General features: G+C 38.9%; 55 protein-coding genes, 1 pseudogene and 1 riboswitch (2 of these 57 cut by a window edge). Of the genes and pseudogenes, 10 read left to right on the forward strand and 46 right to left on the reverse strand.

From position 1 onward, the window contains the following. Positions 1 to 215, forward strand: partial view of a hypothetical protein gene (locus CU633_RS06555; RefSeq protein ID WP_101658924.1) — the 3' portion only. Its footprint begins 16 nt before the window's first position; only the last 215 of its 231 coding nucleotides appear in the window; its start codon lies beyond the left edge, outside the window; the stop codon is at positions 213 to 215. 79 nt (positions 216 to 294) lie between these two features. On the opposite strand, the gene CU633_RS06560 is transcribed toward CU633_RS06555, so the two are convergent. The 3 genes from CU633_RS06560 to CU633_RS06570 form a co-directional block, all read right to left on the reverse strand. Beyond that, complete coding sequence (locus CU633_RS06560; RefSeq protein WP_142383400.1) at positions 295 to 498, reverse strand: DUF5316 family protein; 204 nt, start codon at positions 496 to 498, stop codon at positions 295 to 297. Positions 499 to 529: 31 nt separating this feature from the next. Continuing rightward, positions 530 to 1,036 carry a DinB family protein gene (locus CU633_RS06565; protein ID WP_101658926.1) on the reverse strand — a complete coding sequence of 169 codons (507 nt, stop codon included), beginning with the start codon at positions 1,034 to 1,036 and terminating at the stop codon, positions 530 to 532. A 77-nt stretch (positions 1,037 to 1,113) separates the two neighbouring features. Beyond that, complete coding sequence (locus CU633_RS06570) at positions 1,114 to 1,611, reverse strand: GNAT family N-acetyltransferase (RefSeq protein WP_257958548.1); 498 nt, start codon at positions 1,609 to 1,611, stop codon at positions 1,114 to 1,116. Between the two features lie 314 nt (positions 1,612 to 1,925). On the opposite strand from CU633_RS06570, the gene treP reads away from it, so the two are divergent. Together treP and treR are read left to right on the forward strand one after the other, a co-directional pair. Further along, positions 1,926 to 3,353 carry a PTS system trehalose-specific EIIBC component gene (gene treP, locus CU633_RS06575; RefSeq protein WP_101658928.1) on the forward strand — a complete coding sequence of 476 codons (1,428 nt, stop codon included), beginning with the start codon at positions 1,926 to 1,928 and terminating at the stop codon, positions 3,351 to 3,353. Between the two features lie 229 nt (positions 3,354 to 3,582). After that, positions 3,583 to 4,299 carry a trehalose operon repressor gene (gene treR, locus CU633_RS06580; protein ID WP_101658929.1) on the forward strand — a complete coding sequence of 239 codons (717 nt, stop codon included), beginning with the start codon at positions 3,583 to 3,585 and terminating at the stop codon, positions 4,297 to 4,299. Between the two features lie 60 nt (positions 4,300 to 4,359). On the opposite strand, the gene CU633_RS06585 is transcribed toward treR, so the two are convergent. From CU633_RS06585 to CU633_RS06595, 3 genes are all read right to left on the reverse strand, one after another. Next, positions 4,360 to 5,700, reverse strand: a complete 1,341-nt coding sequence (locus tag CU633_RS06585) for a UDP-glucose dehydrogenase family protein (protein WP_101658930.1) — start codon at positions 5,698 to 5,700, stop codon at positions 4,360 to 4,362. A gap of 21 nt (positions 5,701 to 5,721) precedes the next feature. Then, complete coding sequence (gene galU / locus CU633_RS06590; RefSeq protein WP_101658931.1) at positions 5,722 to 6,612, reverse strand: UTP--glucose-1-phosphate uridylyltransferase GalU; 891 nt, start codon at positions 6,610 to 6,612, stop codon at positions 5,722 to 5,724. Between the two features lie 90 nt (positions 6,613 to 6,702). Then, positions 6,703 to 8,046, reverse strand: coding sequence for a glycosyltransferase (locus CU633_RS06595; RefSeq protein WP_101658932.1), 1,344 nt, complete (start codon positions 8,044 to 8,046; stop codon positions 6,703 to 6,705). Positions 8,047 to 8,698: 652 nt separating this feature from the next. Here CU633_RS06595 and CU633_RS06600 point away from each other — a divergent pair. The 3 genes from CU633_RS06600 to CU633_RS06610 are packed head-to-tail and all read left to right on the forward strand — an operon-like array spanning position 8,699 to position 12,872. Beyond that, positions 8,699 to 9,397: an ABC transporter ATP-binding protein gene (locus tag CU633_RS06600; protein WP_101658933.1), complete on the forward strand. Its 699-nt coding sequence runs from the start codon at positions 8,699 to 8,701 to the stop codon at positions 9,395 to 9,397. 32 nt (positions 9,398 to 9,429) lie between these two features. Further along, positions 9,430 to 11,709, forward strand: a complete 2,280-nt coding sequence (locus CU633_RS06605) for an ABC transporter permease (protein WP_180954895.1) — start codon at positions 9,430 to 9,432, stop codon at positions 11,707 to 11,709. Next, positions 11,706 to 12,872, forward strand: coding sequence for an MGDG synthase family glycosyltransferase (locus CU633_RS06610; RefSeq protein ID WP_180954896.1), 1,167 nt, complete (start codon positions 11,706 to 11,708; stop codon positions 12,870 to 12,872). Before CU633_RS06605 ends, CU633_RS06610 begins: the two co-directional genes overlap by 4 nt. A 744-nt stretch (positions 12,873 to 13,616) precedes the next feature. Here the strand turns inward: CU633_RS06610 and CU633_RS06615 are convergent. The 31 genes from CU633_RS06615 to CU633_RS06765 form a co-directional block, all read right to left on the reverse strand. Then, positions 13,617 to 14,738: a phosphatidylglycerol lysyltransferase domain-containing protein gene (locus CU633_RS06615; protein WP_180954897.1), complete on the reverse strand. Its 1,122-nt coding sequence runs from the start codon at positions 14,736 to 14,738 to the stop codon at positions 13,617 to 13,619. A 238-nt stretch (positions 14,739 to 14,976) separates the two neighbouring features. After that, the gene (locus CU633_RS06620) at positions 14,977 to 15,354 is read right to left on the reverse strand and encodes a hypothetical protein (protein WP_101658937.1); all 378 of its coding nucleotides are present in this window, start codon (positions 15,352 to 15,354) and stop codon (positions 14,977 to 14,979) included. A 45-nt stretch (positions 15,355 to 15,399) separates the two neighbouring features. Beyond that, positions 15,400 to 15,606, reverse strand: a complete 207-nt coding sequence (locus tag CU633_RS06625; RefSeq protein WP_101658938.1) for a DUF2187 family protein — start codon at positions 15,604 to 15,606, stop codon at positions 15,400 to 15,402. A gap of 440 nt (positions 15,607 to 16,046) precedes the next feature. Further along, positions 16,047 to 16,131: riboswitch (cyclic di-GMP riboswitch) on the reverse strand. Positions 16,132 to 16,338: 207 nt separating this feature from the next. Continuing rightward, complete coding sequence (locus CU633_RS06635; protein WP_257958549.1) at positions 16,339 to 17,037, reverse strand: TerC family protein; 699 nt, start codon at positions 17,035 to 17,037, stop codon at positions 16,339 to 16,341. Between the two features lie 294 nt (positions 17,038 to 17,331). Further along, positions 17,332 to 18,255, reverse strand: coding sequence for a cation diffusion facilitator family transporter (locus CU633_RS06640; protein WP_101658940.1), 924 nt, complete (start codon positions 18,253 to 18,255; stop codon positions 17,332 to 17,334). A gap of 218 nt (positions 18,256 to 18,473) precedes the next feature. After that, complete coding sequence (locus CU633_RS06645; protein WP_101658941.1) at positions 18,474 to 18,809, reverse strand: ArsR/SmtB family transcription factor; 336 nt, start codon at positions 18,807 to 18,809, stop codon at positions 18,474 to 18,476. A 184-nt stretch (positions 18,810 to 18,993) separates the two neighbouring features. Continuing rightward, positions 18,994 to 19,872 carry an ABC transporter permease gene (locus tag CU633_RS06650; RefSeq protein WP_101658942.1) on the reverse strand — a complete coding sequence of 293 codons (879 nt, stop codon included), beginning with the start codon at positions 19,870 to 19,872 and terminating at the stop codon, positions 18,994 to 18,996. Positions 19,873 to 19,887: 15 nt separating this feature from the next. Continuing rightward, positions 19,888 to 20,751 (reverse strand): ABC transporter permease, encoded by an 864-nt coding sequence (locus tag CU633_RS06655; protein WP_180954898.1) that lies wholly within the window; start codon positions 20,749 to 20,751, stop codon positions 19,888 to 19,890. 7 nt (positions 20,752 to 20,758) lie between these two features. After that, entirely contained in the window at positions 20,759 to 21,862 is a 1,104-nt protein-coding gene (locus tag CU633_RS06660) for an ABC transporter ATP-binding protein (protein ID WP_257958550.1), read from the reverse strand. A 58-nt stretch (positions 21,863 to 21,920) separates the two neighbouring features. After that, positions 21,921 to 23,108 carry an ABC transporter substrate-binding protein gene (locus CU633_RS06665; RefSeq protein WP_101658944.1) on the reverse strand — a complete coding sequence of 396 codons (1,188 nt, stop codon included), beginning with the start codon at positions 23,106 to 23,108 and terminating at the stop codon, positions 21,921 to 21,923. Between the two features lie 23 nt (positions 23,109 to 23,131). Further along, on the reverse strand, positions 23,132 to 23,827 hold the full coding sequence (locus tag CU633_RS06670) for a GntR family transcriptional regulator (protein WP_101658945.1): 696 nt from the start codon (positions 23,825 to 23,827) through the stop codon (positions 23,132 to 23,134). Between the two features lie 333 nt (positions 23,828 to 24,160). Then, on the reverse strand, positions 24,161 to 24,916 hold the full coding sequence (locus tag CU633_RS06675; RefSeq protein WP_101658946.1) for a LytR/AlgR family response regulator transcription factor: 756 nt from the start codon (positions 24,914 to 24,916) through the stop codon (positions 24,161 to 24,163). 48 nt (positions 24,917 to 24,964) lie between these two features. Next, positions 24,965 to 25,279, reverse strand: coding sequence for an STAS domain-containing protein (locus CU633_RS06680; RefSeq protein ID WP_101658947.1), 315 nt, complete (start codon positions 25,277 to 25,279; stop codon positions 24,965 to 24,967). A 15-nt stretch (positions 25,280 to 25,294) separates the two neighbouring features. Continuing rightward, a complete protein-coding gene (locus tag CU633_RS06685; RefSeq protein ID WP_101658948.1) occupies positions 25,295 to 27,361 on the reverse strand; it encodes a flagellar assembly protein A in 2,067 nt (688 codons plus the stop codon). Positions 27,362 to 27,368: 7 nt separating this feature from the next. Then, positions 27,369 to 28,220, reverse strand: coding sequence for a PP2C family protein-serine/threonine phosphatase (locus CU633_RS06690; protein ID WP_257958554.1), 852 nt, complete (start codon positions 28,218 to 28,220; stop codon positions 27,369 to 27,371). A 20-nt stretch (positions 28,221 to 28,240) separates the two neighbouring features. After that, positions 28,241 to 28,558: an STAS domain-containing protein gene (locus CU633_RS06695; protein ID WP_101658950.1), complete on the reverse strand. Its 318-nt coding sequence runs from the start codon at positions 28,556 to 28,558 to the stop codon at positions 28,241 to 28,243. A 14-nt stretch (positions 28,559 to 28,572) separates the two neighbouring features. Next, positions 28,573 to 30,141 carry a HAMP domain-containing protein gene (locus tag CU633_RS06700; RefSeq protein WP_101658951.1) on the reverse strand — a complete coding sequence of 523 codons (1,569 nt, stop codon included), beginning with the start codon at positions 30,139 to 30,141 and terminating at the stop codon, positions 28,573 to 28,575. Positions 30,142 to 30,172: 31 nt separating this feature from the next. Beyond that, a complete protein-coding gene (locus CU633_RS06705; RefSeq protein WP_101658952.1) occupies positions 30,173 to 31,645 on the reverse strand; it encodes a class I adenylate-forming enzyme family protein in 1,473 nt (490 codons plus the stop codon). Between the two features lie 3 nt (positions 31,646 to 31,648). Beyond that, on the reverse strand, positions 31,649 to 31,879 hold the full coding sequence (locus tag CU633_RS06710; RefSeq protein ID WP_101577028.1) for an acyl carrier protein: 231 nt from the start codon (positions 31,877 to 31,879) through the stop codon (positions 31,649 to 31,651). A 3-nt stretch (positions 31,880 to 31,882) separates the two neighbouring features. Next, on the reverse strand, positions 31,883 to 32,926 hold the full coding sequence (locus CU633_RS06715) for an alpha/beta hydrolase (protein ID WP_101658953.1): 1,044 nt from the start codon (positions 32,924 to 32,926) through the stop codon (positions 31,883 to 31,885). Beyond that, positions 32,913 to 33,716: an ATP-binding protein gene (locus CU633_RS22775; protein ID WP_180954899.1), complete on the reverse strand. Its 804-nt coding sequence runs from the start codon at positions 33,714 to 33,716 to the stop codon at positions 32,913 to 32,915. The genes CU633_RS06715 and CU633_RS22775 overlap by 14 nt, the downstream gene beginning before the upstream one ends. A 169-nt stretch (positions 33,717 to 33,885) precedes the next feature. Further along, on the reverse strand, positions 33,886 to 34,587 hold the full coding sequence (locus CU633_RS22780) for an SDR family oxidoreductase (RefSeq protein ID WP_180954900.1): 702 nt from the start codon (positions 34,585 to 34,587) through the stop codon (positions 33,886 to 33,888). 3 nt (positions 34,588 to 34,590) lie between these two features. Then, complete coding sequence (locus tag CU633_RS06725) at positions 34,591 to 35,409, reverse strand: 6-carboxytetrahydropterin synthase (protein ID WP_101658954.1); 819 nt, start codon at positions 35,407 to 35,409, stop codon at positions 34,591 to 34,593. Between the two features lie 15 nt (positions 35,410 to 35,424). Next, entirely contained in the window at positions 35,425 to 36,000 is a 576-nt protein-coding gene (gene folE, locus CU633_RS06730) for a GTP cyclohydrolase I FolE (protein WP_374703350.1), read from the reverse strand. Positions 36,001 to 36,049: 49 nt separating this feature from the next. Then, the gene (locus tag CU633_RS06735; protein ID WP_101658956.1) at positions 36,050 to 36,802 is read right to left on the reverse strand and encodes an EAL domain-containing protein; all 753 of its coding nucleotides are present in this window, start codon (positions 36,800 to 36,802) and stop codon (positions 36,050 to 36,052) included. A 196-nt stretch (positions 36,803 to 36,998) separates the two neighbouring features. Then, positions 36,999 to 39,821 (reverse strand): PAS domain-containing hybrid sensor histidine kinase/response regulator, encoded by a 2,823-nt coding sequence (locus CU633_RS06740; RefSeq protein WP_180954901.1) that lies wholly within the window; start codon positions 39,819 to 39,821, stop codon positions 36,999 to 37,001. A 600-nt stretch (positions 39,822 to 40,421) separates the two neighbouring features. Further along, the gene (locus tag CU633_RS06745; protein WP_101658958.1) at positions 40,422 to 41,855 is read right to left on the reverse strand and encodes a PTS mannitol transporter subunit IICB; all 1,434 of its coding nucleotides are present in this window, start codon (positions 41,853 to 41,855) and stop codon (positions 40,422 to 40,424) included. A gap of 124 nt (positions 41,856 to 41,979) precedes the next feature. Beyond that, positions 41,980 to 42,417 (reverse strand): PTS sugar transporter subunit IIA, encoded by a 438-nt coding sequence (locus CU633_RS06750; protein ID WP_101658959.1) that lies wholly within the window; start codon positions 42,415 to 42,417, stop codon positions 41,980 to 41,982. A gap of 13 nt (positions 42,418 to 42,430) precedes the next feature. Then, entirely contained in the window at positions 42,431 to 43,603 is a 1,173-nt protein-coding gene (locus CU633_RS06755) for a mannitol-1-phosphate 5-dehydrogenase (RefSeq protein ID WP_101658960.1), read from the reverse strand. A 52-nt stretch (positions 43,604 to 43,655) separates the two neighbouring features. After that, entirely contained in the window at positions 43,656 to 44,216 is a 561-nt protein-coding gene (gene hxlB / locus CU633_RS06760; protein WP_101658961.1) for a 6-phospho-3-hexuloisomerase, read from the reverse strand. A 1-nt stretch (position 44,217) separates the two neighbouring features. Beyond that, positions 44,218 to 44,922 (reverse strand): ribulose-phosphate 3-epimerase, encoded by a 705-nt coding sequence (locus CU633_RS06765; protein WP_101658962.1) that lies wholly within the window; start codon positions 44,920 to 44,922, stop codon positions 44,218 to 44,220. Between the two features lie 171 nt (positions 44,923 to 45,093). On the opposite strand from CU633_RS06765, the gene CU633_RS06770 reads away from it, so the two are divergent. From CU633_RS06770 to CU633_RS06785, 4 genes and pseudogenes are all read left to right on the forward strand, one after another. Next, complete coding sequence (locus CU633_RS06770) at positions 45,094 to 45,843, forward strand: DeoR/GlpR family DNA-binding transcription regulator (protein ID WP_101658963.1); 750 nt, start codon at positions 45,094 to 45,096, stop codon at positions 45,841 to 45,843. 81 nt (positions 45,844 to 45,924) lie between these two features. After that, positions 45,925 to 46,119: pseudogene (locus tag CU633_RS06775) on the forward strand (hypothetical protein); the annotation flags it as partial. Positions 46,120 to 46,303: 184 nt separating this feature from the next. Continuing rightward, entirely contained in the window at positions 46,304 to 46,603 is a 300-nt protein-coding gene (locus tag CU633_RS06780; protein ID WP_101658964.1) for an AbrB/MazE/SpoVT family DNA-binding domain-containing protein, read from the forward strand. Positions 46,604 to 46,605: 2 nt separating this feature from the next. Next, complete coding sequence (locus CU633_RS06785) at positions 46,606 to 47,031, forward strand: type II toxin-antitoxin system PemK/MazF family toxin (RefSeq protein ID WP_101658965.1); 426 nt, start codon at positions 46,606 to 46,608, stop codon at positions 47,029 to 47,031. Between the two features lie 95 nt (positions 47,032 to 47,126). Here the strand turns inward: CU633_RS06785 and CU633_RS06790 are convergent, their stop codons facing one another. The 9 genes from CU633_RS06790 to prfB all read right to left on the reverse strand — a co-directional run. After that, the gene (locus CU633_RS06790; RefSeq protein WP_257958551.1) at positions 47,127 to 47,984 is read right to left on the reverse strand and encodes a chemotaxis protein; all 858 of its coding nucleotides are present in this window, start codon (positions 47,982 to 47,984) and stop codon (positions 47,127 to 47,129) included. A gap of 45 nt (positions 47,985 to 48,029) precedes the next feature. Further along, entirely contained in the window at positions 48,030 to 49,223 is a 1,194-nt protein-coding gene (locus CU633_RS06795; protein ID WP_101658966.1) for a PDZ domain-containing protein, read from the reverse strand. Between the two features lie 382 nt (positions 49,224 to 49,605). Beyond that, on the reverse strand, positions 49,606 to 51,057 hold the full coding sequence (locus CU633_RS06800) for a S41 family peptidase (protein ID WP_101658967.1): 1,452 nt from the start codon (positions 51,055 to 51,057) through the stop codon (positions 49,606 to 49,608). A 271-nt stretch (positions 51,058 to 51,328) separates the two neighbouring features. After that, positions 51,329 to 52,627: a murein hydrolase activator EnvC family protein gene (locus CU633_RS06805; RefSeq protein ID WP_101658968.1), complete on the reverse strand. Its 1,299-nt coding sequence runs from the start codon at positions 52,625 to 52,627 to the stop codon at positions 51,329 to 51,331. Between the two features lie 138 nt (positions 52,628 to 52,765). Then, positions 52,766 to 53,659, reverse strand: a complete 894-nt coding sequence (gene ftsX / locus CU633_RS06810) for a permease-like cell division protein FtsX (RefSeq protein WP_101658969.1) — start codon at positions 53,657 to 53,659, stop codon at positions 52,766 to 52,768. Further along, the gene (gene ftsE, locus CU633_RS06815; RefSeq protein WP_101658970.1) at positions 53,649 to 54,335 is read right to left on the reverse strand and encodes a cell division ATP-binding protein FtsE; all 687 of its coding nucleotides are present in this window, start codon (positions 54,333 to 54,335) and stop codon (positions 53,649 to 53,651) included. Before ftsE ends, ftsX begins: the two co-directional genes overlap by 11 nt. A gap of 483 nt (positions 54,336 to 54,818) precedes the next feature. Continuing rightward, positions 54,819 to 55,157 (reverse strand): cytochrome c551, encoded by a 339-nt coding sequence (gene cccB / locus CU633_RS06820; protein ID WP_101658971.1) that lies wholly within the window; start codon positions 55,155 to 55,157, stop codon positions 54,819 to 54,821. A gap of 50 nt (positions 55,158 to 55,207) precedes the next feature. Next, a complete protein-coding gene (locus CU633_RS06825) occupies positions 55,208 to 56,074 on the reverse strand; it encodes a YitT family protein (protein WP_101658972.1) in 867 nt (288 codons plus the stop codon). Between the two features lie 584 nt (positions 56,075 to 56,658). Beyond that, the gene (prfB, locus tag CU633_RS06830; protein ID WP_101658973.1) for a peptide chain release factor 2 occupies positions 56,659 to 57,671 on the reverse strand (it continues 89 nt past the right edge of the window). Within the gene, positions 56,659 to 57,671 belong to an annotated coding region that runs on past the window's edge; the region does not span the whole gene.

The following is a 57,671-nucleotide window of genomic DNA, read 5'->3' on the forward strand; positions in this document are numbered from 1 at the left end:
TTAATAAAATGCTCCAGGAGCTTCGGAAAACTCCCTTCATTGAATCGAATGTTACCCACAGAATTTCAAATCAGTTTAAACAAGTAGTGTCCTTAACATATTGCCGCAAAATGAAGCTTTTTCAGTTACATGAAATTGAAGAAAACAAATTTCATGAATTTGCTGAACTTGAAGAAACAGCTGCTTACTTAAGCAGATTTATTAATAGAGGTTAATCAAGGTCGTCGAGCGGATTTTTGATTTTTGATTGGAATAATCGCAACCTTCAATCTAAAACTATATATCAGGGGTGTTCTAAAGAAAGTAAATAAGCCCGCTAATACCTAAGCAAATGATTCCGATAAGACCTGCGTATATGCCCACTTTAGTTCTTAATTTTCTTTGCTCCGTTGTTTCTGAATAATAATTCGCTCTTTGCTGCTGCCCGTCTATCCATGCCCCAATACAAATTCCTGAAATGATAATCGCAACTATTCCAACGATAAGAAAAAATTTCATCATCCCTGCATTCACCCTCTCTAAGGCGTAATTAATATTTCCAGTCTTCATTGTTGAATACATTTAACCCGATCAAGTTTGCTGTTACTGGCTCTTTCCCTATTTCTCTTGCCCAAACTGACATTTGGCCCACATGGTGACTCTCATGAACGGCAAGATGGAGAAGAATTTCAATATATAAATACGCTACATTCTCGCCGTTCTTATTGACAGCATTAAGAATTTGCGTGCCTCTCTCTTGTGTATAATTGTTGAAAAATGTAATAAAACATTTTTGTGTTTCCCGGGAAAACTTGATAATCGCTTCCAAACTATCAAAGTCAGCGAAGTTGTACTTTATAACCTCATTGTTTAATAGGCCAGATAACCACCTTTGTTCCACATCCACAATATGAAATAAAGTTTGCAGAAACCCTTTATATCCCCCTTTCCTCTCTTTAAGAAGCGCTTCCTCCGGAATTTGCCGGCACCATGCAAACCACTTCTCTCTGATCTTCCAATTGTACTCAAACAGCGCCCTTATCATTCTCGACTCCATCTCATCCTCCTAAAAATTTATTATTTAACGGCCAACAATGAAGGCTAATTAAAAAGATTGGGAGAGATCAATACTCTTTACGCTAAAACAGCATAAACAAGGACTTCTTTTCCCCATTTATGAATTTTCTGTTCTTTTTTCATGCCAATTCGTTCTGCAACACGAATAGAAGGGATATTGTCGAGATCGATTAAAGAAATGAGTTTTCGAAGCCTCAATTGGTCAAAGCCATATTTTTTGCAAGCTGAGGCTGCTTCTGTAGCATATCCGTTTCCCCAGTGACGCCGGGCAAATAAATAGCCAATTTCCATTTGAATTGTACCGTCTATGTCCTGCGGAACAATTCCACACTGTCCAAGAAACTCGCCTGTCTCTTTATTTTCTGCTATCCAGAGACCCGTTCCATGAAGAGAATAATTGTTTAATGTCCATTCAATCCACTCGATCGTACCCTGTTCGTCTTTTGTGGAGGGATAATATTTCATTGCCTCCGGGTCCGCAAAGATTTCCATTAAGTTTTGCACATCATCTTTATTCATTTTCCGCAAATTTAAGCGTTCTGTACTCAGGATCATTCCGTTCCTCTTCTCTCCATACATAGGTATTTTTTGGAATATTCATATTTTAATGATAGCTAAAAAATACGCTTTCTACAAGCGCATTTCTGCATAAAAAACAGTGCTGGTTTTTAAGAGTGAACTATTTTTTAAAGAATATTTTTTCCTTATTGACATATTTGTATATACAGGATAAAATGAAAACGCAACCAAATACTTGTATATACAGGATGATATTTTTGTAAACGCACTCATGATCCTGTGGATATAAGAATTTGAAAATATAATAATGAAAGAATTGGGTTGATTCCAATTCAACAGGGGGAAGAAAAATGAGTAAGTTCACAGATCCTGCCAAGGATTTACTGGAACACATTGGCGGTAAAGAAAACGTTGCAGCCGTTACCCATTGTGCCACCAGAATGCGTTTTGTATTGAATGATCCAGCTAAAGCTGATGTAAGTCAGATTGAGTCAATAAAGCTTGTAAAAGGAACTTTTACACAAGCCGGACAATTCCAGGTCATTATCGGCAATGAAGTTCCATCCTTCTACAATGAATTTATTAAACTGGCTGGTATTGATGGTACGTCAAAAGATGAGGCAAAGGTTGCTGCAAAGCAAAACATGAGTTTCTTACAAAGAATGATTGCCCATCTTGCTGATATCTTTACTCCATTAATTCCCGCTCTTGTCGTCGGAGGTTTGATCCTCGGCTTCAGGAACGTTATCGGAGACATTAAATTGCTTGAAGATGGTACAAAATCAATTGTTGAAGTATCCCAGTTCTGGGCGGGCGTTCATGCTTTTTTATGGCTGATTGGTGAAGCGGTATTCCACTTCCTTCCTGTCGGAATCACGTGGTCGATTACAAAGAAAATGGGTACATCGCAAATACTCGGTATTGTCCTTGGTATCACACTCGTATCGCCACAGCTGCTTAATGCTTATGGAGTTGCCGGTGCTGAAACAATACCAACATGGAATTTTGGCTTTGCCGAAGTTGAAATGATTGGCTATCAGGCACAAGTCATCCCGGCGATTCTTGCCGGATTTGTGTTAGCCCTTTTAGAACGCAAGCTTCGTGATATTGTTCCAAATTCAATTTCAATGATCGTTGTCCCATTCTTTGCACTTATTCCAACTGTATTAATTGCTCATATCGTCCTTGGTCCGATCGGCTGGACTATGGGTACTTTCATCTCTGATGTGGTTTATTCAAGCTTAACTTCTGCATTTGGCTGGTTGTTTGCCGCAATCTTTGGCTTTGCTTATGCACCGCTTGTTATTACCGGGTTACACCATATGACAAATGCGATTGATCTTCAACTAATGAGTGAACTTGGCGGAACAAACCTGTGGCCAATGATTGCGTTATCAAATATTGCACAGGGTTCAGCTGTTCTTGCGATGATCTTTATTAATAGAAAAAATGAAGAAGAAAAACAAGTGTCGATTCCGGCTGCAATCTCCTGTTACCTCGGTGTAACAGAACCAGCGATGTTCGGTATCAATTTAAAATACGGCTTCCCATTCCTGGCAGCCATGATTGGATCACTGGTTGCAGCTGTTGTATCAGTTGGCAGCGACGTAATGGCTAATTCAATCGGCGTCGGCGGTCTTCCTGGAATCTTATCTATCCAGGCGCAAGACTGGCTCATGTTTGCAGTAGCAATGGTAGTTGCAATCGTTGTTCCTATCATCTTGACAGTTGTTTTTGCTAAAACAAGAATGAATAAATTTTCTTTTAATAGAAAGTAATACTCCGAAAAGGGAGGGAGAAGTCTTCTCCCTCCCTTTACTTTTTGAGGCAATATATCATATTAAAAATAGAATATGGTATTATTACAGGTGGGGATTTTGTAAACTTGACTTTTATGGGAACTTCAGAAAAACAGCAATCCTCCTGGCAAGTTTGAACTTCATATAATCTGGATTTACAAGAAATCTATATAAATTTTTCATTTAAAAAACTGATTGGGGATCCTTTATGACTAACAAGTATCTAACAATCTACAGCAGCATTGTTGAACAAATAAAAAGCGGGGAGATTCCGGCTAATACCCTTCTTCCCTCTGAACATGAATTAAAAGACCAATATGATACATCCAGGGAAACGATCAGAAAAGCATTGAACCTGCTTTCACAGAACGGGTATATTCAAAAAGTTCGTGGAAAAGGGTCGATTGTGATTGACATCAACAAGTTTGATTTTCCAGTCTCCGGTCTTATCAGCTTTAAAGAACTGGCAGAGAAAATGGAAAAGAAACCAAGAACAATTGTTCATGAACTTGCCTTAATTAAACCTGACAACTACATTAAACAGCAGCTCCATTTATCAGGCAAAGACCAGGTCTGGAAGATTGTCAGAACGAGGGAAATGGGCGGCGAGAAAATTATTTTGGATAAAGATTATTTATCTAAAAAACACGTTCCTTCTTTAACAGAAGATATTTGCGCTGACTCCATTTACGATTATCTTGAAAATGAGTTAAACTTAACGATCAGTTTCGCAAAAAAGGAAATCGTTGTGGTTGAACCTACTGGTGAAGATCGAAAACTGTTAGACCTCGACGGATTTCATAACGTTGTGGTCATCAAAAACTATGTTTACTTGGATGACGCGAGCCTGTTTCAATATACAGAATCAAGGCACCGGCCGGACAAATTTCGGTTTGTTGACTTTGCCAGAAGAACGCATATATAACAAAGGGTAGCCTCAATGTAATATTGTGGCCACCCTTTTTCTTTAAATTGCTTTTGATAGTTACAACGCTGCCGCAAGCTGCTTCTCTTCTGTCTTTGGCAGAACTGCGTCTCTCCCGACAGAATAATACTCCACATTGTATTTTTCCACTTCTTCAAGTGAATAACAATTGCGTCCGTCAAAAATGATTGGTTCTTCATGGAACAGGCTTGTCAGGATTAATGCCTTTTGGACAACTTCCTTCCAGTCAGTCAAAATAAACACGGTATCTGACTGCTTAATCGCATCCTCGATTTGTTCTGTGTAGACCACGCCTTCTGGCAGAACCTTTTTAGCGTTTTCTATCGCAATAGGGTCATACCCAATCACCTCTGCACCGTCATTGATTAACTTTTCCGCTAAAGCGATAGATGCCGCTTCCCGAATATCGTCTGTTTCTGGCTTGAAGGACAGCCCAAGAAAAGCGACCCGCTTTCCTGCAAGTGAACCGAACCTTTCTTTTGCTTTTTCGTATAACAGGTATTTTTGAGAATTATTGACTTGAATAACTGATTTCAATAAATGAAAATCATGGTCGGATTCCTCCGATATTTTTACAAGCGCGTGAGTATCCTTCGGAAAACATGAGCCTCCGTACCCAATGCCGGCCTGAAGAAATTTAGATCCGATTCTGTCATCCTTGCCAATCCCTTCGGCGACCTCTTCAATATCTGCCCCCACTTTTTCGGATAGATTGGCAATTTCATTAATAAACGAGATTTTCGTTGCCAGAAAAGCATTTGCAGCATATTTAATCATTTCTGCACTCGAGATGCTTGTTTTCAGTACAGGTATCTGCAGGGGCTGATACAAGGATTCTAATATATCAGCTGTTTCTGCATCATCCGCACCAATCACAATCCGGTCTCCATGAAACGTATCCGATACAGCTGAACCTTCTCTTAAAAACTCAGGATTTGAAGCAAAATTTACTTTAACATTCGCGCGAAGATGTTTTAATACTATGTCCCTTATCTTATAATTGGTTCCGATTGGTACAGTGCTTTTTGTGACAAGAATGGTATTGCGGTTGATATGGGATGCAATATCTTTTGCAGCTTGAAAGATATACGTTAAATCAGCGGAGCCGTCCTCGCTTTGCGGGGTTCCAACTGCGATGTAAACCACTTCAGCATCAGCCAGTCCTTCGCTGTGGGATGTTGTAAAATGGAGCCTGCCTCTTTCAATGTTCGCTTTCATCAATTCTTCAAGGCCCGGCTCATAAATAGGAGATTGCCCTTTTTTCAGCATTTCTATTTTATTCAGATTGATATCAAGGCAAGTTACATCGTGGCCAATTTCCGATAAGCAGACTCCTGTTACAAGACCGACATAACCTGTACCCAAGATTGCTACCTTCATATAAATTCCCTCCTAATACGATTAATGGATAAGCTGTTCATTTTCCGCGAGCTCATTCAAATATGTTTTCACTTGTTGATTAAGGTCCTCTCTTTCAAGAGAAAAATCAATAGTTGCTTTTACAAACCCGAATTTATCTCCAACATCGTATCGCTTGCCATAAAAGTCATAAGCAAGAACATTTTCTTTTTGATTCAGCATTTGGATTGCATCTGTCAGCTGAATCTCCCCGCCGGAACCCGGAGGCAGTGTTTCGAGAATCGTAAAGATTTCTGGAGTCAAGATATACCTTCCCATAATCGCGTAATTAGAGGGTGCAATTTCAACGGGCGGCTTTTCGACAACGGATGCCAGTGGAATGATTCCTTCATCAGCTTTCATATTCCCCAAAGGTGCGATGATTCCGTATTTGGAAACATCCTTTGGATCAACTTCTTGCACGCCAATCACGGAGTTCTGGTATTTATCAAACACATCGATAAGCTGTTGAAGGCATGGTGTTTCGGAGCGGACAATATCGTCCCCCAATAAGACAGCAAAGGGTTCATCCCCAATAAAGCTTGCGGCACAATGAATGGCATGCCCCAACCCTTTTGGTTCTTTTTGGCGAATATAATGGATGTTGGCCAGATTTGAAATGCTCTGGATTTCAGAAAGCTTATCATACTTCTCTTTTTTATAGAGTGTCTCTTCCAGCTCATAAGCTTTATCAAAATGATCTTCGATGGCCCGTTTACCGCGGCCGCTAATAATAAGAATATCCTCAATACCTGAATTGATGGCTTCCTCCACAATGTACTGAATAGTTGGCTTATCAACGATCGGAAGCATTTCTTTTGGCTGGGCCTTTGTCGCCGGCAAAAACCTTGTCCCCAATCCTGCAGCTGGAATAATCGCTTTACGAACCTTCATAGAAACAACTCCTCCTTTTTAAAATAAGCTTTTATAAATGATTAGAAAGGCTCTATTTTTTCAATCGAGCCGCGATAAACTTGTTCATTTTTATCCTCTTGTTCCCCACGAAGTGGAGCGCAAAGTCAGCAATGCCCAGAAACGAAGCGGGCATAATAGGATTAAAAACAAGATGCCATAAACCGGAGCCAGCAGGAAAGTTAAAGGCCTTTTGTAAGCATAAAACACATTCCTTGCATAGGCGGATACCGTTACATACGCCAGATAGTAAATAAGCATAATCCAGCCCATCGTTGATGAAGTAATATAGATTGCCATAAGCAATGACATTCCGAAAGCGATCCATAAGAACATTTCAAGCATGACCCAAACAAAGACATTTGGCTTTTTTAAACCAATTTTCAATGCTACTAAACTTTCTCTAAAGAAAGATTTATTCCAGCGCGACTGTTGTCTAAGCAGTGTATACAGGGATGTCGGTGCATCCGTGATGCAGCGGGCTGTTGATTGATAAATCGTTTTTCCTGCGCGAATGGCATAGTTTGTTAAGCAACGATCATCCCCCAGTTGCACCTGTTGGCCCAGGAACGTTTGTGTACCATAATGCTCCAGGTTTGAAAGGACAATATTACGTTTATATGCACTAAGAGGGCCACTGCAAACCAAAACGTTGCCTGTAACAGAATGTGCTGCCCGCTCAACACGGAACGCATTGTCATATCTCATATCGATAAGTCTTGTTAATAGATTATCCGTCCTGTTCCGGATATTTACATGCCCCGTTGTAGCCGTAACTTCTGGATCATTGAATGGCTTTAACAATTCTCGGATCGCATTGGAAAAAACGGTACAATCGGAATCAACCGTAACAAAAACGTCACCAGTCGCCCGTTCGAACGCCCAGATTTGCGCATGTCTCTTTCCTTTATTTTGCGGAAGACGATGGACAATCAATTCAGGCAGCCTGGAAGGATCAATACCTTCGATCGCTGTCATATTTGCATGAAGGGTCTCTTTTAGTTTAAGAGAAGCCTCATAAGCTGATTTATCTTTGCTTCCATCGTCGACCACAAAGATTTCGTGAATCGGGTAATCCTGCTTTAAAATACTTTTAATCGTTCCCAAAACGGCCTCAGGCTCTTCATTATAAGAAGGAATCACAACAGACACCTTTAAGTCCGGGGGATCAAGATCGACCGTTTTGTATTTAAATGAGAGAATCATTTTCCCCAGCAAATAAGCAATCATTACTGAACCGTAAAGGCCGATCGTTAAATTTAATTTATCTGATGCAGTCCAGTTCACATAGAAAAGCGCAGCTACCGTTAAAATGAAAAGCGTAATGACAAACGTTTTTTCCTTCAATGAGAATTTTTTGTCTGTGGTAACTTGCTGGATTTCTGCTGCAGATAAATCTTGGACAACTTTTGACATTGTAACTCTCCTCTCGTTATTAAGTTTTCAATCTCCCTGCTCCCGGCAGGAAAACTTCAAAACTAGATTAATAACGACAAACTTTTTTCGCAATCCGACGTTTTTCACCGTTAAGAAAACCCTTCTTTTTAACCATGGCCGATTCATTTTGTTGATTTTATCGGATTGGAAGCGGAAACATTTCGCTGTTTAATTTTTCTATTATTTTTGTAACATAACTTTAATGTTTAAAACCCTATTTCCTTTATTTCCCTTTATCTGCTGTTTATAAGGTTTGCTTTATTAAGGTGAAGTGGCGCAATATTTTTTACACTTCTTTTACAATTGATCATTTTGACTTTTATAAAAAAAGTTAAAAAAAATTTTTTTAGTTGAATTTCTTTATTCATAAGGGTAAAAACGATATACACCGCCGCAAAAATAAACGATATTGATTAGAAAATGTAATAAATTGGAACATATTATAGGCATTATTTCTTAAAATACCCTGCTCTTTTTATAAAACTTTAAGCGTTTAATGATAGAACCTAGTGATTCTTGTGAAATTATCCTCATATAAGGATACATATATGACCACTGACGAATTTGCTAACTTAAAAGTAACGTGTTATTACAGATACTATAAGAATGTTAGCTAAGGAGTTCTGTTATCATGATAGAATTGCGAAACGTTTCAAAAGTATACGGGAATGGAGATGACCAGTTTTGGGCCTTAAAGAATGTCTGCCTTTCGATCAATAAGGGGGAGTTTGTCGCAGTAATCGGGAAATCAGGCAGCGGGAAATCAACTTTATTACATGTACTGTCGGGTATCGATACTCCTACAGAAGGAACTATTAGCATTTCAGGAAAAACCATTTCGAACTTTCCTGAAAAATTGCTGACGAAGTGGCGAAGCCTGGAAACGGGGATTGTCTTTCAATCTTTCTTCCTGCTTCAGACTCTTACACTCTTTGAAAATGTCATGCTTCCAATGGAGTTTTCCCGCTCCCTGAGCCGAAAAAAAAGAAAAGAACGGGCGCTGAGGCTTTTAGAAAGTGTTGGGCTTTTACACAAGGCTTACCTTTTTCCTGATTCTGTATCAGGCGGAGAAAAGCAAAGATGTGCAATAGCCAGGGCTTTAGCCAATGACCCTCCTCTAATCGTAGCTGATGAACCGACTGGAAACCTGGATTCGGAGAATGCTGAGCATATATTCTCCCTTTTTAAAAATCTATCAGAACAAGGTAAAACGATTGTGATGGTCACCCACGATACTGATTTCTCCCATAGGGTGTCCCGCTCGTTTATTGTAAAGGATGGTCATGTTTCCGAACAGCCTGTCATTGGCAGAAAAGTTGGTCAGGCATGAATTCTCTTTACATACGGAAAGCCTGGCGCGATATGAGAAAGAACAGAGCCCGTATTTTCTTGATTATCATTTCTATATCTATCTGTTTAAGTACAGTAGCGACTCTCCTTAATACGAAAGAGCTGTTCAGCAGGGCAGTGGCCCATACAGACAGACAGCAGGATTCTGTCATTTCTTTGTATACAAACGTATTTCAACAAGAACTTCCCGATTTAACAAAGATAGAGGGAATCAACGATGCTGAAGCACGGTTTAAGTCGAGGGGCCGAGTTGAAATCAATGGGTCTCTAAAGAATTTCGAGCTGATAGATTTACCAGGAAACCTTCAAGGCACCAATCATAGACCCGGGATCTTTTTAGAAAAAACGACAATGGACTTTTACGATTTAGAAAAAGGGGATATGATTGCAATCAAATTGCCGGAAAAAAAGGAAGCAGATCTGCCAGTTGCAGGTGAAATTACTGATTATACTTTTATTCCAACCAAGTTCAGCGGTTTCGGACGTGCTTTTATATCCCCTGCGTCTCTGGATACACTGGACTTGTCTTCTGACAAAAACGTCATTCAAATTACTGTTAAGTCAGATGATTATCAAAAAAATGGCTCAGCCATTATTGAAAACACTAAGAATTTATTGAATGCTGAAGGCATTACCGTATATCGCAGTGAATATACGCAACAGTCATTACTGCTAAGAGAACAGATGACTGACACGGTATTCAGTCTGTTGATCATCCTGGGGGTACTGGCACTGATCTTGGCAATCATCCTTGTGATTCACTTTTTCTATCGCCTGACAACAGAGAAGATCCATGACATGAGCATTTTAAAGGTCCTGGGTGCAGGGAGAAAGTATTTGTGGAATGAATTTATTGTTTCCCTGGGATTTATGGGATCATGCATTTTTTTCTTAACGAGCCTATCGAGTGCCGGACTCTCCTATTATTTTTCGAAATATCTTATTGAATCCCTTAACATGGGAGAATTTGAATATTATTACTCGAAGGATATCCTGATTCTTGTCGTTGTTCTCTCGTTTTTAATTCCATTTATATCTGCTTTTGTACCAATAAACATCGTTCTTAGAATTCCAATTATCCAGGGATTACTATATGGCAGCAAAGAATTTCGCAAAAAAGGGGGAAGTAAAGCTACGGGTTTTCGCTTCTTCCTTCTATCGGTGCGAAACGCCGTCAGCAGAAAGGTTCAGCTTTTGACTAATATTCTGATCCTTGCTTTCGGAGGGGCTATTATTATTTCCTGCATAGCCCTGAATAGTTCGATGGTAAGCACACTTAAAGAAATCCAGAGCTTTTGGCAGCACGATGCGGAATGGAATATAAGAACAAACCTAAGCAGCCTGCAGGTTACTGAGCTGGTCAAGCAAACAGAGGGGGTACTTCAAGCTGAGAGTTGGACAGGCAGAAGTGCAGAAGCTATTCTCCCTAATGAAGATACGGTAAGCAGCACTCTTCTGCTTGCGGTTCCAAGAGAGAGCAACATGTTGAACCCGGAGGTAACGAAAGGATTATGGCTAAATACATTGCCAAAAAACAATATTGTTGTGAACAAGGACTTTCAAGCAATCGCAGGAAATATTCAACCCGGTAACCAGATTTCATTAAAGATCGGAAATCAGGTAAAAAATTGGACAGTTGGCGGTGTCGTGAAGGGCCATTTAAATGGTCCAGCTATTTATATCGGTGCCGACGATTATCATGATTGGATAAGCGAACAGCAGCCCAACAAGGTGATGGTAAAAATGAATTCCCATGGAAACTCTAAAACAATCAGCAATATTGAACAGCAGTTTAGTGATCATCAGATTGCAATTGAATCGTTTGATACAGTTGATCACATGAACCAGAGACCACATGAGATTATTTCTCTTGTTGTTTATTCACTTTTGTTTACGGGGGTTCTTTTTACGGCGGTTGGGATCATGAATTTAATTACCGTTATGAGCGCAAATGTACTTGAAAGAAAGCAAGAGATAGGGATCATTCGTGCTATTGGAGGTTCCGATCTGAAGGTCTTCCAACTGTTTATAGGTGAAGGACTTTTCATTGCTATCATTTCCTGGTTGATTTCCGCTGCACTATCCTATCCGATTGAAAAAATCTTAAATAAAAGTATTGGAGAATCTCTGATTCATTCGCAACTGCAATCGCAATTTTCTCCTTGGGGCTTATGCTTATGGCTTGCACTCTCTATATCTCTGGGTGTGATAGCCAGTGTTGTGCCTGCCCGCAAAGCAGCGGGACTGCCAGTCAAAGACCTTATTACCGAGAAACTTGGAGGGGGACAATGAAAAAGATACTGTTTTTACCTCTATTTAAAATGGAATCCGGCCATCATAAAGTTGCATCAGCACTGATCGATTCCTTTGCTCAGGAATATCCGTCAATACAATGCAAAAAGGTCGATCTTCTAAGCTTTATGAGCCCGGCGCTTGAAAAAGGAATTTCACACCTGTATCTGAAATGGATTAAAAAAGCTCCATCTTATTACAGCAGATTTTACAAAAATTTTTTTAGCAAAAATTCCAAACTTATTCAGAAATCTTATGAATCGTTCTGTTTAGAAAAGATGGAAGATCTTTTGTTGCGGGAACAGCCGGATCTGATTGTGTGCACGCACAGCTTTTCATCGTTTTTAGCAGGCAAGCTGAAGAAATACGGAGTCATCTCAACTCCTGTCATCAATATTTATACTGATTTTTTTATAAATAGCTTGTGGGATTTAGATGAAGTGGACTGGCACTTCGTCCCTTCACACCATATAAAAACTCAATTGGCGGAGACGGGGATACCAGCAGAAAAAATTAAAATTACGGGTATTCTCGTCAACAATGAGATTACACAAAGGAGTAAGCGGAAAGCATTTAACACGCCGCTCCGTATTTTGATCACCGGGGGAAATCTTGGGTTATTGAGGGTTTCAAATTTCGGGGAAAGTGGCTCATATTCTGCCGAGTACAGAGTTTTATGCGGAACAAATGTACCACTTTATAGAAGCATAGACATGAAAAAAAGCCCTGTCGTTACACCCTATTCCTACATTACAAACAGTGCAAAAATGAATGAATTATATGATTGGGCAGACGTCATCGTGACTAAGCCGGGTGGTGTAACAATCAGCGAAGCGTTGCGAAAACGGCTTCCTATTTTTCTGCATAGTGTACTGCCTGGGCAGGAAGAAAAAAACGTCGAATATTTAAAAGCAACTGACCTTGTTTATCTTCTTGATCCTCATTCGCCAATGGAAGAGCAAATTTTTACTTTCCTGCAAAATCAGCCTGCAGTTTTTAAAAAGCATAAAGCCGCACATGCTTATTTAAGCGAACTGGAACTAGTCACCACTGCTGAAGTTTGCCATTTTATCGAAAAAACCATCCTGAATGAAGACAAACCGGGACATATTGCGTATATTGATACCGTATTTTATCAGCTATATAGTAAAATTGAGAACTAATTTTTAAAGATATGGAAGTATATAAAGATCGTTCCAATCCCCAACACGATAATATAAAGCCATGAGTAAACAAATTGAACGATTGATATGAAATTTTGCATGTATTATCAACTCTCTGCTGGATTTTATTTGCCTTGTAGATGCTAACTAAAGAACCGCCTTCTTCTTTCTTTTATCGGTATAAAACTTTATAAGTGTAATTGTTTTTTAGTTGGTCGTTATTTATACCCTAAAATATTTTATATGTAACTGAAGATATGGCATTGCGGCTAATTCGTTTCAATACTTTAACATGAAACATTTATTTGAAATAATTCACGATTTCTTAACACACAACAGGATTTATCGTAACCTTAATGTCTCGAGTGAATACATTTAAAGATCAGAAATGCAATAAACCCTGGTAAGCATCGAATATCAGGGTTTGGTTTGATGAAAATGTACCTATAAACACATTAAAGGAGCGCCACCACGTAAAGGTAAACAGGTTGGTTTGACAAAATTAGGTGAGTGAGCTTGGAAAAAGTCCTTCATCCTGGTGATGAAGGACATAATTAGGTAAATAAGCTTGGAAAAAGTCCTTCATCCTGGTGATGAAGGACATAATTAGGGAAGTGAGCTTGGAAAAAGTCCTTCATCCTGGTGATGAAGGACATAATTAGGTAAATAAGCTTGGAAAAAGTCCTTCATCTCTTGGATTGCTGCCGATGTCTTATTCTTCGATCATATGAATAGTACTATCCCTCACCCTGCCTTTGTGATTCTCCTTTTCAAATAAGTAACGGCAGCCTCTTTAATATCAGCCTTGCGCTTGCGGTGAATCAACCGGGTAATGTGAACGAATATAATTGGCAAGGTATGCTTTTTATAGACGAGATACCGCGATTCCCATATCGGCTCGAATTTATTTTTATATTCATAAAGCCCTTTAAAATTGTAAAAGTAATTGCCTCTTTTATAGATGAACTGTCCGATCGATTCTACCAGGTTAAACTTCTCGGATTCTCTTAAATTGGCCAGTGGCGACATTCCCAGGCTGCACCATTCATAGCCCTGTTCCTTACACCAGTTAAATATCGATATAAACAGAAAGTCCATTGTTCCGGACGGGCTGTCCTGAAGGTAGCGCATTAAATCGATCGTAATGGCGCGATTCTTCTGTTGCTGGTTACAGGCAAGCGTCGCAAAAGCAATGATTTTGCGATCCGGACTCGTCACAATCGCCAGCGGAAAACGGGCTAGATAATTTTCACAAAAGAAACCAACCGAAAACCCCTTTTCCTTGCGCTTGCCAAGCCACGAATCCGATACGGCTTTCAGTTCATCTTTTAACCGCGCTGAATGCGGCGGGAATAAAACGGCAAATTGGTAACCGTTACGTTGAAACTTATTGATCGGGGTTCGCAGCCGCGTTTTCTTTTTCCCGACGGTCGAAAAATCCGGCATGCGGATTCTCGCTTCTTCGCCAACCTTAACCGTCCGGTATCCCTCGTTTGTATAGTCACCTAAAAAACGGGGAGATACCTGATAAAAAACCGCTTCATTGCCTGACCGGGAACAAAATTGTTGAAATTCGTTTATTGCGTCTTTGATGAATGCTTCTTTGCCAATCGGGTCCCCCAAAACGACATAAGTCCTGCCCACCTGTTGATAGGTAAGCAAAACTTGTTCATTTTTCGCCCAATAAAACAGTTTGTCATTTAAAAAGCTTAAATGAGAAATATGATTACCGCCATTTTTTTCTAAAAAAGACCAAACTTCATTTAAGTCCGTTTCATGCTGAACCGATCCATTAGTTCGATTCTCTCTCATGAAGAGACTGAAAATGATTAAAAATAATAATGACAAAATGTAAACAAGGAGCATAAGTCCCTCCATAAAGCTAAATTTCCAGATCCATTTTTTTACAATAACGCTGCGTCATCCGTTATTAAAGCTTTAGCCATAAAAAAGTAAAAACCTCATTCTATTATATATGATTGTTCTCTCATTTTCTGCATTTTAAAAAAATAAAAATCGTGTTATCACCCTGGTTTTTTGAACATTCGGTCAACCGAATTTTTTACAAAGTATAACGAAAAATCTTCACAATAAAAAAACGACCTCATTGCTGGTCGTCTTTTGTGATAGCTCCTAATCCTTCTAATAATATTTTTGCATCGGCATTCAGATAAAGAATGACATCCTTCCGCAACAGCAATTGCGCTTTATCCTTTATACTAAGCTTCAATCCTCTCACATCAAATCTTGAAGCATAAGCATTGATTGAATTGATCGCACCCAATTCCTGCCGTGTCAGTGGCTTATTTTCATTATCCAAATGATTGGTCAAGAATTCGAGCAATTCCCTTGCATTACTTTTAAGGAGATTTTTATTTTGATTAAGAATCGTGATGTTCGCTTCGATAAGCTTTCTTGTTGAAATAAGATCCAGATCCTCTACACTTTTATTTATTTTCGCAATTAACTCAGAAAGCTGCATGATCTATGCTCCTCTTTTTCTTATTAACCTGGCTCTTGGGCTGGACTATGCTTTCTTAATAATCATATAATTTCCATGTCCCACCACTGTATTTGGTGTCTCGTATCCAAAGATTCTGGCAGCTTCCCGTGAGATTTCAACAAGGACACTGTTTTCCCTGACAAGAAATACTTCCCCTTCACATGAGGTATCTTTTCTTTCAAAAAGAATGATATCGCCTTTTTTTGCTTTTCCCGATCTTATTCTTTCCATTCTGCTTTCCTCCCCCTTGTTTATTTGTCTATCTTCAGGTCAAATCCGATTTTCTTTTTTCCAGCGTAAAACGATATTTGAAGGGATATTTAAATCCTCTTGTATTTCCAGGATCGTTGCTTTTGGTTTGCGTCTTAAGTAATCCTTTACTTCGCGAAGTAACAGGCTCTCCTTTTTCGAGCATTTAGTACAAAGCTGTCCGAATGTTCCCGAATGTACAAATATTTCATGACATTCAATACAATTCATTAACTCCATATATCATCTCTTCCTCGCCCATGATTCTTTAAGCTTTAAAACTTGGAAGTTATATAGACTTAATAATTGCACCCGTAAGCTTTGCTTAAAATTTTATGCAAAAAATCCACCAAAAAAGTTTGGTGGACTTGTTGTATAAATGGTTTTTAAGTGACCATTTATCGATCATTTTTCCCGAACTTTTTGGCAACCCGACTATCCTAGTACGATAACCTTAGACTCGTGGCTTTGCGTCCTTGTCTTTCAACAAGTTTGCCGTTTGCATTTAATTAATATGATAGTAAAACTTTAGGAGGGAAATTTCAACATTTTTCGCCATTTCCCAACAAAAATGGGTAATTATACTCATGTCTATAGAATCGTTTATGTGATAATTAATTACTTCCAAAAAGTCTTCCCGAAAGCCAGATAGTTCAATAATCACCTGTGTCATCATTTTCGGGTCGTTATTTAGCACTACTATGCAACGAACAGTTAAATGACATCAGAAGTTTTAAGAAGATTATCCCTTCTTCTTAAATACCCAATTCCTATAACTAAAATGACTAAGACAATTGGAAGCCACAGATGGATCTCGTCTACTATGCCGGGAACGGTAGAATGGAGAAATTCTTCTATCGTTTCGTCTTCAATGATCATTTCTCCCGCAGTGTAAGCCAGCAGTCCGGCACCAGCATAAATGATGAACGGGAACTTTTCCATCGCTTTTAAAATAAGCTGGCTGCCCCAAATAATGATCGGAATAGAAATTAAAATACCAATTAAAATCGGGACGAATCCATGTGCAACACCGGCTAATGCCAACACATTATCAAGCGACATAACCGCATCTGCGATAATGATCGTCCTCACCGCTGCTGCCACACTCGTACCACCCGCTTTGTGTTCTTTTTCTTTTCCGGCCAATAACTTATAAGCAATCTGAACCAGTAAGAGGCCGCCAATAAAAGAGATAAAAGGTATTCTCAATAACCACACAATAATGGCAGCGAAAATTAATCGTAAAATGATCGCACCAAATGTTCCCCAGAATATTGCTTTTCTGCGATGTTCCCGGGGAACATTTCGAGCCGCCAACGCAATGACGATTGCATTGTCACCGCTTAAGATAAGATCTACACCGATTACTTTAATAAGTGTTGATAGTTCCATTCCCAAGAATTCCACTGTCATCCCCCTGACAAATTGTTATAAGTTCTACTGCCCTAGTTTTTATCTATTTCAGCATTTTAAACCGAATTTTCTAAAGAACATTCACAACCACTGTTAAAGATAATCTTGTGTTTTTGCAAATGGTTCGTGCATTCAAAAGAAAACCGGCTACAGTTCAACTGTATGCCGGTTTTGGTAATGATATCTATTCATTTGGCAGCTCGAAATTTAGTGGAGGTTTATTACTTTCTCCATATATTTTTCAATGTCCCTTTCATTTAAGCAAAGTGAACTAGAGTCGGCCCTTTCCAATTATTAATTGCAGCCTCCATGATGATTGGGACATCCATTTTCTTCTTTTTCGACCTGTATTGTACTGTGTTCGATTCCAAAATCATCATGCAGGATCGATTGTGCCTGCAGTAAAACGGTATCATGAACACCGTTTCCATCAATGGCAATATGGCAGCTAAGCATCGGCATTCCCGAAGTGATCGACCAAATATGCAAATCGTGAACCTCAGTAACATTTGGGATATTTAATAAAGTTGATTTCACTTTTTCAGATTGAATCTGAATTGGGGTCCCTTCCATCAATACATGAAAAGAATCCTTCATCACCCTCCAACCACTAATCAGAACAAGAACCGCAACAACTACGCTGGCAATCGGGTCAGCAATTCCCCATCCCAAAAAATAAATGAGCAGGGCAGCGACGATGGCTCCAACCGAACCAAGCATATCACCGATGACATGAAGGAAGGCACTTCTTACGTTTAAGTTTTCTTCTTTATCAGCTCTCATTAAAATCCATGCGGCTATTACATTTACCAATAACCCAGTTAATGCAATTGTTAACATTCCTAAACTTTGAACTTCAGGAGGATGAAAGAAGCGTCTGTATGCTTCATAAAAAATATAAAGCGAAATAAGAATAAGAGTTATCCCATTTAAGGCAGCCGCAATAATCTCAAATCGTCTGTATCCGAACGACTTGGCTCTGGTGGCCTGTCTTTGTCCCAATTTTATGGCGAAAAAGCTTAATCCCAATGCTGCTGCATCGCTAAGCATATGACCTGCATCCGAAAGTAAAGCCAAGCTATTTGTTAAAATTCCACCGATTACCTCAATAATCATATAAGTCGAGATTAATAAGAAAGATAAAAATAAAGCCTTTTTATTTTTTGTTTGCCCATGAGAATGTCCGTGCCCGTGAGAGTGGCCATGGTGGTGACCCATAAGAACCCTTCTTTCTATATATGAATATATGCTCATATATATTATATATGTAATTCGGATTTTAAAGCAACTCTTTTTTTGTACATTACCACAATTGTTTTTGCATTATGCCCCCCTAATCCTTAACGTTTTAATCTCTTCATCTTATTAGCTATCACCACTGAATAATAAGACAAAAAAAAGAAGCTTGACTGAAAAGCTTCTCCAAGTGAAATTTATTAATGATGCCTTGCGTGATCAATCGTTTGCTTTAAGACATTCATAACGTGTTCGTCATTACATGAATAAATCATCGTAGTACCTTCCCGGCGGGACTTTACGAGTCGCAAATTTTTAAGAAATCTCAATTGATGTGAAACAGCAGACTGGAGCATATTCAGGTTTTCAGCTATTTCATTGACCGAATGCTGTTTTTGGTACAACAAATGGAGGATTTTTATTCTTGTAGGGTCTGACAAGGCTTTGAAGGTTTGAGAAACAATAAATAATGTTTCTTCATCCAAAGAATCTTCAAAACGCTCGTTGGTTATTTCATTTTTTTCAGATCTTTCCATGGTCCACCTCGGAGGCATTCTTTTTGCCAATTATTATAACATAGAAAAAGCTATACCAATAAGCACACACTTTTTTAGATTATTTAACCAATAATTATGATATTTGCACCTTTGCTTGAAACAGCCTGCTGTTCCTAAACAAAAAATCAAAAAGAAAAAAGCCTGCCGCAGCAAGCTTCCAACTTTATTTTCCTAATTTTCTTTGAGAGTACGCTGAAATCCATAAGCTGACAAAAGAGAACAATAGCAACGGGAGCATTAATGCCAATGCCAATGAGTTGAGCATTGCCGGCGGCTGGTTGCCTCCGCTGTTCAAAACACTGAAAACCATAACCGGCAGCGTCTGTGTCCTCGGTCCCGAGATTAAGAGAATAATCGTAAAGGCGCTGAACATGCGGATAAAAATATTAATAGCCGACGCCGTAATGCCGGGAATGAGCTGTGGAACAATGATTCTCCGGAATATATTCATCCTGCCAGCTCCCAGTGACTCTGCGGCCCATTCCAATCTCGGATCCAGCGCTTCGATATATGGAATCAAAATGAACACCGAAAAAGGAATCCCAATGATGAGATTGACAATAATAAGTCCTGGAATCGTTTCAGCCAGGCCAATGGCATAAAAGATCGATGCAATTGGAATCGCATAAACCAGCTCAGGTAATGTAAAAGGCATCTGGAAGAAGGAAATGAGGGTTTGCTTAAAACGGAATTCCTTGCGTGCAAGCATATAAGCTGCAGGAATGCTGAGCGCCAAGGAAATCGCCGTCGCTGTAAGAACAATTTCCCCGGTAATTTTATAATACGTACCAATTTCATAGTTGACCCATGCCTGTTTAAACCATTTTAATGTGTAGCCGTTTGGAAAAACAGTTCCAAACCATTCTTTCCCAAATGCAGTTAACAGAACGGCGAGTGTCATGCCAAGCACAATGGTAATAAACAGAATCGTAACGATTGACAAAGGTATGCGCGCTATATGAAATGTCTTGTTTCTTTTCTTCTTGGCCGAGTGCGTAATTTTTTGAACTGAATTCTCAAGAGTGCTTTCCGTTGGCTGCATCCTTTTTCCCCCTCCCTATTTGAAAGTCGCAGCTGAACCGACATAGCCCCGTTGTCGAAGACGATAAACGATGCTCAAACAGATTAATTGGGTAACCGCCATTACAATTGCAATGGTATTGGCCATGCCGTAGTCAAAATTGCGCATCGCTTCCTCAAATGCTGCGACTGCAAAAGTTCTTGTTTCCGATGCTGGATTTCCGACAATAACAGCTGACGTATATACTCCGAGCTGCATAATCAGGTTTAAAGCATAGATCGTTAATATGCTTGAACGGATCAACGGGTAAAAAACCCTCCAAAATGCGGTCCATCCACTCGCCCCCAACGATTTCGCCGCCTGTTCAAGATTAGGATCGATTGAATCCATCATGCCAATAAAATTCGAGGCCAGAAACGCAACTCCCAATATGAAAAGAGCAATAAAGGCGCCCCAGAAATTATAAATCAGCTTGATTGGCTCATCGATGATGCCTGCGCCGATAAGAAATTGATTGAACCAGCCGTTTGGTTTAAAGAAAACGATGATCCCCATATCGACGATGAGCGACCCGAGTGTGAGCGGGAAAATGACGAGTCCTGCTATTAAGCTTTTTCCCTTAAATTTTCCGCGTAAATAATAAGCAATCGCAAAAGCAACGATCAATTCCAATATAGAAGCAGGAACTACCAGAAGTAAGGTTTTAAAAATAGTCGTGTAATACTGTGACTCTGTAAAGAAACGGATATAGTTCCCCAAGGAAAAGCCAGGCTGCCCGTTTGACTGGAAGGTCAATAGTATCCCATTCACTAAAGGAATAACAAAAATCAGCAGTAAAGGCAGCAGTGCAGGAAGAAGCAACAAAAAATCCTTTTTCTTTGGTACTTGATGATGATCCATGCCTTCCTCACTCCTTGTCCAACAATAATAGTTTTTCAGGATCCAAGTATAGCGTGATATTATCGTAAATATCGTAGGGATCCAGCCCAAGAACGTTAACCTTCCATACAGATTTATCATCCGTTTTTACTTCATATGCTGTCGTGTTTCCGGCGTAATCGCTGACGATCACTTTTCCTTTAAGAAGATTACTGCTTGGATGTGTCGGCTCAACGATTTTGATATTTTCCGGTTTGATCGTAACAACCGCTTTATCCCTGATGTTAAAGCGAAGATCCTTTTTAACCAGCAAGGATAATCCCGTCTCAGTTTCAAATACATAATGGCCATCGCGTTCACCAGCAATTTTACCGCTTAAGAAATTTCCATATCCGATGAAGTTTGCCACAAATTGATTTTTTGGCTTTTGAAAAATTTCTTGCGGAGTGCCTATTTGCTGGACCACACCTTTGGACATGACCGCTACTTTGGTGGACAGAGAAAGAGCCTCTTCCTGATCATGCGTGACATAAATCGTGGTGATGCCCAGCTCTTCGTGAAGACGTTTTAACTGAATCCTCATTTCCTTCCTCAATTTGGCATCCAGATTACTTAATGGCTCATCCAGCAGTAAAACTCTCGGCCTAATGACAAGTGCTCTCGCCAAAGCCACCCTTTGCTGCTGGCCGCCGCTCAATTGCTTTGGGAACCGGGATGCGAATTCAGAGAGCTGGACCATTTCCAGCGCATCTTTTATCCGCTGCTTCTTTTCTGCTTTCGGCAGTTTTCTCATATCAAGACCGAAACCTACGTTTTCAGCGACTGTCATATGCGGGAAAAGGGCATAGTTTTGGAATACCATACCAATATCTCTGCGGTTCATCGGCATTCCGTTAATCGGTTCTCCATCAAATGAAATGGAACCGGATGTCGGTTCGATAATTCCTAATATCATCGACAGGATTGTTGTTTTTCCACAGCCGCTCGGACCAAGCAAGGTGACAAATTCTCCGCTTTTTATATCGATATTCACATGATCAACAGCAAGGGAATCTCCAAATTGTTTCACTAAATCGTTCATTTGCACACTGGCACTTGCCGTTCCGTATGATTTCTCTGCGACAGCTTGCATAAACGTTCCTCCTTTTAAAGAAGTCCCGGTCTCAATTTATTAAGCCGGGACTAAAGCGTCATTTTTTCGATTGGATTTTTTCTTCCCAAAGCTTATAGATTTTGGTGATCGGCTCGATGTCGGGATACATGAGCACATCGTCTCCACCTGTAAATCTGCCGTCTTCCTTATACTCCTTTGGCAATGCATCTGACACAGCATCAAAATTCGCTTTATATTTTGGATCAATCAATTTTTCGGCCGCCTCTTTATTGGCAGGAACCTGGCCTACTGACATAGCCTGGGATTGAGGCTCCTTCTTCATCGAATATTTGAGAAATTCGAGGGCTGCTTCCTTTCTTTCTTTTGGCAGGTCCTTTAACATAACAAGAAAGGATGCATCCATGAATTGCTTCGAATCTTCCAGTTCCACCGTTTTGATATGTGACGGCAGGGAAGCCTCCATCATCGATCTTGCATACCAGAAAGGAGTGTGCGGAATAATGTCAACCGTACCATCGGTAAGAAAAGTAAATGTATCTGAAGTGGATGACGGATAGCTGCTGATATGTGGTGATATTTCTTCAAGATAGTTCCAGGTCTTCGTTAATTGTTCCGGACTGTTGGGATCTTCACCCATTGCAGACGCCAAGCCAAGAAAGAATGCGCGTCCAGTACCACTATTCGGGACCGCCGCATACATGAACTTACCGGGATTCTCCTTTATCCAATCCTTTAATTCCGCATAGCTTTTCGGAGGATTTTTTACCGTCTTTGAATTATAGGCCAGCACCGGGCCGCTTGTGCCGGAATCTACAATGCCATACCCTTGATACTTCTCGATATATTGTTTCGCAATATCTGTTAAATTGTCCTGTGGCAATTCCTTTTCATACGCGGGATACAGCTGTTCCCATAACCCTTGTTGTATTCCCAAAGGCATGGCATCCATACCAGCAGCCACAATATCGATATTGCCGTTTTTTCCTTGTGCCTTAATTTTGTTTAAAATTTCCTGTGGCGTACCCCGGCCATACTCAACTTTGTACTTGCCCTTCATTTCCTTTTCGAACATAGGAATCAAAATGTCTTTAAAATACTCATCCTTACCTGAAACGGTATAAAAGGTGATCGTTTGCGGTTTACCATTCCCTGCGGAATCTGGGGCAGAAGCTTGTTCCTGCTTGGCGGTGCTTCCGTTGCATGCAGTTAAAAATAAAGAGATGGCTAAAATAAGACTGCTAATGATCGCAAATTGTTTACTCATTTAAATTCCTCCCCAGAAATGTATCATTGTTTTCGGTGTGTTGATAAAAAATAATGTGGATACCTGTTGATCAACCCATTTTTTTCGGTGTCTGCCCAACTCATATGCACTTTTACTACTTGTTCCGCTTGATCAGGCAGCTTGTCTTTCACACAGGAGTAAATTTCCCAGTGATGCTTCAATGCCTCCTTCCAATATTTTTTTAAGGATTGATGCAGCATGCCGATTCTTGTTAGATGCGCATTCATTGGTTCAATCAGCAGCCACGTTCTTTTTTTCCCACACCCTTCAAAGATCATTTGATGGAATTCATCGTCCATTTCGGACAGCTTTAGGTAATCATTTTTCTCAAGATACCACTCCTGCTTGGATAAATTGCTGTTCATTTGGAAGAGGATTTCTTCAGGAAATGACACACACGCGTCCCGAACAATTGCCGCCTCCAGGTTTGTCCTGACAAACTTGGCTTCCTCGGTGTATTTCAAATCAATCAGGGAAACGACGGTCCCGCTTTGAGGGTAGATCTCGAGGAGCCCTTCCTTGGACAATTGCAGAAAAGCTTCCCTCACCGGGGTTCTGCTTACTTCCATTACATCAGAGATTTCCTTCTCTGATATCTTCGTTCCTGGTTCAAGTTGTAAATGAATAATTTTGGATTTTAAGTTATGAAAGATCGATTCCCTGGCCGTGGATCCTAATTTTAAGCCGGTTTTATTCACCTCTCTGACCCCTTCGTATTAATAGATTAATGTACTAGTATGGCAGTTGAATAAGCAAAAAAAATAGTGAATCAAAAAAACAGAAGCAGACATGATAAGAAAAATGCGGAGTGGGATAGTTATTCATTACCCATTATTCAGCTAATTAAACCTATGTTTCTTAAATTTTCTAACATATTCGACAAACTTTTAATGATCGTTTGCACAAGTGATTCTCCAGCTCAAAAGAAAAAAGCTACTTACAAATTGTAAATAGCCAGAGAGAAAATTTTAAAAACTATTGTTATTCATAGTGAAGTGAGTGGCAACTTAGCAACTAAGCTCAAAACAAAGTTAAGGAGTTACCTCATCATTTTGGACAATCTGTTTGAAATAATTCTGCACCTCATTGATCTTGAGTTTCGAGATATGGGCGGTTTTATTAAAATTCGAAAAGTGAGCACTGTACGATTCGCCCATTACCTCGATTTTAATGATTTTTTTCAAATTCACCAGGAATGAACGGTGTGTTTTAAAAAAGAAAGGTTGTAATCTGCCTTCCAGTTCCTGCAGCGATTCATTTGTTTCAAACCTGTCATAGTCTGTATATATAACCGTTTTTCTACCTTCTTTTTCGATAAATAAAATATCTTCCATTGGTAAATATAGGTGCGCGTTCATCGTTCTAATTGCCAGCTTTTTCTCCGAATCACTTGAAATGGTTGAAACGTCTTTTTGCATTTGTACTAATTTTTTGGCCTTCTCAAGAGCTTTAAAAAATCTTGTTGTATCAATTGGCTTTATAACATAATCCGTTGCTGAGATTTCAAAGGCTTCTACCGCAAACTCTGTATGTCCGGTTGTAAAAATAACAGCCAGGGTTGGGAAAAGTTCTTTCAGTGATTTGACTGCTTCCAACCCATTTAGACCAGGCATATCTATATCCACTATAATAATATCTGGTTTTTTTGTCAGTACTAACGGAATTAATTTTTCTCCGTCAGTTGCTTCTCCGATTATTTTAAAATCAGGAACCAATTCAATATAGTGATTTAAAATATCTCTGGCTGTAGCGTCATCATCTGCAATTGCGACATTAAACTGGTTCATGCAAAAAGCCCCCTAAAGCTTCTTGAATTTTTTAACAAAAACTATCACTTACTTAAAAGTTTCATGCCCCAGAATATCGGGGAGTTGAATGATTTCAAAGATATCTTTTACTTGAGGAGCCACATCAGAAATAGTAATAACAACCTCGTCTTTTTTTAATGTTTCAATTAAATTAATCAGCAATCCTATTCCTGTCGAATCGACGAATGGAACATTGGAAAGGTTTATATCAATTGTCTTGAAAGATTGTAACGATGGAAAAATTTCATCTTCCATCATTTCCGTTACTTCAATATCCAGATCTCCAAGAAAGTAAATAACAGCATTATCTTCATTTTCCCGGATAATGTTAAATGTAAACATATTATTTATTCCCCTTTATTTCAAAACAATTCTATTGTTTTCATCTAAAGCCGCTTCTATATATTGCTGTTCTTCAGTGAAAGTATGCTTTACTTTTCCGATTTGAATCGTCGTTCCCTCTCTGGCTATCCCAATTGTAATTTTCTGATCACTTGGAACGATAATCAGGCTTGTCACTCCACCGTCTGAACCTGCCTCTTTCACATAAGCTCCCAGTCCGGCATGTACTTCCCCACCGCGAAAGACACCGTTTATTTGGAGCTTGCCTCCACAATGTATTTTTGAGTTATAACATCCCTGGCCTTTGATGGTTACGTCTCCACTGCAATAAATAGCGCTATTTAATGCGTACATCAATTCAATAAAGCAATGATCTTTTTCTGATACCTTGTACTCTTCAAGGATATTTTGAATATTTGTATATTGTTTATTTAGATTTTCTTTTGAATGCCATACATTTGGCACTGAAGAAAGCAGGCAGAGCCGTAACGATTCTGCTAAATTATGAAACTCCGAATCAAGATTGTTGTTTCCTCTTCTGCACAACTCAATATATTCCTTGGTTACTGCCGTTAAATTTTGATACTTTTTTTCTAATAATATTTTGATTAACGGATGCAGACCGCTTTTTGAGTGGTCTGATATTTTAAATGCCGGCACGGTTAATAATTGATCAATTGAAAGCATCATTTTTTTAAAATCCGGCTCAATAGCAATTAATAAATGCACTATTTGTGAGACTAGGATGTTATTTCTTCCTGCCGATAATGTACTTCCAATTACATTTTGGTTGATGATAATCGAATTTTTCGAAGTAACTACTGCCCTATTAGCATTATGAGTTACTTTTATGATTCCCTCTGCTTCGACTCTCATATTTTCCTCGACAGAACCTAATACGTCAATATCCCCTTTAAAACGCAGGTTTCCTGTTGATATATTAACATCACCATTATGAACCATCTTTTGTACGATGCTGACCTTTACTAATTGTCCTCTGTGCTCAATATTTGGCCTGCCTGTTTCTGTGGCGACAATCCTTGTTTCATTTTCTATCAGGGTTGTCCCATAACCAGTTTGTACAATGATGGGGTAGGTCTGTTTAGCAGGGATTGGCTCATTTGTTACTGTATTACCCGGAATACCCGGAACAGGAGGATGAATGATCGCGATAACCTGTCCTTGGTTTACAATTGGTATATGTTTAATTTCGCGAAAATCAGCCGTTCCATCATCTCTTTGTTTCGGACCATTTAAAATTTCTTTATCTTCGATTAGCAATTGTAGTGAACCATTCTTTCCTTCCTTAGGTTCAGTTCCAGTTGCAATAATATAATCGCCAGTTTCTTTGGCTTCGACAGCTGCCATGATTGCATTATGGTCAAATCCATGAACAGCCCTTAAGGACTGAAGCTTCTCCACCACATCTTTGTAATTCAATGTATTTTGGATTTCTATATGCTCCTCTGCGTGCAGCTCAATATGATGACTAGGTTCCACGTCCTTCAGGGTACGAGTAATTTTAGCTCCCGGTTCAATATGGAGCTTAACGTTTAATTTAGTCTTGTCAAAATCAATATGCCATGTTGTTTCCCTGTATTCTTCTTCCAAATTTACTTCATACGAATCATTGCCGGTTACAACAACAATTCCCTCAACTTTTTCTTTATTCTTATATAGATTGATTCCTTTCCCCACCGAAATGGTTGGATATGTTAAGTTGGAAGGTTTACCGAAAATTCTCCCTCCCTTTATCCAAACCTTCCCTTCATTTTCGCTCATTGATTCTTCTTGTAACAGAACAACGTCATGATCTGTTTCATTATGAACTAAGGCATTTGAAGGTGCGTTGAGTTGGTCAATGATATCCTCAATATTTGCTTGAGCGGATGCTTCTATTTCCATTGTCTTTGGTTCAGTCTTTGTTAGTTTAACAACAGCAGGTTTTGACCGAAAAAAAGACTTTGTCTCCTGTTGGATGATTTCTATCGATACATCCTCACGGGCTACATTTAAAATATTTAAACCAAGATTAATTGCTTCAATGACATCTTTTCCTTTTGAAATGATTGATTGTGACATTGTTCATCTACTCCTCTGTATTAATAACAGGAGAATTAAAGCTTGAAATATCACTTTTTTCCTCTTGAATTCTTAAAGAAACCATTGTTATATCATCTTTTTGCGGGGTTCCTTGAGTAAACTCCTGCAGTGATTCCATAATGGACATTTCAAGTTCCACAACCCCTTTGTCTATATTCTTTAACAAAGTTTCCATTAGACGTTCTTTTTTGTATTGTTCATTATTCGTATCAGTCGCTTCAACAATACCATCCGTATAAAAGAAAACAGTATCATTGTTTTTTAACTGGATTGATTTTTCTAAATAAATATGGTTCGGGAGTCCGCCGACCATAATTCCAGATACTTTAGGTAATTCTTCGATTACTTTTTCTGTTCCTTTGATATGAAGCGGCATGCTATGCCCGGCACTTGCGTAAGTAAGTGTTTTTGTGCAGGGGTCCCAATCTGCACAAAATAATGTGACAAACGACCTTAGTGAACGCAGATCATTACAAAGAGCTGTATTCATAGCAGTCAGGGTTTCTCCCGGACCTTTTGTACTCTCTGATGCACTGCGAAAAGCTCCCCGAGTCAATATCATGAGCATCGCGGCAGGGATTCCTTTTCCCATCACATCTCCGATCACAATCCGAATCTTTCCATTCACCAATGGGTAAAAGTCATAATAATCTCCACCGATTAGTCGGGCAGGAAGGGTGGATCCTTTGATCTCTCCCCCACTTACTTCAGGTGTGGGACCATTTAACAATTTAGCTTGTATATTCCGTGCCAGATTGATCTCTCTTTGTAACGCTTTATCCATAGAAAAGTTATCATTGCCCGGTTTATTTCCCGCTGATGATGGTTGATGAGTCATCGACAGGTGATCCAAAAACATTAAACGACCTCCCCTTGATAGACTTCTAAAATCTTGTAGAGTCCAACCGTCTCAAAAACTTCATTTGTCAATTCATCCATACCTTGAAGTACTAATTTGAATTTTTTTTCATCTGATAAATAGATCGCACTCATAATTGAGCCAATACCTGTTGAATCGATAAATTCTAATTGACTAAGATCCAAAACCAGTGCTTCTATATCTCCAAGATCCTCTAAATAAGGATTAATAATACTGGTTGTTGTTATATCCAGCACGCCTTTAATTTTTAGGATCACTTTTGAGTCTTGAATTTCCTTTTGAACACTTAAAGACATCAAATTGCCCCCTCTTACAGTTTGAATTTTGCCATATAATCAAGTAATTTATTGGAGATATCAGATAGCTCACTTGATTGTCCGTGCAGAGATTGCAGTAAGTCGGAAAGAGTAATCGTGACGTCTGTTGTCGCAGCGGTACGGTCATTCGCTACTTCTCTCATCGTGTCTAATCGATCAAGGATATATTTCACTTTCGGATTATCTTTATATGAATCAAGTATCTGTACAATTTCATCCATAAATGATGTAATTTCATACAATTGATCCCTTGATTTCATTGTTGCTTCCGTTGACAATCCATACATTTTTTCAATGGATTGAGATGCTTCAGCTTCCAGCAGGATAGAAAGACGCTGCGTTTTGGTTGCTTGCTCTTGAGTATCTTTGATGAGTTTATTCAGTCTTTCCGCCATTCGATTCGTACTATGAGATAGCTGCTCCAATTCACTTCTGTCATTTACTTGACTTTTTGCTGTTAAATCTCCCGCTTCCAGCAGCTTAATTTGCTGAATAATTTTTTGAATATTTTCATAGATACGATTGAAGAATCCAAACGATAATAAGAAAAGACCGAGCAACGATACTAACCCTGTAACAAACAGAATGATCGAGTGACGGTAGAGAGGATCCGTCATTTCTGCATAATCGAGGGCGATATAGATTACTTGATTATTTTTTATCGGTATAAAAAGTTTTAAAACTTTTTCACCCTTAATGCTTTGAACATAACTGCGTTTTTCTGGATAATTTGCTAAATTCTTAAGCAATTGAATATCTTTCTTTGTTTCAAACTTAAAATCACCATGAACCACTTTTTTCATTGGCGGCCAATATTGTTCCGCCAATTCCGGGTTTTCAAACACTTTAGGGTCCAAAACGGCGATTTCCTGAATGAATGGATTCTCTTTTACCATTGTTTCAATCCAGGAATTGGGTCCTACGTCTTGCGTGAATTGATATACTTCATTCGCTTCAATATAGGGGTTTACAAAATAATCCGTTCCTTCAGGATGGTAGTAAGCATACTTGAAAAATAAAGGCTGGCCTTCATAAGTCCCGGACATCATGATAGGCAGAACCAGCAAACCTTTCTCCGTATAGCCACCAGGCACGGCCGGCTCTTTACCGTTCAACATATCGTCCGATGCTTGATAGACGATTTCACCAAAATTCTTTGTACTAAAGCCTATTTCTTTTTGGTCTGTCGCTTTTACAGCGACTATATCATTGTCCGCTCTTGAAAAAATAGTTAATCCCGAGAGGTTCAACTTTTCTTTTATTTGAATAAGTTCTTCTGTTGTAATATCTTCAGCCTTTTCCTTACCCAACAGATCACCAATATGTTTGGCATAGCCAAACATTTTTAGATCAATTTGGTGTTCAATACTTTTCGCTGCTAAATCTGTTTCTTCTATTCCCTGGTTTATACTGTCAGCTATCAATGATGATTGGGTGTCTATTTCATAATCAATTTGTTTATCCATAAAGTATAACTGTATTCCACCAGATAGGACGGTAATCAAGAGAAGGACGGATAAAATCCGGGTTAACAGTTGTTTGCGTAGTGACGTTTGTTTCATTAGCAAGGAACTCCTCTTTATCATCAATATTTTATTTTGTTAAAGCTAATTTACGAAGTGATACTTTATCGGTCTTCCCCTGAACGATCGGAATTTCGTCTATAAACCTAATTTGGTCAGGCACCTTATATCTTGCAATATTTGCATGGCAATAATTGATTAGTTCCTTGACATCGATATCATCCTGATCTTTGACAATGTAAGCTACTATTTGCTCCCCGTATACAGAATGGGGTACTCCGACAACAACGGATTTTTGTACACTTGGATGACTGCTTAGAAACCTTTCAATCTCACCCGGTATAACTTGTTGCCCGCCTTTTTTAATCATGTCTTTCTTTCGGCCGATAATTTCGATTTTTCCATCAACTGTTACCTTTGCTAAATCTCCTGAGTAAAACCAATTGTCTGAGTAAACTTCTGCTGTCAGGTCGGGGCGTTTATAATAACCCAAGAACTCATTTCCATTTTTAAAAAGAAGTTCTCCGATCCCGTCATTCGATTGTGCCATCGCTTTATACTCAACATTAGGAACGAGAGACCAATTTAGACCCTCCCGTATATCTTTTTCCGTATACATGATGCAGCCTAATTCTGAAAAGCCATAAAATCCTCTCATCAAGCTTCTTGTGTTTGAAACGGAAGCAATAAAATCATCTGAAATCGCTTCACCGGCCAGGGTGATCAACTCCAGTGGCTCTAATGCTGAACTTCCGGAACTTTTACAGAATAAGTCCAGTGCTCTAAATAAAGAAGGAGTGGTAATTAATTTTTGACACGGTTTTTCTTCAAACAACTTTATAATGTCTGGAAAACTAAAAGACTCTGTCATGACGATGTGATATTGGGAATGCAGGCTTGACAACAACCAGCAAAGTCCAAATAATCCAGACGCAGGAGCCATGATAAACACATCATCTTCTTCGGAAATTTCATTTACGAAACGGTACGACAGATCTGCGGTTCTGACAAGATTAATGTCACATACAATCCCCTTTGGTGTACCTGTACTTCCAGAAGTGCATCCAATAATTTGAATACCCTCATTTTCCAAGGGGCGTGTTTCTCCAAAAATCGTGTTTATTTCCCAGGAAAGATTGTCAGCAGATTCAAAAATGTGCGTTTCTTTACCACTTGAATCAGCCCACGAATTTACAGCTGCTGCTAAATGAAAGCCCTGGTGATTTTTCATTGCAAAAACGATGTGCGGATCTGAAAATTCCAACACCGCAAGTAAGTCATCTTTTCTTAGCAGGGGACTTAACGGAATGGTGATACCTCCTAATTTACTAATCGCAAGGACTATCGATATGAAACTATCTACTTTTGGTACAATGACAGCTACTTTTTTATTCTTGATTTCACCTAATGGCTTCAACAAATCTACATAGTGATTGACATCATTAAGGATATCCAAATATGTATAATCAACGCTCTGGGTAGATAATACCGTTTTATTCAAATCCAGTTTTTGTTCAAATATCCATTGATAAAAATTGTTCATGAATTAAATCTCCCTCATTATCATTTGATATAGATTCCCGACTGTTCTAAAATCTTCATTACTCTGTATCCGCGGGTAATCAATGCCGTATTTAGAGGAAACTTCCACGATCAGATTGACCAATTGTAATGAGTCCACATTTAAATCATCACGGAGCGAAGAATTCTTTTCGATCTTTTCCAATGGAAGATTTAGAACATCCGATATAAAATGACGAAAATCTTCATAACTCATGCATTAAACCTCCTTGTCACTTTCAAACCATTCCACTGCTTTCTGACGAATTTCAGCCAGTTTATAATTGCAACAATGCCCTTCTTCTTCGTATTCAACCAGGCATTTACCCTGTGGCAATTGCTCGTATAAATGATAGATATTACTGTCCGACACCATGACATCCTGTTTGCCATGGAATAGCATGACAGGATTGCGAAATGGCAAGAGTTCATAAGATGGTAAAGACTTTTCCTCTTCTAAAACAAAACGGCTGCGCTCAACAAAATAATCTGGCAACTTAATTCCTCCGCCTACAAACGCAGGGGATACAGCCACTGTTTTATTTACTTTCGGATTGCAACTTCCGTATAGCGCCCACGCTGCACCTGAACTTGTTCCAAATAGGTTGATTGGCAGGTTGGGAAATGTGTTTGAAGTAAAATCTATCAATACATCAATAAAAGATTCCCAACGCCTGGTTGTTCCCCGCAGCCCTTCAAAGGTGAATGTTTGTCCCTGTCCTGGTCCATCAAAACTGACGACTATATATCCTTTACTGATGAAGTCAAGCTCGTAAGTAAATAATTCCTCTTTCGTTGAATCCAAAGGGTTGATGATAATGACAACACCTTTAGTCTGGCTGGGGATACGGACTCTTCCAAAGCAATTTTGTTCGCCAATCGGAAGCTGAACATATTTTGCTTTGATAGGGGATAGTTTGTCCGCTTTTTCGAAAGCACTTAAACTAACATTCAGCCAACCTATTTTTTCTGTCTTCCGCTCAGGAATGAGCCATTGCATTAATTGATAATAAAGTCCTGCTGCCCGAAACTTCATTTCAGCTTCAGCAAATGAATTGTCTTGCTCCAGCTTTTCCGCTTCTAAAAACTTCTGGTCTGCACGTTTTCGCCATCCGTCCATCCATCTATCTTTGGTTAAATAGGAAGAACGCAATGTGTCGATATCTTCTCTTTCTACACCATGCACAATCCATCTATCCCAAAAACCGTCAAATAGATTGGCAGTTAGAAGCGTTTTATCGATTGTTGATTTAACCAATGCCATGTAAATCCCCCGCCTTCTCCTTACTGGAATCAAAAATTAATATAATCGTGGAACCGTGTGAAGAAGTAAATAAAAGGACCTGTTTCGCCATTTTCATCATGAGCGTAAACCCCTGGCCCATTGATTTTTTTGTTGAATAACCTGCTAAAAGCGTATTTTTAGGCAGTTCTTTCAGCGAAAAACCAGGCCCTTTATCTTCAATAACGAAGCGCACTTCATTGCTTTTTTCATCTTCGATTATGGTCAACTTTCCTTCTTCAGCATGTTTAATCGTGTTTGTAATAGCTTCTGATAAAACTAATATCCAACCCATAATCTTCGATTTAGTAAAGCCTTCCCGTTCGAGAGTTTCTTTAGCTTGATTACGAGAGATCGGGATATCAGCACGGTTTTTGATTTCTGCATTGAGCAGTACGTTACCTTCCGTGTATTTTTTTACTTCTTCGTCTGAAATAAGTAAAAACTGCCCCTGTGTGGCAGCATAAATAACGTCCCGATAAACCTCCCACTCATTATTTTCTTGTTCGCGAAAAGAAACCACTTGATCCGTCTGTTGTGGTGTAGATATAAACAGGTCTTTTTTATGAATTTCAAATGCTTTCAACATCGCATTTTGTAAATCATTCTTTATATCCAGATTGATGATTTGTTGGGGAATATCTAATTGCTGTTGATGCCAATTCAGCATTTTTTGGCTAAGCTCAAGGATGAATCCGGTTTGGTTGTTTTTATTCTCGGAATATTTCAAATTAAAACTGGCCAAGGAACGGTAAAATACTGCTTCCCCCATTTCCGGGTTTAGTCCAATATAATGACAAATTTTCCGTGCAAGAAATCCCCTTTTTGTCATGAATTCCAGTTCGGGGTAAGAAAAATCACATGGCTGAGATTTGACGGGCAGATCTTCTTCAGAAAAATTTTTGATAATATTGAATAGCCGCCTCAATCGCAACTCCCCCTCAAAGAATTCCATGAGGCGGCATTATCGTGATTTCATCAACAACCGCTCCCGATGGTTGATTTATTAAATAAAGAAGGTGTTTCGCAACTGTTTCAACAGGAATCATCTGCGATACATCGGGGGTTGGTTCAATGGTTTCCCAAAATGAACTGCTGACAGCGCCCGGGAGAACAGCCGTAACCTGGACCCCTTGTCGGCGAAGTTCTGCTTGCAGCACTCGGGTTAAACCCAGTACCCCAAATTTTGAAGCCGAATATCCTCCGCATCCTGGCAAAGCTGTTGTGCCTGCAATCGAAATCAGATTTAAAATATGGCCTTTCCCTTGCATAGCCATATGTTTTCCGAAATACTTGCATGTCAGATAGGTTCCACGTAAATTAACCGATATCATCTGTTCGAAGTCATCTGTAGAAGAGTCAATAATGCTTTCAAACATCCCCACACCAGCACTATTAATCAATACGTCGATGCTTCCAAATTGTTGTACCGCTTTTTCGTAAAAGCTTTGAACCGATTGTTCACTTCTTACATCCAAAGGAATTTCTAATACGTTTCCCCGAATGAATGGTTGGTTGCTGCGGCTTCCCAATACAAGATTGGCACCGGATTGTTCTAATAATGATGCGGTTGTTCTCCCAATTCCTTTGCTAGAGCCCGTAATAACAATGGTTTTTCCTGTGAGTTGATCATTTTCTGCCATCGATTATCCCTTTTCTGTCCCGAAATATTCAAAGTAATTTTTTTCAGTTTCATATAATCCAATTTTGTAGAGATTATTAATTTTAGGCGCAAGCAAATTCCATGCTACAACTGCAACATTTTCTGAAGTTGGATTTAATTCTTTAAATTCTTCTGTATCAAGATTCAAATGTTTATGGTCAAACCTGCTTAAAATTTCTTCGTCTACCGTTTTATCTATATCAGCAATGTTGGCGATCATTCCTGTGATTGGATCAGGCATGCCGCTAACTGTCACTTCCAAATAGTAATTATGCCCATGACCATAGGGGTTATTACACTTTCCAAATAATAAGAGGTTTTCTTCCTCGCTCAGTTGATTGCTATGTAAACGATGTGCTGTGCAAAAATGATATTTTCTCGTTAATCGGACCATCTCGTTATCCTCTTTCTCTGAATATAAAAAATCATGTTCATGTAAACGGATTTTGTGAAGACTGCAGTTACCTATCTTGTTATGAATAGAATCCCAGATATACGAAGCAATATTTTCCGTTGTTGGGATATGTTTTTTAAAATAATCGTGTTCTTTATTCAAGAATTTACCGTCTAATTCAGTTTGAACAAACGATTTAACTGCGGTATCGATGTCGGTAATATTGACAACGATGCCAGCTTGATCATTTAATTCTCCTTTGACCATTACTTCCATCGTGTAGTCATGGCCATGTCCGTTCGGATTGCTGCAGGGGCCGAAAATTTTTCTGTTTTGATCTTCAGTCCAATCATCGATGCGGTATGAATGAGCGGCTGAAAAATACATTTTCCTTGATAGATAGAGCATATGAGGAACCTCCTATTAATCTCTCAGAAGAGCGCGTTCAAATTCCTCAGCTAAAGAGACATTCTCGTTGAATACACCTTTTTTAATCGTTGTTACTGTCGATGCGCCAGGCTTTTTCACTCCTCTTGCACACATGCACAGGTGTTGCCCCTCTACGCTTACAATGACTCCTTCAGGCTTTAGTACATTCATGATCGATTCAGCAATTTGCTGCGTCATTCGTTCTTGAACCTGAGGTCTCTGCGATACAAGCTCAACCAGCCTTGCAAATTTACTTAAACCAACTACCCGGCCATTGGGAATGTATCCGATATGTGCTTTACCAAAGAACGGAATAAGATGGTGTTCACAAAAGGTGTAATACGTGATATCCTTAACAACGACTATACCATCATACGCTTCTTCGAAAGTTGTGGTTAATGCGGTTTCAGGGTTTACTCCCACACCTGCAAATACTTCCCTATACATTTTGGCTACACGCTTCGGAGTATCTATTAATCCTTCCCTTGAAGTATCCTCACCAATAAGCTGTAAAATTGACTTCACGTTTTCTTCCATTAAATCTGTTGTTAATTCTTTTTTTAATTCCATTGCCATATTAAATCCTCCAGTTTTCCACTGCATGTATATAAGTCTTTATTTATCCATAAAAAAAATTAAAACCAGGCTGTTTGAAATCGATTTTTTCAGGCTCTCCCAACAAATAACCTTGAACGATTGGAACTTTTAAAAGTTTTGCCTGGGCTAAATCAACTGCTGTTTCAATGCCTTCCAAAATTAAGATCATTTTTTGATTGCAATACCCTGTCAGAAGCGAAACCAGCCCCTGTTTATCCGAAGACGCAGCCAAGTCTTTTGCAAAATATTTATCTAATTTGATGTAATTTGGTCTATATTCGATAATATTTTGGAGCGATGCAGCACCTTTCCCTACATCATCAAGTGCCACATAAAATCCATGATTCTTCAGGAATATTATTTTTTCTTTTAACTCAGGATGTGCCCAAGAAAAATATTCCTCCCACGTTTCACTTATCTCGAAAACAATTCTTCCATGTATAAAAGAATGCTCTTTTACCAACTCTTCTATAAAATATTCAAATTTCGAATTCAGTAAAGTAGAAGGAAACACATTTATAAAAAGTAACTTTCCTTTATTATAAAAGAGTGGAAAATTCCTAATCGAATTCTTAATTGCATGGCAATCCATTTCAAATAAGCAATCTTCCTCTCTGGCTTTACGAAATAACTCTTCCGGATTAAAATCGTCATTACCCACAAAACGAACTAAGCCTTCGTACCCATAAACATTCCAATATGCAGTATTCAATAAAGGCTGATAAACGTACTCCAGCTTGCTAACGTCAACAATTTCATTAATATTCTTTCCCATTTAGGCTCCTTTTTTGTCATTAATCAAAACTGTAATACGACTATACCTTTAGTCCTATAAATTAGTCTAATTAATCCAAGGCACGATGCGCAGCTTTGAAAGCATTACAAGCAACGAATTTCGACATTTAGACCAAATAAAGGACATTTTACGACAATTTTCGCACAAAAAAGAGACCTATGAGGTCCCCGTGAAGTTAAACATATTTTTTAATTGTCAGTAAAAATTCGTTAATATTGATCGGTTTTGTTATATAATCAGCAAAACCTTTATCCAATGTGTATTGTATATCCTTGTTTATGGCATTGGCACTTATGGCAATAACCGGGATCTTATCTGTGTGTTCATGTTGTTTCAGCTCGTCAAACACTTGATAACCATTAATATCCGGAAGGTTAATATCAAGCAAGACGAGATCAATCTTCTTATTTTTAATAATATCCAAGCCTTCCTTACCGCTATTTGCGATAATGACAGAGTAATTCGTTTGAGCTTCGATAATTTCTTTTAACAAATCTATATTCGACAAATTATCCTCAATATATAATATGGTAGATTTAAATTTTTTACCTATTTCAAAAGGAGATATATTACTGTCTATATCCTCATATTCTGTTAATTCAAATTCATGATGGATAGGTAAACTGAACCAAAAGGTGCTGCCTTTTCCCTTTACACTTTTTGCGCCAATTGAGCCTCCCATTAATTGAATCAGCTGCCTGGTTAACGATAAACCAATACCCGTTCCTTCCGTATTTGTTTCTTTTATTCTGTAAAAAGGTTCAAAAATATCGTCAACATGTTCGTTACTGAACCCTATACCAGTGTCTTTAATATAAACGGTTATATCATTATTCATTTTTTCACAGCTAATGTTAACTCGACCGTTTTCTTTATTATATTTAATGGCGTTATCGATTAAGTTTAACATTACTTGTCTTAAGCGGACGGGGTCAGCGTAAATATAGAGGTCAGCAATATTCGCTATGTCAACTATAATTGCAATATTATTTTTTTCTGCCAAAGGGGACATCATTCCAATACACTCATCTATTAACTTACTTGCATGAATCATTTTAGAAGTAATTTGCAGCTTTCCAGTTTCAATTCGTGATACGTCCAATATTTCATTAATAAGATTTAATAGGTGTCCACCGCTGGTTATTATGTTTTTTACAAATGTTTGCTGGCGGTCATTCAGTGTTTTTTCCAGTTCCAGTAATTGGGCAAATCCAAGAATTCCATTCAACGGCGTACGAAGCTCATGACTCATTTTCGATAAAAAATCAGATTTAGCCATATTAGCCTTCACTGCTTCTTCCTGAGCTTTCAATGTAGATTCTTGAAGCTTACTCATTTCAGTTATATCCTCAAAAGTCCACAAATGGGCTTGGCCCCTGTTTTTTAAATTTAAGGGGGAATAATGAAGTTTAAAAATATATCCATTATTAGATCTAACCGTTAAAGTACTGGCTGCCCTCTTTGCTGCGATTTCTTCAATCTCTTTGCTGAAATTTTCAGTTTCAGTAAAAGCTGAATGAAATAGTCCAACAAAAACACCCTCAACCTTTTCGTCACAATTAATTCCGAAAATCTCTCTTAAAGCTTTATTGATTAGTAATATATTTCTATTTTCATCTATAACGAGAATACCCGATTTAGTGTTTTCCATCAGGATTTCATTAAAGGTATTCATTTCTTTTAACTCTAATTCTTGTTTTTTTTGCAGGGAAATATCACTAAATGATACAAGGGAAGCAGACTCTTCATTTAATGCCAGTGGTTTTGAATTAACTGAAATCCATTTTTTTATGTGTCCATTTTCTTTTACACCCATCACAGCATCTTTGACTATCGTTCCATTATCGGTGGTATCCATACCCGGTAAATCTTTATAGTCCCATAATGTCCCATCTTCCCTTACAAACTCGATGCCTGACTCATTCATCGTCGTTTCGCTGAAAATTCCTGATTTAATTCCAAGAATCTCTTCTACATTTTCATTTAAATTTGTAATGGTTCTGGATTTATCGATTAGAAAAATTCCTTCGGACATTGTAGTTAATACAGAACGATATAAATTTGTTTTTTTGCGAAGCTCTTCTTCCATGTTTTTTCGATCGCTAATATCAACACACGATCCAATAACTTCGATAACCTTACCGTCCCTGAGTATTGGTCTTAGTGAAGCGAGATAGCTTATGCCGTTTATCTTGCCTTCATATGTAGTGGTTTCACCAGCCCAAGCTTTATGATAAAAATTCGTTTTATCATCCACTATGTTGCCAGTTAAAAAGTTGCCTAAGCTTTTGCCAATGACATTTTGCGGAGTTAATCCAAATCTATAAAGCAATTCACCATCGCATAATGTATGGATGTAGCGGTCTCCCTGTTTAATAAATTTAAACATCATTCCTTGTTGCTGCCGAATCGTATTTCTTAATTCAATTTGCGTTTTTACGATTCTATTCCTGTACGTTTGTAATTCTGAGATGTCATGACCAACAATAAAAAAGAGTCCATGTTCTCTAATGGGTATCAGTGTGAAATTCATGCTCATACAATTATTGGCTTCTTTATTCTTAAGCTTGCCTATAAAACTAGCCGATTTACCCGACTTCGCCAAATCTAATTGATCTTGTATGTAATGTAGTTCATCCGGGTTTTCGAATAGATTCCAAAACTTATTTGAAATCAAGTCTTTATGAGCATAATTTAAGATATTGATTACCTTGGAGTTCACGGAAATAATCTTCCCATTTCCGTCAATAAGAAAGGTAAGAGAAGGATTATGTTCAAATAGTGAAACAAAGAAACGTTCAAAATGCAAGCTCTTTTTTATGTATGATTGATAAATGAAAAGGATTACAAAAATAGTTATGGTTAACATTACTAAATCGAGAGTAAAAGTGCTCCTTAATCCGGAATCATTTAGAACAATAATTCTATAAAAAAAATAAGAAACACAAAATAAAAGAGAAAAAAATACTAGCGATAAAGTCTTTTTTTGATCGTTCAATTTAATCATCCATCCCGTTCACTAGATTACGATGCTCCCCGATGCTTAAAGAAAATTGGTATAATCCCCGCGATTAGAGCTTTTGCGAAGAACAGTCAATGCTTATTTAAATACACCATTTTTCAGAAAACAAGTGACTATAGACCTGACCTTTACCCAAATCACTAAAGATACTATAATCATTTTATAGAAATAACAAAAGCCCCTCAAATAGTAATTCTTAAATATTTCTTTTTTCATATTAAAAAGGGTTTTGGTAAAAAAAACCACCATCGCCTCAGCAACGGTGTTTAAATAATTTTTTGATTTTGATCTTTTATTTCTTCTATCTCAAATGCTTCAATTAAGTTGAAACTCTTCACTGTAAAAGGGTTAGTGACAAAAGGTCTGGTAGAAATATCAATCATGTTAAATGCATCCTATAGATGATTTTCATCAATTGTATCATTCCCAATCTTCGCGGCCAGTCCAGTGGCTTCATACAATATTGTGTTTACATGGGAAGGGATTCCTTTTGTCGCATAATACATCTTATCTGCCTAAAAACTAATTACACAAAATTATTTATACTCCCGAATTTAAAGCTGCGAAAAATAATAATTATTTACCTTCTAATTCTTCGATTACTTGAGCAAGATTTGGATCATCAATATAGTTTTCTATAGTAACGATCTTCTTATCCTTATGAGTTATTCTTGCTCTTTCTAATAGATCTTTATGGACTACAATTATGTCTGAATCCTGAGGAACATCCTCTATTCTATAATGTTTCACTTCGATACCACTTATATTTTTCTTTTGTAACCTTTTTCTAAATGTTGTGGCACCTAATGCACTACTTCCTGCGCCTGCATCGCAAGCAAATGAAATTTTACTAATTTTATTCGTGTTTAAGTGATTATTTGAGGAATTTAGTATTTGTTTACCTTCGGATTTCATGGATTTTGATCTTTCTACCGAAGTAGTAAAATCTTCTTCCTCGTCTGCTTTTTTATCCAACTTCAAAATAATAGCTGTAATAATGAAGGAGACTGCGGTAGCAACAAGTACACCTGATATGATTCCTAAGAAATTGCCTTTTGGTGTCAACGCGAGATAGGCAAATATTGAACCAGGACTAGGTCCAGCCACAAGACCAGCATTAAATAGGTTGAAAACCGTAATACCTGACATTCCTCCAGCAATCATCGCTAAAATTGTAAGTGGTTTCATTAGTACGTACGGGAAATACAGTTCATGAATACCACCGAAAAAGTGTATGATTATTGCCCCAGGTGCAGTACGTTTAGCAACTTTTTTACCGAAAAAGGTAAAAGCCAGTAACAAACCAAGTCCAGGCCCTGGGTTAGAAGCTACTGTAAAGTAAATTGATTTTCCTGCTTCAAGTGTTTCTTGCATACCTAAAGGATAATAAATACCTTGATCGATTACGTTATTTAGAAATAAAACCTTAGCAGGCTCATTGATAAGAGAAAGCAATGGCAAGAAACCCGTAGCAACTAGTGCTTTAATTGCTGATGTTACAAAGTTATTTGCTGATTCAATAACCGGCCCTATAAAATAGAAGGATAAAATCATTAATAGGAATCCCAATATACCAATAGAAAAGTTATTAACGACCATTTCAAATCCCGCAGGAATTTTATTTTCTATTGATTTATCAAATTTCTTAATGACCCAACCTCCTAAAGGCCCAATAATCATTGCCCCCAGGAACATTGGTATCTCTGATCCAACTATTAGCCCAATAGCTCCAATAGCGCCCATTACAGCTCCTCTTTGACCCGCAACCATTCTTCCCCCTGTAATTGCTAAAAGCAAAGGTAACAAGTATGTTATTGCTGGCCCAACTATTTCCGCAAGATTTTCATTAGGAATCCAACCGGTGGGGATAAACAAAGCCGTGAGTATCCCCCAAGCAATAAAAGCTCCTATATTTGGCAAAACCATATTGGTTAGAAAGCCCCCAAAGGCCTGAACTCGAGCACGAGTTGATGGGGTTTTAATTTCAGCTATGTTCGCTACATTCGCCATATCATACCATCCTTTTTTTAAAATATTCAGTATTCTTTAAACGCAAATAGTGAAAATGTAAGTACAATTTCAAAAAGTTGTCTCCCACATTCGGCAAGCAACAATTCACCGAATGTGGAACCAGTTATTCAACCATCTTAATTAACCTTATTACTTCCTCCTCACTGTTAGAAATTTTAAATTTACTCATAACCTCTTCGTCAATCAGTAACGAAGACAAATCGGCTATCAACTCTAAATGACCAGAAGTGTCCTCAGCAGCTAAAACGAAAAGGATATTTACCTCTTTACCTTCAGGAAAACGTACCGGCTTTTTCAGCTTCAAGAAAGATATACCAGTTTTTATTACTCCGCCTTCATTTTTTGCATGAGGCATCGCTATTCCTGGGACAATTACAATATATGGACCATTGATATTGACATTATCAATCATGTCTTGGATATACTTAGGAGTAATAGATCCTTTTCTTAGTAAAGGATCAGCCGCTACTTTTATAGCTTCCTCCCAGGAAGTAACTGCATCTAAAAAACTTACATTGCCCATCAAATACTCACTTAACATTTTACCCCCCCTTTCAACTCAAACCGATCAATGTATTATCATTTTTTAATCTATAATAATTTTCTTTAATCTTTTCTTTGATTGTTGTATTACCAATCTGTGTAAAATGTGAAATTGCTTGTTCTATTCCCTTTTCACTAATGTATTTTTGTAAGGTGACAGACTCTTCATCATCAGGATTATTAAATAAAAATGCAGCAGCAACAGCAATTGTTAAATTTTCTATCGGCAGCCCTAATTCATAAAGTTCTCTAGTTGGTTTAATTAATCGTTCATTATAGCCTAGCTTTCTAATTGGGGACCTCCCTACTCGTAAAATATCGTCACTGATATTTTTATTTTTAAAGCGTTTTAATGTTTTTTCAACAAAGGCCCTCATGTCTTCAGAGTCAACATTATATGTCTGAATAATATACCGGGAGGCTTCATTAAGTGTCGCCCTTAAAAAATCTTCAATTATTGGCTTTGCCAGCGCACTTTGAATAGTTGATTCTCCAGCTAAAAATGCAATATATGCTGTTGTCGCATGTCCCATATTTACGATATACAACTTTCTTTCAATATATGGCTTTAAATCTTCAACATATATAGCATCTTTAATCAAAGGTAATTCCAGGTTGACCATCTCTGCTTTGTTGATTATCCACTCGTAAAAAGGCTCAACAAGTGCAATCTCACCTTCTTCACTTTCTTTTGATAAAGCAAGGCGGTCAATGGCGGAATTAGGAAACCCAACAAGAGAACTTATCATGTCCATTTCGCTATCGGAAACATGTCGTTCAATTTCTTTTTTTAAAGTAGAAGAAGCATTAAGCGAATTTTCATTTGCAATAATGTCGATCTTTTTTTTATTTATATTTACTCTTTTCAGAAGACCTTTTGAGATAATAGTGGCAATTCTGGATAAGTTATTAGCTCCAACAGACGTGGTGATCAGGTCGGCATTAACAATTGCATCCATAACTTTTTCTTCTTGTGTCATACTATTTATTGCATAAACAGGAGATATTGTTTCCACTGTATGATCTTCATCTAATAATTCAACTAAATAACTATTATTGTTGTTAATACTTTCAACCATATGGGGATTCACGTCGACAAAGCAAACTTGATAGCCAGTTTTGCTTAGCAAATATCCGATAAAACCTTTTCCGATATTCCCGGCACCAAAATGCAGTGCTTTCATTTTGTAACCTCCTTTGCTAACGCTTTATCAATGGCCTTGAGAGATATATTAGCTATTCCAGGTTTGCATGATATTTCCAAAGAGAATGCATTTCGATATTTTGCTCTTTAACCATCATTAATGCTAAAGTGTCACCCAGTAATAATAAACTTTGTTCAAATAAACTTGTCATTGGTTGCACAGATTGAATTTCACCAGGTAATTGTAATTTTGTGCTCACAGGAATTTTAATAAATAAATCCGAATACTCCCTCATTGAACTTTCAGGATTTGCACCAATATGGGCAACTGTGGCATTAAATTGTTTTGCCTTTTTTGCAATAATTAACGGGAAAGCCGTTTCTCCACTCCCAGAACCTACTATCAGCAAATCTTTCTCGGTAATGGCCGGTTCCGTGATTTGACCAACAACATAGGTCTTAATACCAAGATGCGCTAATCTTTTGGCTATTGCTTTTAATGATAATAAGACCCTTCCAACACCTACGAAGAATACTTTCTCGGCCTTTTGTATTTCAACTAACAATTTATCTACATCATTGCTTTCAATGCTACTTATAGTTGCCGATAATTCATTGGTAATTTCCTTTGAAACACCATAGTAATTAACCATTTTATTCCCTCTCCTCACGCAAACCCTGAAGGATACAGGTTTCTAGGGATTTTTTATTTTCTGCCAAACTATTATTAGAAATAAATAAACTTGTACTGCCCGCAACCAATATGTCAGCACCAGCTCTTACCAACCCTGTTATGGTATCTAAAGATACTCGGCCATCGACTTCAATACTTGTATCTAATCCCTTTTCTTTTATCAATCGAGACAGATCTTCTACTTTTTTCGTTGCATAAGACACTTGTTTTTCGTTTTTGTCAGTTGCAAAACCAGGGTTTATTAACATTAACAAAATCGTATCACATTGAGGTAATACATAATCTAATACGGATAAAGGGGTTGCAGGATTAAGCGCGATTCCGACTTTGATATCATTTTTCCTAATTAGTTGAATATAGCGATCAATATGTGTACTTGTTTCAATATGGAATGATATTTGTTGAACACCAATTCGGATCAGCTCTTGTATAAAAAACTCATTGTTATTCGCCATAATGTGGACATCAAAGTTCATATCCGTAATCTTTCGCAATTGCTTAATGGTGTCAATCCCCAACGGCATGCTTGGGCTAAAAGCTCCATCAATGATATCTACATGTAAAGTATCCAGTCCTTCATTTTCAATCTCTTTTACGCTTTTTTCAAGGTTACATAAATCTGCACACATAATCGAAGGTGCAATTGTGATCTTCTTACCTTGCATGTTTGTGCCTCCTTTTTTGCGTTTATTTGCTTCTTTCTTCATTATAAAGCGTTATCAATTTAGAGTAAAGCATGTTTTTGCGTTTTTATACAATATTCTTGCACGTTTTAACTTTATGAACTAAAAAAAATATGATAGACTTAAAGAAATCATTAGAGGAGTAAAACGCCTATGCTTAAAGAAGAACGCCAACAAATAATTTTGCAGATTTTAAATGATGAGCATAAAGTGATTGCGAGCGACTTAAGCAAACGCTTATCTGTTTCAGAAGATACCATCCGAAGAGATTTAAAAGAACTGGACAATCAAGGTCTTATCAAAAGAGTACATAGCGGCGCATTGAGAAAAGGGCCCCCTGTTGTAGATTTTTCAACAAGGCAGAGTATTTCTAATGAAATTAAAATTAATTTAGCAAAAAAAGCATTGGATTTTATAAAAGATGAAATGGTCTTACTGATAGATGGAGGAACAACTAATTTACATTTAGTAAATCAACTGCCTTTATCTTTAAAAGGAACCGTAATAACAAACAGCCCTCCTATTGCCATGGCACTTACTGATCATAGGGATATTGAAGTTATTATGATCGGGGGGACTTTATTTAAGCAATCATTGGTTAATTTGGGGATCGATACTGTTGAAACTTTAAATACAATGAGAGCCGACCTATATATTATGGGTATTTATAAAATCGATCCTCATACAGGAATAAGTGTTCCCAGCTTATCAGAGGCTTTAGTAAAACGAAAAATGGCTTCTATTTCTACGGAAATTTTAGGAATGGTGACATCTGATAAACTAGATACTATTTCTAATCACATTGTTTGCCCAACAAATAATTTAACCTATTTAATAACCGAACAAGTAAATCCAGATATTAAAACCCTGTATGACAATCAAGGAATAATTGTCGTAGATTAGAAATATTAAGTCGTTAGAATAAAAAACTTTTATAAATTTAGATTCTTAATACAAAATAATCATTACGAAAAGGAGATAGAAATGAATAATTTTAATGAAATTGACGAACTCGCCATTAGCACAATTCGCACATTATCAATAGACGCGATTGAAATGGCCAACTCGGGACATCCAGGTTTACCCATGGGGGCTGCCCCCATGGCATATGTATTATGGACAAAGCATATGAATCATAATCCAAATAATCCGTCCTGGTTCAATAGAGACCGATTTGTTTTTGTAAAAACAATTTTTTAATTTTGCCCTATATTCATTAATCTCATGGAATTAGCAGCCGCAAATTAGATCTTATTTAATGTTCATAAAAAAAATGTGTCGGAGGAATTTATCTTTTTTTTGCAACTTTTCCTTACAACATGGATATACTTTGGATATACAAACCTGAAAGGTTGTGGTATACTTGAGTCAAAATAAAAAGAAAGGGCTGGTTTATGTGGCAACAACTACCGTTGGTAAATGGGGTAATAGTATGGGTGTCCGCATTCCGCAAGATTTTTTGGAAACCGTTGATTTAGGGTTAGGCTCAAAAGTGGAAATTCAACTCATTCCAGAGCAAGGTATCTTCTTAAAGCCGGCGAAAAAGCGTAAGCGCAAAACTAACAAGGAGCTACGTCAGCTCTATCTGTCTAAACGCGGCAAAAACAAACCAGAAATGTCGCAAGGCGAATTGATTAACGACTCTATGGGGGATGAAATTTAATAATGGCAATTACAGGGGTTGTAGAACGAGGCTCAATTGTGTGGTGTAATCTTCACCCTACAAGAGGCCATGAACAAAATGGCTATCGAGCCTCAATCGTAATATCAGATGGATTCATTGATCCTTCTCTAAACAAAATGGCGTTGACTGTTCCGGTTATAACACAAGTGATGGGCCATACCTTTGAAATCGAAGTTCCATCAGGAATCAAAACACCTGATTCAAAGTTACTGCCGTTTGAAAATCTCCATTTTGAAGAATTAGAAGGTGTAGTCCTAATCAACAATGTTAGGTCAATCGATCTTGAAAGACGAAATGCAGTTGTAATCGGTAAGGTTGACCCGGAATCCGAATTCTTCGAGGAAATCGTGGACAATGTAATGGCACTCATAGCATACCCTGAAGATGGCGAGGGAATCGATGATTAGAAGAAAACTCAAGAAATTGTTGAGTATTCTAGTACGGGTTACAACATAGTCTTACATTGAAGTACGGCTTTTTTTTTTAGGAATCGGTTTCAGTTTTAGTTTTGATGATTAATCTGTTTCCAAGCGCGTACCAAACCATCGACAATGGGTTCAATAACATCTTGATCCGTAAGATAATGAAAGTGGGATAGGGGATTCCAGCTGATGAACGCATTTCCGACATTGACTTCCCTATCTTCGTTTACCATTTTATTATAGTTTTCACTGACTTTTTTTAATGGATACCCTAAAATATCATCTTTATCATAAAAGTTGATCCATTCACCGTTCAAACCAGGGTAATATTCTTCAAGCTTTGGAGATGGAATATGAACCGGCCTGTCAAAATTATGGTATCGTAAACTCCAAAGAGGCATCGAAGTCCCAAGCGTGTAAAAGAGGGTTAACGTATCCCCTTTTTCCAAAGGTGAGGCACCGTTCACAACCGAGGTAACGTCCTGTTCTTTAAACTGCAAGTCGTAAAAGTAATTGCTTGCGATCACTGATCCCAGGCTATGCGAGATGATGCATAGAGGCGCATCGTTTCCGGCTATCTGTGACAGTCTATTGAGATTGACGCCTATTTCATCATGGACTCGTTGATAATTATGCTTTGCTGTTTCTACCGGCTGATAGGCAATTGCATCTCCTAAATAATGAATGATAAAACGCCGCAGGGTTTGAAAATTCAACTCGCTTTCCATAACGATATCTTTCATCAGTTTTTCTTCTCGGTCGGCAAAAACCTTTGCCCAGTGGACAGGTTGAATGATCAGATAGGAGGAGGAATCACTAACTAGCTGATGCAGTCGTTTATCGAATTTTTGGTTGAGCATTGATATCATTTCGCCTGCAAATTCTTGTGTCGTATTACCCATCCCGTGAATGATCGCTACAGCCAGCTTTTTGTACACAATCTCACTCCTTAATTAAGATAGATCACCATGTTAACTTCCAGGTTACATGGCCTCAGTACCCCACTTCTTCTCCTCCTGCACAAACAGAATCCCGAGCTCGTGATGGTCGCCTTCATACAGGGCACACTGAACGAAACGAATCTCCCCATTCACATCAAGAATTTCAAGCTTGCAGTGGGCACGGTTCCGCTGGACTGCTTCGTAGAAGGCCTTTTCATCATTGACTTGAATTCCATTAACTTTCGTTATCAGCTCGCCTACCTGCAAGGCCATTTTATGTGCGGGTGAATCGAGAATAATCCCTAGAATCATCAGGCCATTGTTCCGCTTTGAAAAGTAGAATGGCTTGTTCTCGTCTGAAAGGCGATCCCTTAAGGCAAGCAATTCCCGGCCGAGCATGGCAAATGCAACAACAGCTATCGAAATGATAGGCCACCAATAACCGGCTGCTGCAAGGATGACTGTAATTACTCCGAATACAATGACCCTTTTTCCCAGCTGCCGGAGTGCTTCTTTTGGAAGCATACCTTGGATTTGCTGGTAAAATCCGACCGCAAACGGGACAAGGATAAACGAAAACTCCTCGCCTCCCACTGTGAAAATCGGCCACCACTCAAATGGAGCTGAAATAGCATTGCCGGGAATCACAAGAAACACAGGCAGCATCCACACTCTTTTTACTTCGTGAACACCAACTGACAATCCACGCTTGCTTTTTATAAGCTTCGGCGAGGTTCCCTTCTGGCCATTTTTTAAAATAAGGACGCCTTCTCCAATGATTAAAAGCGATAGTAGTACGGCAATTGAAGGATAAATGTCTTCTCCCAGTGAAGCAAACAGGTCCGGAAAGTATGGGATTGACCAATTTTGATTGACCGCCAATATTAAAGCGAAAAATGCCGCACCAACTGTATAAGCAGGTGAAAGCAGCCGTACTTTTGTTGTGATACTCGCGAGTAGTGTAGCACATGCGATTAACAGGACGGCTTCAAACGGAATAACGAGCCCGGCTGCCAATGAAATAATAGAGATGACTAATCCAATGACGGCGCCTATCGGCAAAAGCTGCCGCAATTCAAAATATGCATTCTCTACGCGGACGTGAAAGTTCTTCCGTTCCCGTTTCACGCGCGAAACTCCCAATATAGCAGCCAATAGGAAAAGATAGTAAAACACAGGATTGAGCAATAATTTGCCTGTTCCTTTTAATAATTCAATCAGCCACGCTTGTGCCAACTTAGTCACCAGCCTCTATGTTAATCCTTTTTAGGTGTATGTATAAAAAACATTCTATTAAAGCCTATTTTACCAAACCAGGACCTTAAAACCTATTGCTAGTTTTTGCAAACGGCATAAATTTATGAATCTCTTAAAAACACATTTCTTTAACCGCGGATAAAAGTGGTGTTTCCCGGACATCAGTATTTTCGCGGATATGCGGTTCCTTTGCGCGGATATATTAACTAAAATCGCGGATAAAAATTTTTCCGATCTCTGCAACTCCCCATTTGCATGGATAAATCACCCGAAGATTCTACTAATAAGCAGCCAAAAAGGCCTTTCCGTATGGCGAAAGGCCTTTTCAAACGTTATTCTATCAAAAAAGCTTCTTTTTTCATTATTTCGCAAGATGGCGCAAAGCAGTTTGAAGCTGAAGATCATTTTCTTCTTTCTTTATTTCTTCGATGACAGCTGCTTCAAGTGCCGAAGCCGTTTCCTGGTCGATGACACCCGTTGGCTTGATTTTCTGCTGCTGCTGGAATGCTTTTACTGCCGTAACTGTACCGACATTAAAATAACCGTCTGTCCGGCCGGGAGCAAAGCCCAGCCCGTCAAGAATTTGCTGGATATTTTTAACCTGTTCATTGTTCATGTCTTTTTCCAGTGGTTCTTCCAGCTTGAGCGGATGTGTCTGGAATATTTCCGACTGGCTGACCTTGATTGTCGGTTCAATCCCTTTATTATGAATCCAGTTGCCGTCCGGAGTGAGCCATTTGAATAGCGTTAATTTAATCATGCTGCCGTCTGCCATCGTCACGGGCTGCTGGACCGTTCCTTTGCCAAAAGTCGTTTCACCGATCAGCGGATATCCACCCGCTTCTTTTAAAGCACCTGCCAGAATTTCTGAGGCAGACGCGCTTCCTTTATCGATTAACACCGCAATTGGGTAATCCTTTTTCTTTTCCAGATTAGAAAAGTAACGGTCTTTTTCACCGTTCCGTTGCTCTATTTGCACGTAAGGCTTCTCATCTGTAACAAGCTGCTTTAAAATTTCGTCAACACTTGTTAATAGGCCCCCCGGGTTGCCGCGCACATCAATAACCAACCCGTCGATGCCTTTTTCCTCCATCGAGTTCAATTCCTTTTGAAATTCTGCTGCTGTGTTTTTCGAAAAAGAGGTCAGTTCAATGTAGCCAATCTGTTTGCGATTCTTATTTTTCATGTCAGCATAAACGGTAATCTGCGGTATTTCATCACGTTCAATCTCGAGTTTCAATGGATCCTTCAACCCTTGCCTCGCGATTTCCAGTTCGACCTTTGTGCCCTTTTCACCGCGGATCTTGGAGGTCGCCTCAAAAAGGTCCAGTCCTTTGACACTTTCTCCGTCCACTTTTAAAATTTCGTCATTCGGCTTCACTCCCGCTTTTTCCGCAGGAGAATTTTTAAACGGCGCAACAATCACAATTTTACCGTCTACGATACCGACTTCGGCACCAATTCCTTCAAAGCTTGATTCTAAAGTTTGATTAAACTGGCTGGACGTTTCTTTGTCCATATACACAGAGTATGGATCTTCAAGAGTGGACAGCATTCCCTGTATGGCCCCTTCGACCAGCTGCTTTTCCTCTACCTTTTCCACATAGCGATTTAAAATCAAGTGATAGGCCTGATTTACTTTTTCCAGTTCACCAAAACTTGTACTTTCTTTTGCCTGTGAACTTGTCGAAGATTGATGGGCCTCGTTAGTTATTTCTTGCGGCGTGCTTTGCCAGTTGACTACAGCATAGGTTCCCGCAGAACCAAGAAACAGCGAACCGGCCATTAAAAGTGCGATCCATTTATTGTTCATAGCTTCCCCTCTTTCTTCAGCAATGAGCGGGGTTTCCCGTGAATACTCTGTTCTAGTAGAGATTCACATCAACATCCCTGTCTATATCAATATATGTACAGTGGGACGAGTTATGAACAATATAAATACAGATACGCTGAAATACATTTCTTTCTTGAAGATTACAAGTTTTAACTTTTCATTACGGGGAATAGGAAATAATATATAGCTCATGTTGTTAAGTAGGGGTGCAAAAGAAAAGGAAGAAGCATAACGCTTCTTCCGGAGGTTTTTACAATGGAACGTAAGCGGCTGGATTTACAGCATTAGATTTAGCGTAGTTCCATCCACCTTTATGAAGTTCAAAATGCAAGTGTTGTCCAAATGATTGGCCGGTATTACCCATAAGTCCAAGCTGTTGGCCTTTAGTAACAACCTGTCCCGATTGCACGGTCCGGTTCCTCATATGAGCATACACGGTTGTAAAAGTTTGTCCGTTAATTGAATGGGCAATGTAAACAACATTTCCATAGCTTTCAGAAAACTCAGATCTGATAACTACTCCGTCTGCGGCCGCAACGATTGATACATTATCTCCAGCTTTTGCAATATCAACTCCGGCATGGAACTCTCCATCACGTTGACCAAATCCGGATGAGACATATCCGCTGGCAGGTCGTGTAAATGCACCACTTGATACTGGTGGTGTTGCTGCAGCACTTGCACCACCACTTCCGCCTTGAGCTTTCGCCCTGGCAGCAGCAGCAGCTTCCTGTTCTTTTCTTTGTCTTTCTAATTCAGCTTGGCGTTGTTGTTCCAATTGGATTGCTTTTGCCATTGCCGTTTCCTGTGCGGCAAGAATAGCCTCTTGTTCTTCGAGACTCATTTTATGTTCATGCGCCTCGTGTTCCTGCTGTTCAAGGCTTGCCATCAGTCTATCTTTTTCAGCTTTTTGAGAATCAAGTTGCTTTTTCATATTTTCCAAGTCTGCATGCATATTTTCCAGGTCTGCCAGTTGTTGCTGGACTTCTGCCTGCTTTTTCTCAAGAAGTTCTTTGTCTTCACGATGCTGGCGAAGAATACCCTGGTCTGCTTCAACAATTGTCGATACCGCTCCGACACGGTCGATAAAATCACCGAAGCTTTGCGCACCCATTAATACATCAATATAGCTGACTGAGCCGCCAGTTTCCTGGAATGAACGGGCCCTGTCCTTGAGCATTTGATTTCTCTTTTCGATTCTTTCCATTAATACTTGGATCTCACCCTGAAGCTTTTCAATTTCCACTTTTGTTGCTTCGATTTGACCCGCTTTTTCTTCGATTTTGCTATTCGTATCGCTTATCGCAAGTTCAATTTGCTGAATTTCATTTTGAACATTATCCTGCTGTCCCTGCAGTTCGTTTATTTGACTGTTAGCATCATTGATCCCGGAATTAATGCCGGAACGTTCCTGCTGGATCGCTTTCTTCTGATTCTCTAATTCTTGTAAGTTTGTAGTTGCCAGTGCTGTACTGGCACCTGCCCCTGTTAAAGTACTCCCCATTCCCACAGTTGCAACAACTGTGAGAGTTAATAATGATTTTTTCAAAATCCGAATTCTCCTTTCGACTTCCAGGTTGATCTACTAAACACATACAACGTTGAAACCTTTGGCCCCAGTTAATTCGTCTATATACTGAATGCGCAGAAAGCTTTTTTCAAAGAGCCGCTTGAGGTCCAAAGCTTTCTACACTTTTAAAAACTTGCGTACAGACATTAAGCTTCCCCAAATACCGATGATCGCTCCCATTAAAATAAGCAGTCCTGCAACTTGGTAGATGAATGGATTAAATTCAAGCAGCTCAATAAAATGGTTCACTAATTTTGGTTCGATATAATCATAGGCATAGCGGTAAGTAACGGCAATGATCACTATCGGCACAATCGAGCCCATGATGCCAAGCCACAGACCCTCCAAAAAGAACGGCCAACGGATAAAGGAGTTCGTTGCTCCTACCAGTTTCATAATCTCGATTTCTTTTCGTCTGGCCACAATCGTAATTTTGATTGTGTTAGAGATCAAGAACATCGCAGTGAACAGCAAACCAATGATTAGGACCAGTCCGACATTACGGCTCGTTTCAATAAAGGCGAATAGCTTTTCAACTGAGCCTTGTCCATATTTAACATTTGAAGCATATTGCATTTTTTCAATTTGTTTAGCAACAGCCATGGTGTCTGTTGGATTTTTCGTTTTTACGATAAATACATCGTTTAAAGGGTTATCCTGTTCAAACAACTGGAATATTTGCCCCTCTTCTCCAAGGCTTTCAACTAGATTGGCCAGCTCTTCTTCTTTCGGTGAATATGTAAGGCTGCTCACCTCGGGAATTTTTTCAATCTGCTGTTTTAAAACCTCTTGATCCTGCTCAGTGGCAGCGATATCGATGTGCACGCGAATTTCGACGTTCTGTTCAATAGTTGTAGCTACTTTATTGAGATTCATCATAATAACGAAAAACACGCCAACCAAAATCAATGTGACGGTAACGGCGCTGACCGATGCAAAGGTCATCCAGCCGTTTCTCCCCAAACTTTTAAAACTCTCTCTTATATGACGGCGAAGGGTTCTAGCTTTCATAGCCGTATTCCCCTCTCTGTTCGTCCCGGGCGATTTTACCGTTCTCAATTGCAATAACACGATGGGTAATCGTATTAACAATTTCCTTATTGTGTGTTGCCATGACCACGGTCGTCCCTCTCGTGTTGATTTCCTCAAATATGTTCATAATTTCCCATGATGTATCAGGGTCAAGGTTTCCGGTTGGCTCATCGGCAATGACTAATTTAGGAGCGTTAACAATCGAGCGGGCGATCGAAACACGCTGCTGCTCGCCACCTGAAAGCTCGGTTGGGAGCATCCTTGCTTTATGTTTTAATCCGACAAGCTCGAGCGTCTCCAAAACGCGCTTCTTTATTTGTTTTGGCTGTTCCTCGATAACCTCTAAAGCAAAAGCGACGTTTTCATAGACGTTTAATGTCGGAAGAAGTTTAAAGTCCTGAAAGACGACCCCTATGTTTCGGCGCAATAGCGGAACTTTTTTCGCCTTTAGTTTCCCAAGGTCGACTCCATTAATCATGATCGTCCCAGTTGACGGTTTTTCTTCACGGTACATCATCTTAATAAAAGTAGATTTCCCGGCGCCGCTTGGGCCAACCACATAAACGAATTCCCCTTGCTTGATTGATACATCTATGCCATTAACGGCCATTACGCCGTTAGGGTATTTTTTAAAAACTGACTGCATTTCTATCATCTATACCATCACCTGAACTTAAAGTATATGCCAATAAGATTCTATCATTCTGCATCTTTTGACAATCTTCGTCGATTTCGACAAATTTCTCATCCGTGGCACATAACAAAAACAACAGCAAAAAGCCTTTTTACTTGATGCCTAACCTATTATAACATCATAAATTGTCAAATAAACCAAAGAAATATTACATTTTCATTTCATTTTAGTAAGAAAGTTCTACATTTTTCCTGCGTTGTCTAATAAATCTATTAAGATATTAATTTTTCATGTAGATTTCAGCAATATCCAACAAAAATTTCATGAAAACTCATTTTTAATGTTACAAATATATCTTTTGTGTGACATTAATGTAACAAAAAATTTGACGGAATTGTGAACTTCCATGAATAGAAGGGGTAAAAAGAGGAGGATTTTTCTTGACAGTAGCGAAGATATATAAAAAAACGTTCTGCTATAAACAGAACGTCCTTCTCTATTAGCTTATTTTTTTGCTGCGAGCCATTCGGCAACAGCCGAGGCTTCTTCACCTTTTAACGCTCCTGGCGGCATGATTCCTTTGCCTTCCTCAATAGTCGTTTCAATATCTTCTTTTGATAGTTTGGCTCCTACTTTATCGAGAGCAGGACCTGCTGCACCTTTCAGATCTTGCCCGTGACATTGTGAGCATTTTTGATTGTAAAGCTTTTCAGCATCCCCGGCACTGGCTGTTGTTTCTTCGCCTTCGTTTGTTGCTTTGTCATCGGCAGCTTCATCGCCGCCTCCACAGGCAGCTAACACAAGAGCAGTACCCATCATTAAAGCGAGCAACTTCTTTTTCATAATATCCCCCCGAGATAAAAATGGCATAATACAGTTACATTATATCAATCTCAAGCCCGTTTGAAACCCTCACCCAATACCTCAGCAGCATCCATAACAATGACAAATGCAGTCGGATCAATGCTTTTTACTAGTTGTTTCAATTTTGTGAACTCGGTTTGATCCACGACACACATTAAGATTGGCCTCTCATGGTCGGTGTAGCCGCCATATGCTGATAGTTTTGTCACACCCCGGTCTATTTTAATCAAAACGGCTTCACGTACTTCTTCCTGCTTGTTCGTGATAATCATCGCCATCTTGGATCGACCGAAGCCTACTTGAACAAAGTCAATCGTTTTACTCGTTACATATAGCCCTATTAAAGCATATAAACCTCTTTCGATATCAAATACGGCCGCGGCCGACAAAACGATTAAACCGTCAATCAGGGCAACACTTCTTCCAAGCGAAAAGCCCGTATACTTGGTGATAATTTGCGCAGCTAAATCCGTTCCGCCTGTTGATGCTTTTCCGCGAAATACAATCCCGAGGCCAAGTCCTGCACCAATGCCGCCGAACAAAGAGCCAAGCAAAGGATCGTTGGTCCATGGTTCCAGATCGTTTGATAAAAACACGACAAACGGCAGGAAAATGGTACCGGCAAGCGTTTTTGCCCCAAATTGCTTGCCAAGAAGGATTAATCCGGCAACAAAGAGCGGAATATTAAAAGCCCATTGAACATAAGCCGGCTCCCACCCGAACACAGCATCAAGAATCGTGCTGATCCCGCTCACACCGCCCGATGCGACCCGGTTCGGCAACAAGAACACATTAAAGGCGATTGCCACAATAGCTGAGCCTGCCAAAACATAGAAATACTCCAGTATCCTCGCTACTAAAGGATGATTTGTATATGCAGTGCGTTTTCGCTTCATTCCAGATGTTCTCCTTTAAATTCACACTTTCTTTCGACCGAAAGCGAGTATAGCACGAAGAAGATTTCGTGTAAATGGCGCTGTATTGCCGCTTTAAAGGGGGAAATTCTCATTCATCTATATAACTTGAATTATTGAATTACCGGCTTTGCTATTTTAGAAATAGAGACCTCTTCCATCAATTATTAATTTTTTTCTTGATTATATTCAATAGCTCACTTCTTTGTATTTACTATAAGTTGTGGCCTTCATGAATCCTATGAAGACCTCTTTTTCTATTTTTCAGATGAGTTGTGTCCTTCATCTGCCCTATGAAGACCTCTTTTCCTATTTTTTGGTTGAGCTTTGTCCTTCATCTGCCCTATGAAGACCTCTTTTCCTATTTTTTGGTTGAGCTTTGTCCTTCATCTGCCCTATGAAGACCTCTTTTCCTATTTCTCGACCGAGTTTTGTCCTTCATCAGCCATAACAGCAGCCGCTCTCTTAAGCCGATCTATCTAGAGATAGTTGGAAAATGTTAAATTCAAGTTATATAGAACAATACAAAAAAGCCTCTGCCAGAATTCCGGCAAAGGCTTTCTCTTTTAGTTTAACCGTGATCGCAAGTAGGCATTTATGAATACATCCAGTTCACCGTCCATGACGGCCTGGATATTGCCGACTTCCGTGTTTGTCCGGTGGTCTTTTACCATTGAATAAGGATGGAAGACGTAGGAGCGGATTTGGCTTCCCCAGCCAATCTCCTTTTGTTCGCCGCGGATTTCGGCAAGCTCTTGTTCCTGTTCTTCAATCTTGCGCTGGTATAATTTTGCCTTGAGCATTTTCATCGCCTGTTCGCGGTTCTTGATCTGCGAACGCTCTGTTTGGCAAGTAACGACAACCCCGGTTGGCAGATGGGTAATCCGCACGGCAGAATCGGTTGTATTGATATGCTGGCCGCCGGCACCGCTCGCCCTGTAAGTGTCGATTTTCAAATCTTCGGTACGAATATCGATTTCAATCTCGTCATTGAATTCAGGCATCACTTCACAGGAAACGAACGAAGTATGGCGCCGCCCCGATGAGTCAAATGGAGAAATCCTGACAAGCCGGTGCACGCCTTTTTCCGCTTTCAAATAACCATATGCGTTATGCCCTTTGATCGCAAGCGTGACACTTTTGATCCCCGCCTCATCGCCAGGAAGATAATCAAGGGTTTCGACTTTAAAGCCTTTCTTCTCAGCCCAGCGCGTATACATGCGCAGCAGCATTGAACCCCAGTCCTGAGATTCGGTTCCGCCTGCGCCCGGATGAAGTTCAAGAATGGCATTGTTTTTATCGTACTCCTCGCTTAGTAAAAGCTGGAGCTCAAAGTCGTTTAAACGGTCTCTTAACTCCTTCATTTCAGAGGCAAGCTCATTCTGAAGCTCCTCATCAGGTTCTTCACGAACAAGCTCATAGGTAAGCTCCAAGTTTTCATACGTTTCATTAAGGCTTTTAAATTCATTGACAAGCTCTTTTAATGCGTTTCCTTCATTAATAATGGTCTGGGCTTTTTGCTGATCATCCCAGAAACCAGGCTGCAGCATGATCTCATCAAGTTCTGCTATTCTGGCCT

It is taken from the genome of Bacillus sp. V3-13 (assembly GCF_002860165.1).
GTDB lineage: Bacteria > Bacillota > Bacilli > Bacillales > Cytobacillaceae > Bacillus_BJ.

Bases quoted from the DNA above. Each gene is read 5' to 3' on its own strand.
- CU633_RS06735 (WP_101658956.1), bottom strand. From the start codon at position 36,802: ATGGGAAAGAATATTAATGAAATTGTTGACGTTAGCAAGCTGGAGTAC.
- CU633_RS06600 (WP_101658933.1), top strand. From the start codon at position 8,699: ATGATAGAATTGCGAAACGTTTCAAAAGTATACGGGAATGGAGATGAC.
- CU633_RS06660 (WP_257958550.1), bottom strand. From the start codon at position 21,862: ATGCAAGCTGTCGCAGAGAAATCATACGGAACGGCAAGTGCCAGTGTG.
- ftsE (WP_101658970.1), bottom strand. From the start codon at position 54,335: ATGATAGAAATGCAGTCAGTTTTTAAAAAATACCCTAACGGCGTAATG.
- CU633_RS06685 (WP_101658948.1), bottom strand. From the start codon at position 27,361: ATGTCACAATCAATCATTTCAAAAGGAAAAGATGTCATTGAAGCAATT.
- CU633_RS06745 (WP_101658958.1), bottom strand. From the start codon at position 41,855: ATGGCGAATGTAGCGAACATAGCTGAAATTAAAACCCCATCAACTCGT.
- folE (WP_374703350.1), bottom strand. From the start codon at position 36,000: ATGGAATTAAAAAAAGAATTAACAACAGATTTAATGGAAGAAAACGTG.
- CU633_RS06700 (WP_101658951.1), bottom strand. From the start codon at position 30,141: ATGAAACAAACGTCACTACGCAAACAACTGTTAACCCGGATTTTATCC.
- CU633_RS06765 (WP_101658962.1), bottom strand. From the start codon at position 44,922: ATGCAAGGTAAGAAGATCACAATTGCACCTTCGATTATGTGTGCAGAT.
- CU633_RS06570 (WP_257958548.1), bottom strand. From the start codon at position 1,611: ATGATCCTGAGTACAGAACGCTTAAATTTGCGGAAAATGAATAAAGAT.
- CU633_RS06665 (WP_101658944.1), bottom strand. From the start codon at position 23,108: ATGAGTAAACAATTTGCGATCATTAGCAGTCTTATTTTAGCCATCTCT.
- CU633_RS06725 (WP_101658954.1), bottom strand. From the start codon at position 35,409: ATGCTCTATCTATCAAGGAAAATGTATTTTTCAGCCGCTCATTCATAC.
- treR (WP_101658929.1), top strand. From the start codon at position 3,583: ATGACTAACAAGTATCTAACAATCTACAGCAGCATTGTTGAACAAATA.
- treP (WP_101658928.1), top strand. From the start codon at position 1,926: ATGAGTAAGTTCACAGATCCTGCCAAGGATTTACTGGAACACATTGGC.
- CU633_RS06595 (WP_101658932.1), bottom strand. From the start codon at position 8,046: ATGTCAAAAGTTGTCCAAGATTTATCTGCAGCAGAAATCCAGCAAGTT.
- CU633_RS06655 (WP_180954898.1), bottom strand. From the start codon at position 20,751: ATGGATCATCATCAAGTACCAAAGAAAAAGGATTTTTTGTTGCTTCTT.
- CU633_RS06645 (WP_101658941.1), bottom strand. From the start codon at position 18,809: ATGGAAAGATCTGAAAAAAATGAAATAACCAACGAGCGTTTTGAAGAT.
- CU633_RS06565 (WP_101658926.1), bottom strand. From the start codon at position 1,036: ATGGAGTCGAGAATGATAAGGGCGCTGTTTGAGTACAATTGGAAGATC.
- ftsX (WP_101658969.1), bottom strand. From the start codon at position 53,659: ATGAAAGCTAGAACCCTTCGCCGTCATATAAGAGAGAGTTTTAAAAGT.
- CU633_RS06825 (WP_101658972.1), bottom strand. From the start codon at position 56,074: ATGAAGCGAAAACGCACTGCATATACAAATCATCCTTTAGTAGCGAGG.
- CU633_RS22780 (WP_180954900.1), bottom strand. From the start codon at position 34,587: ATGGCAGAAAATGATCAACTCACAGGAAAAACCATTGTTATTACGGGC.
- CU633_RS06750 (WP_101658959.1), bottom strand. From the start codon at position 42,417: ATGTTAAGTGAGTATTTGATGGGCAATGTAAGTTTTTTAGATGCAGTT.
- CU633_RS06605 (WP_180954895.1), top strand. From the start codon at position 9,430: ATGAGAAAGAACAGAGCCCGTATTTTCTTGATTATCATTTCTATATCT.
- CU633_RS06755 (WP_101658960.1), bottom strand. From the start codon at position 43,603: ATGAAAGCACTGCATTTTGGTGCCGGGAATATCGGAAAAGGTTTTATC.
- CU633_RS06675 (WP_101658946.1), bottom strand. From the start codon at position 24,916: ATGAACCAGTTTAATGTCGCAATTGCAGATGATGACGCTACAGCCAGA.
- CU633_RS06615 (WP_180954897.1), bottom strand. From the start codon at position 14,738: ATGCTCCTTGTTTACATTTTGTCATTATTATTTTTAATCATTTTCAGT.
- CU633_RS06715 (WP_101658953.1), bottom strand. From the start codon at position 32,926: ATGGCATTGGTTAAATCAACAATCGATAAAACGCTTCTAACTGCCAAT.
- CU633_RS06690 (WP_257958554.1), bottom strand. From the start codon at position 28,220: ATGACTCATCAACCATCATCAGCGGGAAATAAACCGGGCAATGATAAC.
- CU633_RS06770 (WP_101658963.1), top strand. From the start codon at position 45,094: ATGCTTAAAGAAGAACGCCAACAAATAATTTTGCAGATTTTAAATGAT.
- CU633_RS06695 (WP_101658950.1), bottom strand. From the start codon at position 28,558: ATGTCTTTAAGTGTTCAAAAGGAAATTCAAGACTCAAAAGTGATCCTA.
- CU633_RS06625 (WP_101658938.1), bottom strand. From the start codon at position 15,606: ATGGAAAGAATAAGATCGGGAAAAGCAAAAAAAGGCGATATCATTCTT.
- CU633_RS06785 (WP_101658965.1), top strand. From the start codon at position 46,606: ATGGCAATTACAGGGGTTGTAGAACGAGGCTCAATTGTGTGGTGTAAT.
- CU633_RS06710 (WP_101577028.1), bottom strand. From the start codon at position 31,879: ATGAGTTATGAAGATTTTCGTCATTTTATATCGGATGTTCTAAATCTT.
- CU633_RS06680 (WP_101658947.1), bottom strand. From the start codon at position 25,279: ATGTTTACATTTAACATTATCCGGGAAAATGAAGATAATGCTGTTATT.
- CU633_RS06640 (WP_101658940.1), bottom strand. From the start codon at position 18,255: ATGGGTCACCACCATGGCCACTCTCACGGGCACGGACATTCTCATGGG.
- cccB (WP_101658971.1), bottom strand. From the start codon at position 55,157: ATGAAAAAGAAGTTGCTCGCTTTAATGATGGGTACTGCTCTTGTGTTA.
- CU633_RS06560 (WP_142383400.1), bottom strand. From the start codon at position 498: ATGAAATTTTTTCTTATCGTTGGAATAGTTGCGATTATCATTTCAGGA.
- CU633_RS06800 (WP_101658967.1), bottom strand. From the start codon at position 51,057: ATGAACAATAAATGGATCGCACTTTTAATGGCCGGTTCGCTGTTTCTT.
- hxlB (WP_101658961.1), bottom strand. From the start codon at position 44,216: ATGGTTAATTACTATGGTGTTTCAAAGGAAATTACCAATGAATTATCG.
- CU633_RS06705 (WP_101658952.1), bottom strand. From the start codon at position 31,645: ATGAACAATTTTTATCAATGGATATTTGAACAAAAACTGGATTTGAAT.
- CU633_RS06635 (WP_257958549.1), bottom strand. From the start codon at position 17,037: ATGACAGTGGAATTCTTGGGAATGGAACTATCAACACTTATTAAAGTA.
- CU633_RS22775 (WP_180954899.1), bottom strand. From the start codon at position 33,716: ATGGGGGAAGCAGTATTTTACCGTTCCTTGGCCAGTTTTAATTTGAAA.
- CU633_RS06620 (WP_101658937.1), bottom strand. From the start codon at position 15,354: ATGCAGCTTTCTGAGTTAATTGCGAAAATAAATAAAAGTGTAGAGGAT.
- CU633_RS06610 (WP_180954896.1), top strand. From the start codon at position 11,706: ATGAAAAAGATACTGTTTTTACCTCTATTTAAAATGGAATCCGGCCAT.
- galU (WP_101658931.1), bottom strand. From the start codon at position 6,612: ATGAAGGTTCGTAAAGCGATTATTCCAGCTGCAGGATTGGGGACAAGG.
- CU633_RS06650 (WP_101658942.1), bottom strand. From the start codon at position 19,872: ATGCAGCCAACGGAAAGCACTCTTGAGAATTCAGTTCAAAAAATTACG.
- CU633_RS06585 (WP_101658930.1), bottom strand. From the start codon at position 5,700: ATGAAGGTAGCAATCTTGGGTACAGGTTATGTCGGTCTTGTAACAGGA.